At 69.0% G+C, this 54,439-nt stretch carries 48 protein-coding genes and 1 pseudogene; 21 read left to right on the top strand and 28 right to left on the bottom strand.

Annotated features, from left to right (window positions below):
* The first annotated feature begins 91 nt into the window (after positions 1 to 91).
* Entirely contained in the window at positions 92 to 1,522 is a 1,431-nt protein-coding gene (locus BIU96_RS12485) for an amino acid permease (protein ID WP_071292946.1), read from the top strand.
* A gap of 53 nt (positions 1,523 to 1,575) precedes the next feature.
* Here BIU96_RS12485 and BIU96_RS12480 read toward each other — a convergent pair whose 3' ends face one another.
* Together BIU96_RS12480 and BIU96_RS12475 are read right to left on the bottom strand one after the other, a co-directional pair.
* Positions 1,576 to 2,025 (bottom strand): BLUF domain-containing protein, encoded by a 450-nt coding sequence (locus BIU96_RS12480; RefSeq protein WP_071292945.1) that lies wholly within the window; start codon positions 2,023 to 2,025, stop codon positions 1,576 to 1,578.
* A 94-nt stretch (positions 2,026 to 2,119) separates the two neighbouring features.
* On the bottom strand, positions 2,120 to 2,425 hold the full coding sequence (locus tag BIU96_RS12475) for a hypothetical protein (RefSeq protein ID WP_071292944.1): 306 nt from the start codon (positions 2,423 to 2,425) through the stop codon (positions 2,120 to 2,122).
* Positions 2,426 to 2,486: 61 nt separating this feature from the next.
* Here BIU96_RS12475 and BIU96_RS12470 point away from each other — a divergent pair, with 61 nt between their 5' ends.
* A complete protein-coding gene (locus tag BIU96_RS12470) occupies positions 2,487 to 5,822 on the top strand; it encodes a DEAD/DEAH box helicase (protein ID WP_139200013.1) in 3,336 nt (1,111 codons plus the stop codon).
* Positions 5,823 to 5,956: 134 nt separating this feature from the next.
* On the opposite strand, the gene BIU96_RS12465 is transcribed toward BIU96_RS12470, so the two are convergent.
* Positions 5,957 to 6,736 carry an aldo/keto reductase gene (locus BIU96_RS12465; protein ID WP_071292942.1) on the bottom strand — a complete coding sequence of 260 codons (780 nt, stop codon included), beginning with the start codon at positions 6,734 to 6,736 and terminating at the stop codon, positions 5,957 to 5,959.
* A 106-nt stretch (positions 6,737 to 6,842) separates the two neighbouring features.
* Here BIU96_RS12465 and BIU96_RS12460 point away from each other — a divergent pair, with 106 nt between their 5' ends.
* The 3 genes from BIU96_RS12460 (at position 6,843) to BIU96_RS12450 (ending at position 9,323) form a co-directional block, all read left to right on the top strand.
* Positions 6,843 to 7,625, top strand: a complete 783-nt coding sequence (locus BIU96_RS12460) for an HNH endonuclease family protein (protein ID WP_139200011.1) — start codon at positions 6,843 to 6,845, stop codon at positions 7,623 to 7,625.
* 137 nt (positions 7,626 to 7,762) lie between these two features.
* Positions 7,763 to 8,551 carry an SDR family oxidoreductase gene (locus tag BIU96_RS12455; protein WP_071292940.1) on the top strand — a complete coding sequence of 263 codons (789 nt, stop codon included), beginning with the start codon at positions 7,763 to 7,765 and terminating at the stop codon, positions 8,549 to 8,551.
* A 94-nt stretch (positions 8,552 to 8,645) separates the two neighbouring features.
* Positions 8,646 to 9,323: a GPP34 family phosphoprotein gene (locus BIU96_RS12450; protein ID WP_071292939.1), complete on the top strand. Its 678-nt coding sequence runs from the start codon at positions 8,646 to 8,648 to the stop codon at positions 9,321 to 9,323.
* A gap of 23 nt (positions 9,324 to 9,346) precedes the next feature.
* On the opposite strand, the gene BIU96_RS12445 is transcribed toward BIU96_RS12450, so the two are convergent.
* From BIU96_RS12445 to BIU96_RS12420, 6 genes are all read right to left on the bottom strand, one after another.
* Positions 9,347 to 10,174: a nuclease-related domain-containing protein gene (locus BIU96_RS12445; protein ID WP_071292938.1), complete on the bottom strand. Its 828-nt coding sequence runs from the start codon at positions 10,172 to 10,174 to the stop codon at positions 9,347 to 9,349.
* Between the two features lie 266 nt (positions 10,175 to 10,440).
* A complete protein-coding gene (locus tag BIU96_RS12440; RefSeq protein WP_071292937.1) occupies positions 10,441 to 10,815 on the bottom strand; it encodes a PH domain-containing protein in 375 nt (124 codons plus the stop codon).
* 4 nt (positions 10,816 to 10,819) lie between these two features.
* A complete protein-coding gene (locus tag BIU96_RS12435) occupies positions 10,820 to 11,128 on the bottom strand; it encodes a hypothetical protein (protein ID WP_071292936.1) in 309 nt (102 codons plus the stop codon).
* A 31-nt stretch (positions 11,129 to 11,159) separates the two neighbouring features.
* Positions 11,160 to 14,648, bottom strand: a complete 3,489-nt coding sequence (locus tag BIU96_RS12430; RefSeq protein WP_071292935.1) for a TM0106 family RecB-like putative nuclease — start codon at positions 14,646 to 14,648, stop codon at positions 11,160 to 11,162.
* A gap of 71 nt (positions 14,649 to 14,719) precedes the next feature.
* Positions 14,720 to 15,244: a GrpB family protein gene (locus BIU96_RS12425; protein ID WP_071292934.1), complete on the bottom strand. Its 525-nt coding sequence runs from the start codon at positions 15,242 to 15,244 to the stop codon at positions 14,720 to 14,722.
* Positions 15,241 to 15,498, bottom strand: coding sequence for a DUF1653 domain-containing protein (locus BIU96_RS12420; protein ID WP_254786132.1), 258 nt, complete (start codon positions 15,496 to 15,498; stop codon positions 15,241 to 15,243). The genes BIU96_RS12425 and BIU96_RS12420 overlap by 4 nt, the downstream gene beginning before the upstream one ends.
* 34 nt (positions 15,499 to 15,532) lie before the next feature.
* On the opposite strand from BIU96_RS12420, the gene BIU96_RS12415 reads away from it, so the two are divergent.
* The 3 genes from BIU96_RS12415 (at position 15,533) to BIU96_RS20505 (ending at position 18,330) form a co-directional block, all read left to right on the top strand.
* Complete coding sequence (locus tag BIU96_RS12415) at positions 15,533 to 16,150, top strand: TMEM175 family protein (protein WP_071292933.1); 618 nt, start codon at positions 15,533 to 15,535, stop codon at positions 16,148 to 16,150.
* Positions 16,151 to 16,160: 10 nt separating this feature from the next.
* Positions 16,161 to 16,736 (top strand): hypothetical protein, encoded by a 576-nt coding sequence (locus BIU96_RS12410; protein WP_071292932.1) that lies wholly within the window; start codon positions 16,161 to 16,163, stop codon positions 16,734 to 16,736.
* Positions 16,737 to 17,184: 448 nt separating this feature from the next.
* Positions 17,185 to 18,330, top strand: a complete 1,146-nt coding sequence (locus tag BIU96_RS20505; protein ID WP_368072977.1) for a DNA cytosine methyltransferase — start codon at positions 17,185 to 17,187, stop codon at positions 18,328 to 18,330.
* Between the two features lie 151 nt (positions 18,331 to 18,481).
* Here the strand turns inward: BIU96_RS20505 and BIU96_RS12405 are convergent, their stop codons facing one another.
* The 3 genes from BIU96_RS12405 to BIU96_RS19475 all read right to left on the bottom strand — a co-directional run bounded on the left by BIU96_RS12405 (position 18,482) and on the right by BIU96_RS19475 (position 21,591).
* Positions 18,482 to 18,970, bottom strand: coding sequence for a hypothetical protein (locus BIU96_RS12405; protein ID WP_139200009.1), 489 nt, complete (start codon positions 18,968 to 18,970; stop codon positions 18,482 to 18,484).
* A gap of 608 nt (positions 18,971 to 19,578) precedes the next feature.
* Positions 19,579 to 20,493, bottom strand: coding sequence for a hypothetical protein (locus BIU96_RS19480; RefSeq protein WP_139200007.1), 915 nt, complete (start codon positions 20,491 to 20,493; stop codon positions 19,579 to 19,581).
* Positions 20,494 to 20,496: 3 nt separating this feature from the next.
* Positions 20,497 to 21,591, bottom strand: coding sequence for a hypothetical protein (locus BIU96_RS19475; protein ID WP_139200005.1), 1,095 nt, complete (start codon positions 21,589 to 21,591; stop codon positions 20,497 to 20,499).
* Between the two features lie 1,274 nt (positions 21,592 to 22,865).
* Between BIU96_RS19475 and BIU96_RS12395 the strand changes: the two genes are divergently transcribed.
* A complete protein-coding gene (locus tag BIU96_RS12395; protein WP_254786131.1) occupies positions 22,866 to 23,768 on the top strand; it encodes a hypothetical protein in 903 nt (300 codons plus the stop codon).
* Here BIU96_RS12395 and BIU96_RS20270 read toward each other — a convergent pair.
* The 6 genes and pseudogenes from BIU96_RS20270 to BIU96_RS12370 form a co-directional block, all read right to left on the bottom strand.
* Entirely contained in the window at positions 23,761 to 24,855 is a 1,095-nt protein-coding gene (locus BIU96_RS20270) for a zinc-binding dehydrogenase (RefSeq protein ID WP_254786136.1), read from the bottom strand. The two genes, BIU96_RS12395 and BIU96_RS20270, sit on opposite strands and share 8 nt — an antisense overlap.
* Positions 24,856 to 24,861: 6 nt before the next feature.
* Positions 24,862 to 25,035, bottom strand: a pseudogene (locus BIU96_RS20415) (alcohol dehydrogenase catalytic domain-containing protein); the annotation flags it as partial.
* Between the two features lie 246 nt (positions 25,036 to 25,281).
* The gene (locus BIU96_RS12385; RefSeq protein WP_368072976.1) at positions 25,282 to 26,913 is read right to left on the bottom strand and encodes a DNA/RNA helicase domain-containing protein; all 1,632 of its coding nucleotides are present in this window, start codon (positions 26,911 to 26,913) and stop codon (positions 25,282 to 25,284) included.
* A gap of 76 nt (positions 26,914 to 26,989) precedes the next feature.
* Positions 26,990 to 27,310 (bottom strand): nucleotide pyrophosphohydrolase, encoded by a 321-nt coding sequence (locus BIU96_RS12380; protein WP_071292928.1) that lies wholly within the window; start codon positions 27,308 to 27,310, stop codon positions 26,990 to 26,992.
* A gap of 59 nt (positions 27,311 to 27,369) precedes the next feature.
* Positions 27,370 to 28,557: an McrC family protein gene (locus BIU96_RS12375; protein ID WP_083402876.1), complete on the bottom strand. Its 1,188-nt coding sequence runs from the start codon at positions 28,555 to 28,557 to the stop codon at positions 27,370 to 27,372.
* Positions 28,538 to 30,610 (bottom strand): McrB family protein, encoded by a 2,073-nt coding sequence (locus BIU96_RS12370; protein WP_071292927.1) that lies wholly within the window; start codon positions 30,608 to 30,610, stop codon positions 28,538 to 28,540. Before BIU96_RS12370 ends, BIU96_RS12375 begins: the two co-directional genes overlap by 20 nt.
* 300 nt (positions 30,611 to 30,910) lie before the next feature.
* Between BIU96_RS12370 and BIU96_RS12365 the strand changes: the two genes are divergently transcribed.
* Together BIU96_RS12365 and BIU96_RS19060 are read left to right on the top strand one after the other, a co-directional pair.
* Positions 30,911 to 32,110 (top strand): hypothetical protein, encoded by a 1,200-nt coding sequence (locus BIU96_RS12365; protein WP_071292926.1) that lies wholly within the window; start codon positions 30,911 to 30,913, stop codon positions 32,108 to 32,110.
* A 193-nt stretch (positions 32,111 to 32,303) separates the two neighbouring features.
* Positions 32,304 to 32,768 (top strand): nuclease-related domain-containing protein, encoded by a 465-nt coding sequence (locus tag BIU96_RS19060; protein ID WP_254786130.1) that lies wholly within the window; start codon positions 32,304 to 32,306, stop codon positions 32,766 to 32,768.
* Positions 32,769 to 32,774: 6 nt separating this feature from the next.
* On the opposite strand, the gene BIU96_RS12360 is transcribed toward BIU96_RS19060, so the two are convergent.
* A complete protein-coding gene (locus BIU96_RS12360) occupies positions 32,775 to 33,281 on the bottom strand; it encodes a hypothetical protein (protein WP_139200003.1) in 507 nt (168 codons plus the stop codon).
* 136 nt (positions 33,282 to 33,417) lie between these two features.
* Between BIU96_RS12360 and BIU96_RS12355 the strand changes: the two genes are divergently transcribed.
* The 3 genes from BIU96_RS12355 (at position 33,418) to BIU96_RS12345 (ending at position 35,200) form a co-directional block, all read left to right on the top strand.
* Positions 33,418 to 33,939, top strand: a complete 522-nt coding sequence (locus tag BIU96_RS12355) for a hypothetical protein (RefSeq protein ID WP_071292924.1) — start codon at positions 33,418 to 33,420, stop codon at positions 33,937 to 33,939.
* Positions 33,940 to 34,138: 199 nt separating this feature from the next.
* Entirely contained in the window at positions 34,139 to 34,486 is a 348-nt protein-coding gene (locus BIU96_RS12350; protein WP_071292923.1) for a hypothetical protein, read from the top strand.
* A 45-nt stretch (positions 34,487 to 34,531) separates the two neighbouring features.
* The gene (locus BIU96_RS12345) at positions 34,532 to 35,200 is read left to right on the top strand and encodes a hypothetical protein (protein ID WP_071292922.1); all 669 of its coding nucleotides are present in this window, start codon (positions 34,532 to 34,534) and stop codon (positions 35,198 to 35,200) included.
* A 7-nt stretch (positions 35,201 to 35,207) separates the two neighbouring features.
* Here the strand turns inward: BIU96_RS12345 and BIU96_RS12340 are convergent, their stop codons facing one another.
* Positions 35,208 to 36,140 carry an NADP-dependent oxidoreductase gene (locus BIU96_RS12340; protein WP_071292921.1) on the bottom strand — a complete coding sequence of 311 codons (933 nt, stop codon included), beginning with the start codon at positions 36,138 to 36,140 and terminating at the stop codon, positions 35,208 to 35,210.
* A gap of 126 nt (positions 36,141 to 36,266) precedes the next feature.
* The gene (locus tag BIU96_RS12335; protein ID WP_071292920.1) at positions 36,267 to 37,211 is read right to left on the bottom strand and encodes an AraC family transcriptional regulator; all 945 of its coding nucleotides are present in this window, start codon (positions 37,209 to 37,211) and stop codon (positions 36,267 to 36,269) included.
* Positions 37,212 to 37,335: 124 nt separating this feature from the next.
* Between BIU96_RS12335 and BIU96_RS12330 the strand changes: the two genes are divergently transcribed.
* The 6 genes from BIU96_RS12330 (at position 37,336) to BIU96_RS12305 (ending at position 42,412) form a co-directional block, all read left to right on the top strand.
* Entirely contained in the window at positions 37,336 to 38,103 is a 768-nt protein-coding gene (locus BIU96_RS12330) for an SDR family NAD(P)-dependent oxidoreductase (protein ID WP_071292919.1), read from the top strand.
* A gap of 42 nt (positions 38,104 to 38,145) precedes the next feature.
* On the top strand, positions 38,146 to 38,715 hold the full coding sequence (locus tag BIU96_RS19880; RefSeq protein ID WP_071292918.1) for a hypothetical protein: 570 nt from the start codon (positions 38,146 to 38,148) through the stop codon (positions 38,713 to 38,715).
* Between the two features lie 145 nt (positions 38,716 to 38,860).
* On the top strand, positions 38,861 to 39,700 hold the full coding sequence (locus BIU96_RS12320) for an ABC transporter ATP-binding protein (RefSeq protein ID WP_071292917.1): 840 nt from the start codon (positions 38,861 to 38,863) through the stop codon (positions 39,698 to 39,700).
* Positions 39,697 to 40,536 carry an ABC transporter permease gene (locus BIU96_RS12315; protein WP_071292916.1) on the top strand — a complete coding sequence of 280 codons (840 nt, stop codon included), beginning with the start codon at positions 39,697 to 39,699 and terminating at the stop codon, positions 40,534 to 40,536. Before BIU96_RS12320 ends, BIU96_RS12315 begins: the two co-directional genes overlap by 4 nt.
* A 53-nt stretch (positions 40,537 to 40,589) precedes the next feature.
* On the top strand, positions 40,590 to 41,789 hold the full coding sequence (locus tag BIU96_RS12310; RefSeq protein WP_175477538.1) for a sensor histidine kinase: 1,200 nt from the start codon (positions 40,590 to 40,592) through the stop codon (positions 41,787 to 41,789).
* Positions 41,786 to 42,412: a response regulator transcription factor gene (locus BIU96_RS12305; RefSeq protein WP_071292914.1), complete on the top strand. Its 627-nt coding sequence runs from the start codon at positions 41,786 to 41,788 to the stop codon at positions 42,410 to 42,412. The genes BIU96_RS12310 and BIU96_RS12305 overlap by 4 nt, the downstream gene beginning before the upstream one ends.
* On the opposite strand, the gene BIU96_RS12300 is transcribed toward BIU96_RS12305, so the two are convergent.
* The 7 genes from BIU96_RS12300 to BIU96_RS12270 form a co-directional block, all read right to left on the bottom strand.
* Positions 42,413 to 43,573 carry a hypothetical protein gene (locus tag BIU96_RS12300; RefSeq protein WP_071292913.1) on the bottom strand — a complete coding sequence of 387 codons (1,161 nt, stop codon included), beginning with the start codon at positions 43,571 to 43,573 and terminating at the stop codon, positions 42,413 to 42,415.
* Between the two features lie 368 nt (positions 43,574 to 43,941).
* The gene (locus tag BIU96_RS12295; RefSeq protein WP_071292912.1) at positions 43,942 to 46,092 is read right to left on the bottom strand and encodes a glycoside hydrolase family 36 protein; all 2,151 of its coding nucleotides are present in this window, start codon (positions 46,090 to 46,092) and stop codon (positions 43,942 to 43,944) included.
* The gene (locus BIU96_RS12290) at positions 46,053 to 46,946 is read right to left on the bottom strand and encodes an ABC transporter ATP-binding protein (protein ID WP_071292911.1); all 894 of its coding nucleotides are present in this window, start codon (positions 46,944 to 46,946) and stop codon (positions 46,053 to 46,055) included. Before BIU96_RS12290 ends, BIU96_RS12295 begins: the two co-directional genes overlap by 40 nt.
* The gene (locus BIU96_RS12285; RefSeq protein ID WP_071292910.1) at positions 46,943 to 47,866 is read right to left on the bottom strand and encodes an ABC transporter ATP-binding protein; all 924 of its coding nucleotides are present in this window, start codon (positions 47,864 to 47,866) and stop codon (positions 46,943 to 46,945) included. Before BIU96_RS12285 ends, BIU96_RS12290 begins: the two co-directional genes overlap by 4 nt.
* Entirely contained in the window at positions 47,863 to 48,954 is a 1,092-nt protein-coding gene (locus tag BIU96_RS12280; RefSeq protein ID WP_083402873.1) for an ABC transporter permease, read from the bottom strand. The genes BIU96_RS12285 and BIU96_RS12280 overlap by 4 nt, the downstream gene beginning before the upstream one ends.
* A gap of 12 nt (positions 48,955 to 48,966) precedes the next feature.
* On the bottom strand, positions 48,967 to 49,956 hold the full coding sequence (locus tag BIU96_RS12275) for an ABC transporter permease (protein ID WP_071292909.1): 990 nt from the start codon (positions 49,954 to 49,956) through the stop codon (positions 48,967 to 48,969).
* A 34-nt stretch (positions 49,957 to 49,990) separates the two neighbouring features.
* Positions 49,991 to 51,676, bottom strand: coding sequence for an ABC transporter substrate-binding protein (locus tag BIU96_RS12270; protein WP_071292908.1), 1,686 nt, complete (start codon positions 51,674 to 51,676; stop codon positions 49,991 to 49,993).
* A gap of 104 nt (positions 51,677 to 51,780) precedes the next feature.
* On the opposite strand from BIU96_RS12270, the gene BIU96_RS12265 reads away from it, so the two are divergent.
* Entirely contained in the window at positions 51,781 to 54,387 is a 2,607-nt protein-coding gene (locus BIU96_RS12265; protein ID WP_217642263.1) for a glycoside hydrolase family 2 protein, read from the top strand.
* The last annotated feature ends 52 nt before the right edge of the window (positions 54,388 to 54,439 follow it).

The raw sequence follows: 54,439 nt of genomic DNA, 5'->3' as shown, positions 1-54,439 counted from the left end.
CGCCCGCCCCGCCCCGCCTGCCCGCCACGCCCCGCGCGGCACGCCGCAGACCGACCGCGCACAACGCGCCCACGAGGAGCAGAGTGGGCGCGTGACGACGACGACACGCACCCTCTTCCGACGGAAGCCGATCGACACGATCGACGACGAGACCGGTGGCGAGGACGGCCTGAAACGGCACCTCGGCCTCTGGCAGCTCACCGCGATTGGCATCGGCGGCATCATCGGCGCGGGGATCTTCACCCTCGCCGGCACGGTGGCGAACGGCGTCGCCGGCCCCGCCGTCCTCATCAGCTTCCTCGTCGCCGGTGTCGCGAGCGCCGCCGCCGCCCTGTCGTACGCGGAGTTCGCTGGCCTCATCCCCAAGGCCGGCAGCGCGTACACGTACGGCTACGCGGTCCTCGGCGAGATCGTCGGCTGGTTCATCGGCTGGGACCTGCTGCTCGAGTACACCGCGATCGTGGCGGTGGTCGCGATCGGCATCTCCGGCTACGTCGGGTTCCTGGTCGGCCAGTTCGGCATCGACCTGCCCGCCTGGATGCTCGGCGCCCCGGGGACCGGCGACGGCCACGTGATCGACGTCTTCGCGATCATCCTCTGCCTGCTCACCGCGTTCGTCCTGACCCGCGGCATCCGCAGCGCCGCCCGCTTCGAGTTCGTGGCCGTCGGCATCAAGGTGGCGCTCGTCGTGCTCATCGTGGTGCTCGGTGTGTTCCACATCAACAGCGCCAACTACTCGCCGTACTTCCCGTTCGGCTTCGGCGGCGTCATGACCGGTGCCGCGACCGTGTTCTTCGCCGTGTTCGGCTACGACGCGATGTCCACCGCGGCCGAGGAGTCCACCGACGCCCGGAAGCACATGCCGAAGGCGATCCTGCTGTCCCTCGGCATCTCGATGGTCTTGTACGTGCTGGCGACGCTCGTCCTCACCGGGATGCAGAAGTACACCGACATCGACCCCGCGTCGGGCTTCTCGTCGGCGTTCGCGTCGGTCGGCCTCGGCGGGGTCGCGAACGTCATCGCGATCGGCGCCATCGTCGGCATCATCACCGTGCTCGTGACGTTCATGCTCGGTGCGAGCCGTGTCTGGTTCTCGATGAGCCGCGACGGCCTGATGCCGAAGTGGTTCGCGAAGACCGACCCGAAGCGCCACGTGCCGACCCGGGTCACGTGGATCCTCGGCATCGCGTCGGCGATCCTGGCCGGCGTCCTGCCGATCGGCGTCGTGGCGGAGCTGACGAACATCGGCATCCTGCTCGCGTTCGTGGTGGTCTGCTCCGCGGTGATCGTGCTCCGCTACCGCCAGCCCGACCTCGACCGCCAGTTCCGGCTGCCGTTCATGCCGGTGATCCCCATCATCGGCGTCATCGCATCGCTGTGGCTGGTGACGTTCCTGCAGTGGGAGACCTGGGTCCGCTTCGCGATCTGGTTCGCGATCGGCCTCGGCGTGTACTTCGGCTACTCGCGGCGGCACAGCAAGCTGGCGACGGGCGAGACGACCGGTAAGCCGATCGGCGACTGACCCAGCAGCGCGCTGCCGCAGCAGCGCGCCGCAGCAGCGCGCCGCAGCGGGGCTCACGCCTCGCGGCGGTGCTTCCCCTTCGACGCCGTCGGGTCCGCCATCGGGTGGTTCCGGAACCAGCGGAGCAGCTCGCGCGACTTGCTCGCGTCCGCACTCTGGTCGCCCTGCGAGAGGAAGCCGCTGAACCCCTCGGGCACGTCGCCGCCGTCGGCCTCGCGGTCGTACGCCATCGACCACTCCGGGAAGCGCCGCGTGTGGATCGACTCCTCGACCAGCAGCCGGACCTCCTCGTGGCGCGGGTCCTCGACGATCCGGGCGTAGGTCGCGATCACGGCGTCGTACGGGCCCTCGAGCAGCTGCATGAAGCGGCCGGCCCGGTGCACGAGCATGCCGGTGAGGCCGTCGGCGGTGTTCCGCTCGCGGGCGTGTTCGAGCACCGCCGCGAGGGCTTCCTCGTCGAACGGCTCGGAGGCCGAACTCATGTAGACCAGTGACTGCAGCATGCGACTCCCTCCGGACGGACCGACAACGATCCTGCCGGGGATCGGCGCGGTCCGACGCCCCCAGAACGGGCCGGTGCGCGCAGCGGCCGATCGCCTACTGCCGCACCTCGCGCATGTTCTGCGCCTGCCAGCCCTCGGGGATCGACTCGCGGAACGCCCGCAGCGCGTCGGCGTAGTCCTTGCCGGTCGCCTCGTGCGGCGTGGTGTCCCGCGACCGCGCGATCGCCCGGACGGTCGTCTCCCCGGTCGCCTTGCTCGTGACCGCGTTGATCTGCTGCAGCTCGAAGCCGTCCAGGTCGAGCGCCGCGATCGCGGCCTGCCGAGCCGATTCGATGTCGTCCCCGCTGCCCTCGGCTTCGCGGGTGGCCGTGGATCGCAGTTCGCCTCGCATGGTCGTCACCGTCCCAGTATGGCCGCGGCTGCGCGCTGCTGCGGTCGGTGGCACCTGGCAGACTCGACGCGTGCCAGCCGCCCCGATGATCGACGCCGTCGACGTCATCCGTTTCGTCGGGCCGCAGGCGTTCGGCCGGGCCCGCGACCTCGTCCGCGCCGGCCTGGTCGACGACGCCGACTGGCACGACGACGACGGCACGGTCACCGCGACGGTCTCCGGTTCAGCCGACGACCCGTACCAGGTCCGGATCGAGACCACCCCGGCGCGCGGCGAGTTCGTCCGGCCGGTCCGCAGCACCTGCAGCTGCCCGCTTCAGGGCGAGTGCAAGCACGTCGCCGCCGCGCTCCTCACCATCAACGCTCGTGCCCTCGCCGCCGCGGCCGGCCCACGTGCGGAAGCGCCGGCTCCGCCGCCCTCTGACTGGAGGCACGACCTCGCCCGCCTCGCCGGCGACGACGAGCAGGTGGTCGCCCCGCAGGGCACGCCCATGGGTCTGCAGTTCGAGTTGCGTGACGCGGTGTCGGCCCGGCTCGCGTCCCGCGCACGGGCGGCCGGTCGGGCACTGCCCACGGCCTCGCGGTCGGTGCGGCTCGGCGTCCGCCCAGTGACCCGGAGCGACGCCGGCAACTGGGTGCGCGGGCAGCTGACGTGGGGAACGCTCCCGTACTCGATGAACCGGTTCGGCCTGTCCCCCGAGCAGCACGGCTGGTTCCTGCAGTTCGCCGCGCTCCACCGCGCCGGGCAGCTCGCCGGGCTGCCGGGCGAGGCCGACTGGATCCACCTCGACGACTTCGGCAGCCCACTGCTCTGGCCGCTGCTCGGGCAGGCACAGGCGCTGGGGATCGCCTTCGTGACCGGCAAGCGCGAGGGCGGTGCGGTGCTCGGCGCCGAGGCGCGGGTGCTCCTCGATGCCGCCCGGCACGAGGACGGTCTGGTGCTCGGGGCGAGTGCGGTCCTCGACGGCCGGCCCGTGGTCGACGGCGCCGCCCGGATGATCGGCGACCACGGGCTCTACGTCTTCCGCGAGAGCCCCGAGTTCCACGTCGTGTTCGCCCCGACCCCCGCCCCGGTGCCCGAGGACCAGCGCCGCATGCTCGTCGAGGGCACGCGCATCACGGTGCCCGCGGCCGAGGTCGACGAGTTCCTGGCCGACTGGTCCCCGAGGCTGCGCGGCGCCCTCGGGCTCGTCAGTTCCGACGGTTCGATCGCGCTCCCGGAGCGCACGCCGCCCGAGCTCGTGCTCACGGCGACCTTCGAGCCGGCGCGACTCCCCCGAACGGACGACCGCGTGCACCTGCAGTGGCGCTGGCACGTCGACGGCCGGAAGGACCCGGTCGCGTTGCACGGCCCCCTGCCGGACCTGAGCGGTCTGCGTGCGGCGGACGACGCCGTGGAGCCGACCACGTCGGGGACGACGGCCGACGTCGCGGGCCGAGCCGCGCCTCCCGGCCCGGGAGGTGGACTGGACTGGTTCGTCGACGGCACCGTCGACGGTGCCGACGTCGCGGTGTTCGCGACCGAGCTGCTGCCGGCGCTCCCCGCGCTCGGCGTCCGCACCGTGGTGCAGGGCGAGCGCGTCGACTACGAGCGGCTGACCGGACGGCCGCACATCACGGTCACGACCATGCCGTCCGAGAAGCACGACTGGTTCGACCTCGGGATCTTCGTCACCGTGAACGGCAAGCAGGTGCCGTTCACGCCGCTGCTCCGGGCACTCGCCAAGCGGGACCGGCGGATGAAGCTCGTCGACAACTCGTACCTGTCGCTCGGGGACCCGGCGTTCGACCGGCTCAAGGAGCTCATCGACGAGGCGCGCGACCTCGACGAGTGGGAGCCCGACCAGCCGATGACGGTGACGCCGCTGCAGGCCGGGCTCTGGTCGGAGTTCGACCAGCTCGCCGACGAGACCTCGCACGACGAACGCTGGCAGACGATCGCGTCCGGGCTGCTCGGGGCGACCCCGCCGGAGTCGGTCCCCCTGCCGGACTCGGTGCACGCGGAGCTCCGGCCGTACCAGCACGCCGGCTACGCGTGGCTGTCGTTCCTGCTGTCGCACGGCATCGGCGGGGTGCTCGCCGACGACATGGGGCTCGGCAAGACGCTGCAGGTGCTCGCGATGATCGCGGCCGCGCGGCAGGCCTCGCCCGAGGGGCCGCCGTTCCTCGTCGTCGCGCCGACCTCCGTCGTGGGCAACTGGGCGGACGAGGCAGCGAGGTTCACGCCGTCGCTCCGGGTCACCACCGTCACCGCGACCTCGCTGAAGGACCCGGCCCGGGTGGCTCGGGCGGCGGCCGCGTCGGACGTCGTCGTCACCTCGTACGCGCTGCTCCGCCTCGACGCGGCCGCGTACACCGACCTGTCGTGGTCGGCGCTCGTGCTCGACGAGGCGCAGTTCGTGAAGAACCCGCAGTCGCAGACGCACCGCGCCGCCGTGGAGCTCCGCGCTCCGGTGAAGTTCGCGATCACGGGCACGCCGCTCGAGAACGGGCTGACCGACCTGTGGGCGCTGTTCCACGTCGTGGCGCCCGGGCTGCTGTCGTCGTGGTCGCGGTTCGGCGACGACTACGTGAAGCCGTTGGCCTCCCCCGACCTGCGGGGCGTCGCGCGCCAGGAACTCACCGAGCGGCTGCGACGGCGGATCCGGCCGCTCATGCTCCGACGGACGAAGGAGAGCGTGGCCGCCGACCTGCCGCCGAAGCAGGAGCAGGTCGTCCGGGTGACGCTCGACCCCGAGCACCGGGCGCTGTACGAGCGGACGCTGAACCGGGAGCGCCTGAAGGTGCTCGACCTGATCGACGACCTGGCGCGGAACCGGATGATCGTGTTCCGGTCGCTGACGCTGCTGCGGATGCTGGCGTTGTCGCCGGCGCTGGTGGACGGCTCGCGGGAGGACCTGTCCTCCGCGAAGCTCGAACTGCTGCTCGACGAACTCGAGCAGCTCGCGGCCGAGGGCCGCCGTGCCCTGGTGTTCAGCCAGTTCACGTCGTTCCTCCGCATGGTCGCCACCGCGCTCGACGAGCGCGGCATCGGGTACGAGTACCTCGACGGCTCCACGCGGCGTCGGCCCGAGGTGATCGACCGCTTCCGGACGGGCACCGCGCCGGCGTTCCTCATCTCGCTCAAGGCGGGCGGGTTCGGGCTGACCCTGATCGAGGCCGACACCGTGTTCGTGCTCGACCCGTGGTGGAACCCCGCCGCCGAGAACCAGGCGGTCGACCGCACGCACCGCATCGGCCAGACGCGGTCCGTGAACGTGCAGCGGTTCATCGCGGAGGACACCATCGAGGAGAAGGTCCTCGCGCTGGCGGCGAAGAAGGCCGAGCTGTTCGCCACGATGATCGACGACGACGCGCTGTTCGCCGAGGACCTGACGGCCGACGACATCCGGTCCCTGCTCGACTGAGCGGGGCGCCGCGGCGCCGGGCGGGCCGAGCGCGCCGGGCGTGCGCGCGCCCGGTTCGGCGTGCCGCCGCACAACGAACGTCACGCCGAACCGCGGCGATGCGCAGTTCGGCGTGACTTCGGTTGTGCGCCGGGTCAGTGCCCGAGTGCGTCGATCCGTGCGACCTCGTCGGCGCTCAGCTCGATGCGGGCTCCGGCGGCGTTCGAGGCGATGCGCTCCGGGTTCGACGACTTCGGGATGACGACGAACTCGTGCGCCACGTGCCACGCGACGATGACCTGGGCAGCATCGGCGTCGTGCGCCTCGGCGATCGAGACGAGCGTCGGGTCCTGCAGGTTGCTCGCCTTGAACGGGCTGTAGCCCTCGAGGACGACCCCGCGCTCGGACAGCCCGTCGGCGATCGCGCGGTCGTACTCGACCGGGCTCCACTTGATCTGGTTCACGGCCGGGGTCGTGCCGGTTGCGGAGACCAGCTCGTCGATCTGCGCGAGCGAGTAGTTGCTCACACCGACCGCGCGGGTGAGGCCGTCGGCCTGCGCCTGGACGACCTGCTCCCAGACGTCCGGGCGGGCCTCGCCGTTCGGCGGCCAGTGCACGAGCCAGAGGTCAAGGTGGTCGAGGCCGAGCTGCTCGAGGCTCTCCTCGATGGTCTGGCGCACACGGTCGGCGTTGTCCGGCGGGAGCTTCGTCGTGACGAAGACGTCGTCGCGGGCCAGGCCGGACGCGGCGATCGCCTTCCCCACCCCGCGCTGGTTGCTGTAGCCCGTGGCGGTGTCGATGTGGCGGTAGCCAGCTTCGAGTGCCGAGCCCACCGCGGCGGGAGCATCGGCGTCGGGGATCTGCCAGGTGCCGAAGCCCAGGAGCGGCATCGACCCACCGGTGACGGACACGGACGGATTCGCGTAATCGGTCATGCCCCGTGTCTACGCCCGACGATGTCGGTCCTTCACGGGAAGATCGATCCCGGTCCCGCCGGACCCGCACCACCGCACTACCGCACCACCAGGAGCCCCACCCCGCATGACGTCCCGCCGACGCCGTACCCGCACCAGCCTCACGTCCGTCATCGTCGTCCTCGCCCTCGCGGTCGGCGCCTACGCACTCCACACCACCGGGGTGCTCGCGCCCGACGCCGAAGCCGCTCCGGCAGCGACCGCCCCCGCGGCGACCGACGCGCCCACGATCACGACGGAACCCGACGCACCGGAGCCGAGCCGCGCCTCCAGTCCGACCCCAGGCGGCACCGCGACCAGCGCTGCGAGCGCACGCACCCAGCTCGCTGCCCTGCCGGTCAAAGGCAAGGCGCCGGCGACCGGCTACGACCGCGAGGGCGACTTCGGCACCGCGTGGCTCGACGTCGACCGGAACGGGTGCGACACCCGGAACGACGTGCTGGCGCGGGACCTCGCCGCGATCACCCGCCGGGGGCCGTGCACGGTGCTGACGGGGACGCTGGTGTCGCCGTACACCGGGGCGACGGTCGACTTCGTGCGCGGGAACCGGACCTCGACCCTCGTGCAGATCGACCACGTCGTCGCGCTCGAGAACGCGTGGCGGACCGGCGCCCAGCAGCTCACGCAGGCCGAGCGCGAGGCCCTGGCGAACGACCCGGAGAACCTCTTCGCGGTCGACGGCCACTCGAACGCGCAGAAGCGCTCGGGCGACGCCGCGACCTGGCTGCCGGCCGACAAGTCCTTCCGCTGCACCTACGTCGAGCACCAGGTCGCGGTGAAGGCGAAGTACCGACTGTGGGTCGCCCCGGCGGAGCACGATGCGATGGCCCGCATCCTCGGAGGCTGCTGACCGACGCTGTTGGCGACAGGTGTAGCCTAAGTACCTCGATGCAGCTGCACCGGACCGGACTCGCTGCCCTGCGCCGAACCACGAGCGCCGCGCGGACCCCGAGCCCTTCACCGTCGAAGACCTCAGGAGGCCACCCCATGCCCACCACTCGCTTCACCGACCGCGTCGTCCTCATCACCGGCGGCGGCTCCGGCCTCGGCCGCGCCGCCGCCGTCCGTCTGGCGACCGAGGGCGCCGCGCTCTCCCTCGTCGACGTCTCCGCCGAGGGACTGGACGCCTCGAAGGCCGCCGTGCTCAAGGCAGCCCCCGACGCGCAGGTCCTCACCACCGTCGCCGACGTCTCCGACGAGGCCCAGGTCGAGGCGTACGTCGCCGCGACCACCGAGCGCTTCGGACGCATCGACGGCTTCTTCAACAACGCCGGCATCGAGGGCAAGCAGAACCCCACCGAGTCCTTCACCGCCGCCGAGTTCGACAAGGTCGTGTCGATCAACCTCCGTGGTGTGTTCCTCGGCCTCGAGAAGGTGCTCGCGGTCATGCGTTCGCAGGGAAGCGGCATGGTCGTGAACACCGCCAGCGTCGGCGGCATCCGCGGCATCGGCAACCAGTCCGGGTACGCCGCCGCCAAGCACGGCGTCGTCGGCCTCACCCGCAACTCAGCCGTCGAGTACGGCCAGTACGGCATCCGCATCAACGCCATCGCCCCCGGAGCGATCTGGACGCCGATGGTCGAGAACTCGATGAAGCAGCTCGACCCGGAGAACCCGCGGAAGGCCGCCGAGGAGTTCATCCAGGTCAACCCCACCAAGCGCTACGGCGAGGCCCCCGAGATCGCTGCGGTGGTCGCCTTCCTGCTGTCCGACGACGCCTCGTACGTCAACGCGACGGTGGTCCCGATCGACGGCGGCCAGTCCGCCAAGTACTGAACGGGTCCGGTCCGACGCGCGGCGCACCTCACGGTGTCCTGCGTGTCGGCCTGGAGGCGCGGCACCCCTCCGCCCCGCGTGGCACCATGCGGACATGGCTGAGTTGCTGACCATCCCCCAGGCCTTCGCGCTGCTCCAGATCGCCCCCGACGGTCGTCGCAGCACCGACGGCCAGCGTCTGGACCTCGGTCTCGCCGGCGCCGCGCTGGCCGACCTCGCGCTCCGGGGTGCGATCACGTTGCAGGACGGCCGCGTCGGGATCGCCACCGGCACCCCCACCGGCGACGCCGCCCTCGACGGGGTGCTCGAGCAGGTGCGCGCTGTCTACTCCGTGTCGGGCACGCCGCGGAAGGCGAAGTGGTGGGTGCAGCGCCTCGGCAAGCGCCCGCTCCGTGACGCGGTCCTGGCCGGTCTCGTGCAGCGCGGCATCGTCTCGGAGGAGCAGCACACCACCCTCGTGCTGTTCACCACCACCCGGCATCCCGAGCTCGACGGCGGCCCGGAGTCGCTCGTCCGGGCCGGGGTCGCCGACGTGCTGGCGCAGCGGACCCCGCCGAGCCCGTACCTGGCGACGGTGATCGGTCTGCTCGACGCGACCGGCACCCTGCGGAACCAGTTCGGCGCGGTCGACAAGGCCCTCGTCCGGTCGATCAGCGAGGGCGAGTGGGCCTCACCCGCCGTCCGCGCCGTGCTGTCGGACATCCAGGCGGCAGCCATGACCGCCGGTGTGCTCGCCGCGACGACGGCCGCCACCACGGCGACGACGAGCTGACGCGGCCGAGCCCGTCCATCGCGTCACAGCCCGAGCGAGATCGCTGCCGTCGCCCACCAGTACCCGAGCAGACCGCCGGCCGGTACCGCGAGGCCCGCGACGACCCGCCCCTTCCGCAGCAGCGCGCGTCGCCGTCGGGCCTCGTCGATCTCCCGCTCGAGCCGTTCGAACCGCTGCACGTGGCGGAGCGTGTCGTTCAGGACGACCGCGTCGACGTGCCACGTGCGGCGCTCCTCGGCGAGCATCGCGAGGTACCGCACCGCTTCGTCGGAGTGCGCCCGCGGCAACCCGGTGATCCACGCGCCGACCTCGTCGGGCCGGAGGGTGACGACCGCCGGGGCCTTGTCGCCGAACCGGAGCTTCGCCGCCGCCACCACGAGCACCGGCTGCACGAGGATCGGCCCACCCGCGGCCGCGGACAGCAGCGCCGTCGCACGCTCCCCCTCGGCGACGGCGCGGTGCATGTGCTGTGTCCGCTGCCCGTTCACGGTGAGGGTGCGTCCACCGGCCCAGACGCTCTGCCCGGAGTGATTCTTCGTGTTGATCGAGAACACCCCGGTCGGCCCGACGACGATGTGGTCGATGTCGGTCGAGCGCTTCCCGACCGGCACCGCGTGGAGCACCGTGAACTCCGGCCCGAGCGCGTCGAGCGCGCGTGCGACGTCCCGCTCGCCGATCGCGCCCTTGAACCAGGACCGGGCATCGTCGTGGAGCGGATCGTGCCCCCAGAACCGCTGCCAACTCGTCCGCGCCGGAGCGGCCGACTGGATCGCGAGACACTCCTGCATCACCGCGTAGCCGGGCTTCCGTGCGCGGAGCGTCAGCTGCGCGCCGCCCTTCGCTTCCCCCATGGTGCAACCGTCCCAGGGGTCACGGGTGCGCGGCCAGCCCTCGTTCTGGCGTCAGCACCCCGGGCAGATGCGGTCGCGTTCTCCGCCGTGTCGGATCCGGACCGCGGAAGCCGGGGAACGCCGTCCGGATCCGACATCGCCCAGGAACGACGGATCGTCCCGGAGTGCTGTGGGGACGTGGGCCGCAACAGCACAGTGCACTCGGCGATCGACCGTTCTGGTTCGCGATCCCCGAGGTCCACGAACCAGAACGGTCGATCGGTCGTTCACAACACGTGGTGCGCGATGAGCTTCCCCAGGTAGGTGATGTCGAACCGCCCCTTGAACTCGAAGCGCACCTTGCCGAGTCCGCTGAACCAGAGCTCGAGTTCGGCGTCGAGGTCGAACGAGCCCGCGGTCTCCACGGAGAACGCCTGGATCTTGCTGTACGGCAGTGAGCTGAAGTCGCGCTTCTTCCCGGTGATGCCCTGCACGTTCACGGCGATGATGCGCTTGTCCGTGAAGGCCACGAAGTCGCGGATGGTCTTGGCAGCGACGAGGACGCGTTCGCCGTCGAGGAGCAGGCCGGCGATCTGCGGTTCGACCTCGCTCGGGTCGCAGTGGGTGAGCTTGAACAGGGACCCGTTGGTGAAGTCGATCACGTGGTCACCACACCGTTCCGGCGCCGACGAAGATGCTGAGGAACGCGAGGCCCCCGAGGACCAGCCCCGTCACCGCCAGCCCCATGCCGCGACGTACTCGATTGGCCCGCACGATTCCGCAGATCCCGAAGACGATCGCGAGGACGTCGGGAAGCCCGCCGAGGAAGATGCCGATGAAGAACGGGATCCAGGTCACGAGGAAGCCGAAGAGCCCGAGGACGAAGGCCGCGATCGCGAACCCGTTGCCGGCTACCCGGACGTACGGACTCGGTGGCGGCAGGTACGGGCCACCGGGTGGCTGCTGATATGTCATCTGCTCACCATAGGGCCTGACGAAGCAGGAGTCAGCGGCGCGGCTCGACGAGCTCGATGAACCGTGACAGCAACGACAGCCCGGCGATGGACGGCGGCAGGCCCGTGGTGAGCGCCGGCGAGTACACGAGGTACGCCGCCCACTTCGCCCGCGACAGCGCCACGTTCAACCGGTTCGGCATGAGCAGGAAGTCGAGCCCGCGCGGGATGTCCGCCGCGCTCGACGCCGCCAGCGACACGATCGACACGACGGCCTCGCGCCCCTGGAACAGGTCCACCGTGCCCACCTGCGTCCCTCGCAGTCCGGCCCGGTCGAGCTCCTGCCGGATCACCGCACCCTGCGCGTTGTACGGCGCGACGACGATGACGTCCTCGTCGGTGAGGACCCGCGTCTCGTCGCCGTCGACCCACCGGCGGCCGACCAGGTCCTGCGCGAGCTGCACCACGCGAGCGGCCTCTTCGAGCGACGACGTGGTGTTGCCGGCGTGGGCGACCGGCACCGCGTGGACGCCGGGGTCGATGTCGTCGAGGTGCCGGCCGGACACCATCGACGCCAGCTGCCCGTCGTACGACAACGCCGACACCGAGGCGGTCAGCGCGGGCTCCATCCGGCGCGTTCGGGCGAGGAAGTACCCGAACTCCGGCGGCAGCACGTGCTCGCCGTCGGTCAGCCAACCGAGCGCCGACTGGTCGACGGGCTCCGGGTGCGACCCCTGCGACACCTGGGGCAACTGCTGCGGATCGCCGAGCAGCAGCAGCCGCGACGCCGCGATGGACGAGGCGATGGTCGGGGCGAGCGAGAACTGTCCGGCCTCGTCGACCACGAGCAGGTCGAGGGAGCGACGCCCGATGGTCGTCTCGTTCGCGAACGTCCACGCGGTGCCGCCGACGACTCCCCCGGTGCCGGAGGCCTCGCACGACTCCAGGAACGCAGCGACGGCGGCGTTGTTCTTCACCGGCGTCCACGCCGCAGCGTCGACGTCGTCGGGATCCGCGCCGGAGCGAGGGACCTTGACGACCCGGTCCGCGGCGACGCCTGCCCGCACCACGGCCGACAGGAAGTTCTCGGAGGTGGCGTGGGACTGCCCGACGACCCCGACGCGCCAGCCGTGCTCACGGACGAGCCGGGCGACGACGTTCGACCCGACGTAGGTCTTGCCCGTGCCGGGAGGCCCCTGGATCGCCAGGTACGACCGGTCGAGCCCGAGCAGCGTCGCAACCACGGCGGACACCGTGTCGTCGCCCTGCACCGGAGCGATCGCCCCGCGCGGCGGCACCCGGCGCAGCAGGTCGAGTGCCGGGTCGGGCAGCATCGACGGCAGCTCGTCGAGCACCGTCTGGCCCCACTCGGCGATCGCCTCGGGCTGGGGCTTCGCCCGCGGTGGCGCTGCCGGAGCGAGGGCGACCGGGAAGTCGTGGTGCGGCTCGCCGCCGACGGGCAGGCTCTCCTTGAGCAGCACCTCGGTGGCGTCGCCGTTGTCGCTGACGTCGAGGACGACCGCGCGAGCCGATGCGCCCTTCGACCCGGGGCCCGGGGAGTCGACCGATGGCGGGAGTGGGTCGTCGTAGACGAGGTGGGGCGTGCCTCCAGGCCGGAGCCGCGAACCGGGCGCGAGCGTCCCCGACAACCGGAGTTCTCGTGACTGCGAGCGGGCACGCGGCAGCGTGTCCCAGTCCCGCTCGACGGACGCGCGTTCGACGACGAGGACGTCGCGGGTGTCTGCCCAGTCGTCGACCGGGTTCCGCAGGCGGTCGAAGTGGTCCTGCCAGAAGGTCTTGGCCTCGCGGCGGTGGTAGTCGATGGCGGCTGCGGCGAGCGCCAGCGCGGTCTGGTCGGGGGTGCGGTCGAGGGCGTCGACGTCCTCGAGCTCGGCGGCGAGCGCGACGGACACCGGGTTCGGCTCGCGGTCGACGGGGATGGGCGGCAGGAGCTCGGACGGCTCCGGCTCCGGCGCGGGCGCCGGCGTCCGCAACGTCAGGAGCCAGTCGCGCAGCCGGAGCGTCGACCGGCAGTCGTACGCGTTGTAGTCGGCGACCTCGTCGAGCATGTGCTGCCCGGCCGCCGGGTCGCCGTTCCGGAGCTCCTCGATCGCGTCGACGTAGGCGGTGATGCTGTCCGCGGCGTTCGTGACGTCGCTCTCGCGCAGGTCCTCACCCATGTACAGCGGCTCGAGCTTCTTGATCGAGTAGCTGTGGCTGCCGACCACCAGCGCCTTCCGCACGATCGGGTACAGGTCGACCAGCACGCCCGCGCGGAGCAGGTCGTCGACCGCGTCTTCGCCGACCCCGTGCCGGGCCGCGAGGGACAGCAGGTGCGTCCGCTCGTACGCCGCGTAGTGGTAGATGTGCATGCCGGGGTACTGCTCGCGCCGCGCCTGGATGAACGCGAGGAAGTCCAGCAGCGCCTGTCGCTCGTCGCGGATCGTGTGCGCCCAGAACGCCGTGAACTCGGCCCGGTCGTCGACCAGCCCGAACAGGTAGTCGAGGCCCCAGTGCACGCCGTCCTCGGTGTGCAACGGGTCGCCTTCGAAGTCGAAGAAGACGTCGCCCGCGTCCGGCGCGGGGATCGCGTCGAGGGCGCGCGGGTCGAGGACCTCGTACAGCGGCTGGTGTGGGATGCCGGGCGCGCGGCTTGCGTCGCGCGCGTGCTCGGTGTCGACCTGGAGGCGCGCCTGCCGCACCAGCCTGTCCTGCGTCCCACGCGACAAGCCCGGCACTGCCGCGGTGCGGTCCGCCAGGTCGTCGATCGTCCGCACTCCGTGCCGGATCAGCTTCGCCCGCTGGTCGAGCCGCATGCCGGCGACGAGCACGAGGTCGCGGTGGTCCGCCACCTGGGTCGTGCAGACGTCGCAGCGCCCGCAGCTCGAGTATCGCGGGTCGCCCCACCGCAGCGGTTCGTCCGCCGCGATGCGCTCGGCGATGACCCGCTGCAGCTCGGCCCGCTGCGTGCGGTACACCGGCGCGATGTCGGCGAGCTCGTGCGTGGTCGTCGTCCGGTCGCCGAGCACGAGGTGGACCTGCTCGCCGGTGGGGATGCCGTGCGCCTGCATCCGCTCGGCGTAGGCGGCCAGCTGCAGGAGGGCGCTGATCTTGGCGTGCCGGGCGAGCTTCGTGTCGTAGACCTCGTACTCGCCGAGGTCGTTGCGGATGATGAAGTCGGCGAAGCCGATGAAGCCGCTGCCGTCGGCGGAGGCCGGCACGTGGAAGGTCGGTTGGTACAGGACGTCGGCGCCGTTCCGCATGGCGTCCAGCGCCGCTTCGGCCGCAGCGGCGTACTCGGGCGGTGCGGGGCGTTCGAACTCGACGACGTCGCGGGTCTGCTCGAGGATCGCGAGGTAGTCGAGCTCGTGCTGGTCGCCGAGCCGGGCGGTGCGCTCGAGCATGTCGTCGTGCGACTCCGGCAGGGCGTCCCCACGGCCGAGCTTCACGTCGAGGCGGCGGAGGAACGCCCACTCGCAGGCAGCCCAGGTGGAGAGGTCGCTCGGGCTGAGCAGCACGTTCCCGTCGACGCCGATCTGCATGCGCTCCCCCTCGTCCTCTGGTGCCCTGGAAGCCTAGGGCCGCCCGCCGACAGCGACGCTGTCCTGGTGCATCACTTGTCCCAGGCCGACGTCGGCGGCAGACCTCGACGAGCCCTTTCCTCGTTGAGGATCTCCTCGACGACCGCTCGCTTGCCGGCCGTGTAGGCGCGCCCGTCCTCCGCCGCGGCGAGCGCCTCCTTCGCCGCTCCGTACCGGGCTCGCGCGTCCGGGTCGCGGAGCAGGGCGTCACGGAAGAGCCGCTGGTTGCAGTGCTCCCACTCGTCGGCGCGGAGGACGTGCAGGATGTGCGTGCGGGCAGTCCCGGTCGAGCGCACGTACACGCCGTGGTTCTTCGGCCCGGCTCGGTGCTGCTCGTAGCCGAGCGCTTCGACGGTCGGGCCGAGTGCGAGGACGTCCACATCCTCGGCCGCCCTCGCCGCCAGGTCGATGACCGGCTTCGCCACCAGGCCGGGCACGGCGGTGCTCCCGATGTGTTCCAGCGCCGTCACCTTGCCCGCCAGCGCGGAACGGAGGCGCTCGGCTTCGGAGCGGAAGTCGTCCGCCCACGCGGACCGGTGCTGCTGGAGCTCGATCACCGCGAGGGCGCCGGTCGCGCGTCGCCGGCGCCGGCGCCGTCGACGATCGGCACGAACCGCGGCCCGTCGTACCCGTCGCGCGTGACGTGCTCCGTGAAGTCGGCGAGCGAGCGCACCCAGTGCCCGCGCTCCCCGTACAGCGCCTGGTAGACGACGACCGGTTTCTCGGTCTCGACGTCCTTGGCCAGCAGGACCACCTCGTACTCCCCGCCCTTGAAATGTCGGTACCGGCCGGGCGTCACGTCGAAGCTCACGCTCCCGATGCTACGGGCCTCCTACACTCAGCCCATGAGCGAGCAGACCGAGCAGGCACGCACCGACCGCGGCCTCGACCGCCTCGTGAACTTCTCCGACGCGACGGTCGCCATCGCGATCACGATCCTCATCCTCCCGCTGGTCGACCTCGCCGGCGAGCTGAGCCGCGACGAGACCGCCGGGGACCTGCTCCGGCAGAACTGGCCGGCGCTGCTCGAGTTCCTCGTCACGTTCTGGGTGATCGCGCGCTTCTGGACCCTGCACCACCAGGTCTTCGAGCACGTCCGCTCCTACAACCCGCAGGTGATGCGGCTGAACTTCGTGTGGCTGATCAGCATCGTGTTCCTGCCGTTCGCCGCGAACCTGCTCGACACCGGAGGCGACGACGACCGAGTCTCGCACGGCCTCTACATCGGCACGATGGTCCTGACGAGCCTGTCCCTGACCGCGATCGAGTACGAACTCCGCCGCAGGCCGGAGCTGCTGTCGACCCCGCTCCGCGACCCGTCGAAGGGCTTCGTCGCCGTGGGCCTGATGGTCCTCGCCCTCGTCCTGGCGCTCCTCGTCCCCTCGGTCGGCCTGTACTGGGTGCTGCTCCTGCTGCTCCAGGGTCCGATCGCGCAGCTGCTACGCCGTCGCCGCGCCGCCTAGGGTGACAGGCATGGAGGAGCTCGAAGCCCGCGCACGCCGCGCTCGACGACGGACGCTCGTCGTCGTCCTCGGTGGGCTCGTCGCCGGCGGGGTCCTCGGATGGTTCATCCCCCACGACGACGCGGTGGGCCGTGCCGTCCAGGTCGTCGGCTGGGCAATGGCCGTCGCGGGTCTCGCCGGAGCCTTCTCGCTCATGTGGACGACGACCGTCCTGGCCGCACACCTCCGCGTCCCGCTGCAGTCGCTCCCCCGCGAGGCCAGTCGCTCCCTCCGGAAGTCCGTCAGCGCCGGCCGTCCGATCGTCCCGAGTGACTCCGAACTGGCGTACCGCGCGTTCGTCTACGCCCGCGTGATGCTCGTGTACGGACCGATCGTCTGGGCGCAGTTCCTGCTGCTGTACGCGGGCATCGTCGGCCCACAACTCGATCGCCTGTTCGCCGACAGTGTCTTCGACATCGTGTTCAGCCGGGCCACCTGCAGCATCCTCCTGATCGTCGCCGCCGTCATCTCGCTCGTCTGGCAGCGCAAGCTCCGCGGCGCCCGCCGCTACATCGACACCGCACGCGAGATGGCACAGCACCGCTGACCGCACGCCCCACCCACCCGGCCTGGAGGCGCGGCTCGCCCCCGCCCCGCGCCTCCGGCCCGGCAGGCGGTCGCCTCGACCGCCACCCCCCGCACAACGCAAGTCACCCCGAGCCGCGCTTCGCCGCGGTTCGAGCGCACTTGCGTTGCGCGAACGTGCGCCACCTTCGCGGCTGCCACTGCCTGAGGCGCACAGACAGCCAAGGCGGCAGGTCCATGAGGGAGGTGGACGAAGTCGGAGCGGTGGCGGCCGGAGCGGCGATCACTTGCGGACCATCTTCCGGCTCGCTTCACCCCCGACGCCGCTGACCTTGGCGACCAGCCGGGGCCTCAACGGCGCATATGCTGGAGCTGGCGTGAATCAACGCGACGTGGAGTGTCAGAGGCCGGCACTAGCGTCAGCCGCACGAACTAACAAATTTTTGTGCCGTCAGAGGAGTAACACGAGGATGCTGATGTCGACCGCTCGAACTGTTACCGATGGATACGCCGACATCGAAGCCGTCCCTGAGCGTATCGGAACTTTCGTTTCTCTCTACGCGGGTGCGGGCGGCCTCGACACGGGCTTTGCTCTGGCGGGATTCACCCCGACCTGGGTTAGCGAATTGGATCCCTTTGCGATGGATTCGCATCGCGACGCACTCAAACGACTGGCCGACAGTCGACCGCACCTTCAAGGAATCACTTACGAGGAACACGTCGGCGACCTCCTCAATTTACCCGACGAGCAACTTCCCGCCGAGGGGTCTGCGGATCTAGTGATCGGCGGGCCGCCTTGTCAGGGTTTTAGTGTCGCCGGAAAGATGAACCCGAATGATGAGCGCTCGAAGCATGTCTTTCACTTCCTAGACATTGTCGAGCGAGTGCAGCCTAAAGCTTTCTTGCTTGAGAATGTGAAGGCACTCTACTCGAACCGCCGATGGGCTGCGATACGTGATGCCCTAATCGCGCGGGCTGAAGACATGGGATATAACACACTCCTTACCCTCGCAAACGCGTCGCATTTCGGAGTCCCTCAGGCCCGCGAACGCATGTTCCTCATCGGAGTCCGTCGGGACGTCGGGACGCCTGAGGCGCCGGCACCGACTACGCAGGACGCCCCGCCCACCGTTCGACACGCTCTCGCGACGCTCCCTCCGTATGGAGCGCCAGGAAACGACTCGAAGTGCGCGGCAAAGATTACCTTGGCGAAGGCACCAGTCCTGAGGAGGTCGCCTTACGCTGGCATGCTTTTCAATGGCGCCGGGCGTCCTCTCAATTTGGACGCACCTGCAGGCACACTTGCTGCCTCGATGGGAGGAAACAAGACCCCCATCATCGATCAAAACGTTGTGACAAATCATGAAGGTAGGTCTTGGGTCGTTGATTACCATGATTCACTCTGGAGCAACGGACTCGGACCGGCTGCCTCCGAACCACCTTCGCACCTTCGAAGGCTCACCGTTGAGGAAGCTGCGGCAATTCAAACGTTCCCAGTGGGAATGAAGTGGCACGGATCCCGATCGGCTCAATACAAGCAAATTGGAAACGCGGTGCCACCGCGCTTGGCTTACGCAGCAGCGTTAGCAATGATCCGCTCGATTGGCCACAACTAACAACGACTAACCCTTCCCACTAGCCGCCAGCCGGCACTTTGCAGGAATGCGGAGGGCCTAGATTTGCGTTTTAGTCGCTCGCTTCACGCATAACCACCCTTCACAGCTGTCAGCCTCGTTGAAGCTCGACGACTGAAGTTTGGTACGCAAACTAAACGGAGTCGGCATAGGAAGTCAGCACTCCAAACCAAGCCCGCCGATTAGCGTCGGTCGAGTATTTGTCGAGCTCCGCCGCAACCGCCCAAACGAAGTCTGTAGCGACATCCCGCTCCGCGGCGGGGAAGTTTAGCCAGGCTTCTATGACGTCGATAGTCACGAGGTCGATGCGTTGATCGAATCGCATTAAGGCTCGACTCAGGAACGACTCAATCTCGCTTTGCTCGGGTCCATAAATGCCCCGAGAGACTACCGTCGCTCTGTCTAGCCCGAGCGAGAGCATCGCCGGAACCACTTCATGCTGAAGCTTCGCTAAGCGGATGTAATCGTCAGTAACTTCTATGCCACCAAATGGGATTTTCTCGGCCGACTCGATGAGCACATCAATGGGATCTGGCGAATTTATATCTCTTCGGATTATTGTGGGGTGCGTACCGAATTGCTCGCTGAACGTTCGCGCCGCGACCGTCACGATCGCTTCCATTGCGTCCGGTCGTTCAGGCGCACGCTCGAGGAAAGACCTGACGAGGCTCATTGCAATCGCTGGAGAACATTTGAAGCGCGGGTAGTCCAACCTACCTTGGAGCGCCCGCTCCGCAAAAAGCCGCGCTCCAAACTCCAGCAGACGCTGCGATGTTAACCCTCTCGCGACTGCATTCAAGTTCCGGAGTCCCTCAACGAGCCCGAAGAAGGCTAGGGCGCCGGAGTCACCCTTTCGACGACTGGCAAGCCAATCTGAGTCTATACGAGGCCGACGCCATTGATTCGAGACCCCCGCGTCGCGTGACACCTTGAAAGTGAATCCGTGGCGCCCACGGAATACCGTGAGAGCCTCGGCAACTGACATGGCTTGACCGCGTCTGTCGATGCCCGCTGAAAGCTGGAGCGAACCGGGATCGAGATGCGGTTCGGCGATGGTGCCGCCGAGAATCGCGAAAAGCATTGCGGTGTTAGGAGCGGATCCTGTCTGCATAATCGAGCGGACGTGACCTTGGAGGCTATCTGAAGTCGGCTCGAGTAGGATTCCAGATTGACTTTGGATTAGAAGTGCCCGCTCCAGTTCGTGAAGCAGATTTTCGAAAAGATTCCGTGTCATAACTCGATATCCAGTCGGTCGAACCACGCACGCATGTCCGGTTCTCCATCGACAACTTCGCCGAGAAGAGGTGCAAGCCTTAGCCGATCCAGAACTGTTCCGCGCTCGACCGCGAGCAGGTCAGTCAGATGGCGATCATCAACGTGATGGGGAACTGCGAGTGCGCTCAACGGTGCCATTTTTTCCAGCAGATAGTTTTTCCACTTCGGAGGCTCGGGTTCCTTCAGCTTTCTCATCCAGGAACCCGACTTGCCAACGGTAGCTTGAGTGATAAGCGAAATGCGACCGGGCCGCGGATCGCGCCAGTTTACGACGGACAAAACGTCTACTTTCTCATCCTTCGCCGAACGCCTCACTGGACTAGGCGACGACATCGTCGATATACCAACCTGTCTGCCCGCCTCTGCCAAGGCGTTCTCGAAACGCTTCGACGCTCGGGTCCCTGTTCCAATCCCTGCGGACCTAAAGCCGGCGTTTTTCAACGCCCCAACTACTAACCTCTCGAATAATACGTCGGGTCGCGGCTTTCCCGAATAGCCCCACGAATGCGCGATGGTAAGAATTAAGAGACGTTCGTAGCTGGAATGCTTGCGGGTGTGCCGCGCTTTGAGCTGCAATGCATTCGCTCTGATTCGGAACGGATAATTCGCGCCGAGGATGCTTGCGCGCTGCATAATCAACGATCGCACTCGGTCCGGCCATTGCATCGCGCGATCCATCTGCTCGTCACCCGTGATGAAGAGACCGTTGTCGATCTCGCCCCAGCCGTGGTCCTTAATTGCTTCTTCCAGACCGGAAAAAGTGACGGACTGCCTACGCAGAGCCGCCGCCTCCATGAAATCCGCCAGCGCCGCGGCTTGCCCTTCCGCCCCATAGGCGTCGATATCCAGGCCTAGAACCCCCGAACGCATTACTCAGGCCTCTTCGGGGGCAGATATTTGCACCATTGCCAACAACACACGAGCGGCGGAATGGAGGCTCCTGACGGCTCCGAATTCCTCGCTGGTGAACGTGTCTCGATCCTTATTCTGCTCCTGCAGTGCCTCGACTTGGGAGAGTAGTTCCTTTGCGCGCTGAACCAAGGATTCGTCGTTCAGAATCGACTTCGCCAGCGTTAGGTTGCGGGTATCGCGGAGTAGTCGTCGCGCTTGGCTGTCCGCGAGAATCGATACGTAGTCGACGGCATCGCGACTGTCGGCCAGCAGAGGCGGGGTACCACCCTCACCCGGAGAGAGATCCGAGATAACTTCTGAAACGATCTCATAATCTGCACTTTTGATGCTGCGGTCGACCTCGGAAAGCGACCTTGCTTCCCTATCAATACGAAGGAGGTCCGAAGCACCCTTGGCATTAAGCACTCTTAACCACACGGCGAATCGATGGCGGAAAATGTAGTCGACACTACGCGGATTGTCTATTTCTTGCTCCGCGCTCTTCAAGAGCTGATACCCAACGTAGTTGGTTCTCGTTCCGCGGGCATTACCGCCCACCATGCGCCCGACTACATAGAACGGATCGTCTTCGCCGAGCTTCTCGGCATCCCGGATCTGCTGCGAGACGTATCTAGCTTTCTCGCTAGCACCCCAAGTGCGGATACCGTTGATGTGCCGGAATCCGAGATAGGAAGCCAACTCCCGTCGATTAGCGACTTCGTACGCCGGGACTTCCTCGAGCGCCGCGAGTTGAGTCGGGCTGAAGTCGAGATCAAACTTCGCACCTACTTCCTGCGCATCCGGAGACTGCAGAATAATTTGAAGCGTCGCCAGTCGTCGATTGCCTTCGACCACAATGCGGGCACCCCGCTCGTCGGGTGGGAGGACAATCAACGGCTCGTTCGGGAAGAAGCCGTTCAGAAAGATCGACTCTGCAATCTCCTCGAGTACGTCGTTCTCGACGAGATACTCAAGCATCGCGGACTGGCTCTTGCCGACCAGGTCTTCCGGGAGTCTTGGATTCTCCGGGTCCAACAAGAGATCTCGCGTAACGAGCTTGTCATCTAATAGTTCCACGTACGCCCCACAGTCCTACCGTCAGTTGTCCTGGGCACCGACTCTAGCAGCGCACTTCCAGGTCATGATGGTGCGCGGCCCGATGTCGAATTATCGATAGGACTCGGGACGCGAGGAGTTGTTCGGGACCCTCCATCCGTGTCTCCGAACGCGCCAGCCGGTCCGGCGGGGCCGTAGCGCGCCTCAACGTCCGGACAAGGTGGTCGACCGTCGATGGCTATCCGTCTTCGGAAGTTCGAATACGCGAACGGGAGGGAGCGACGGTCAAGCACCATGTCCTCGGACGTGAGGCCCCCGAAGACCTCGGACCCGTACCTGTCCATGCCACCCTCCGGCGGTGCCGATCGATGAAACGTGTTTTCCCCCGCCGAGCGGCTGGTTCGAGCGAGTAGTCATAGAACCTCCCTCGACACGCGCTCGATCGCCGCCGGCTGATCTTGGCCTCTCGGTCGAGCGACCCCGATTCCCGGAGGGCGACGGCCTCCACCGTCCGGCGGAGTTGACGTCCGGGCTGCTCGCGCTGGCCTCGCACTCGGTCGCTTCGCGCAGCTCCCCAGAGCGCACCGCGGAGATCGCGATGTCCGACGCACTAGTCGCGATGCCCCTAGAAGTCATCGTCGGCCGCCGGGACGAGCCCCGTGTGCGCGCCCCTCAGATCCTGCGGCGACCCACCGCTACCTGCGCAGCCTGTGCCTTCTTAGCCGGCCACAGCTCGACCGGACCTACACGCTCCCGCTCGATGCCCTGGGAGCCGAGACCTCGAATGGCTCGGGGGTCGCGGCGTCACCAGCGGACGACCCGGAATCAGCAGCGCGTTCGGAGTTGTCGTGGACAGCGTTCTCCTTCGTGCGCGTGAAAGCTTGCTCGCGAGGAACAGCGCCTCAAGGACCGGGAACTGATCCAAACACGCGCGGCGACATGGTCCCCGCCGGCGGGCTGTGGGAAGCAGCTAGCCTCGATGATCGGCCGGTCGACAAGCAGACCATGTTTCGTCGCGATGCCCGCATGTACCTGGCGACGCAAGTGGAGGGCGGCGGACTGACCTTGAGTCAAGATCCGCAGCGTTCCGCCCCACCCGTGCCAGGTCAACACAGTCAGAAATCGAGAGTGGCACCTCGCCTGCTTCGGTCGCCCTGTTTCTTCAAAGGGCGCCGCGGCTCGCGTCCTCACAGCGTGAGCCGTCACCACGGCGTATCGCGACGTCCGCGGTTCATGCGACGATGTCGACCAACACCGCGTACCCGAGCGCGGCTCACGCAAGAGGACAACTGAAGATGACCGAACCCGACGCTGCCGACGTGACCCTCGAAGCCGAGGTCCCCGAGGAAGGCGTGACTCGGAACATCGCGAAGGCCGTGACCGGCCGTCGTGCCCTCGCCCGGCAGTACGTGAAGTGGCTCCGCCGTCGAAACCCTTCGGCCACTCCCGCAGACATCGTCCAGATGCTCGAACGCCACTACACGACGTCACTCACGACGGCAGGGGCCGCGATCACGGTGGGATCGATCGCAGCGGACATCCGCATCGCCTCGATTCCTGTTGCCGGCCCGGCCGTCGCCGGCGCGAAGAGCGCGGGCGCGCAAGCAGCGAAGGCCGGCACGAAGGGCGCCATGAAGGTGGCCGCCAAGAACCTCGCAAAGAACGCCGCTCAGACCGGCGCTCGGGGCGCAGCGGCACGACTACTTCCTGCCGGAGACCTGCAGCTGCAGTTCGAGATCACGGCAGTCTTCGGTCTCGCGCTTGCCGACCTCCACGACATGGACCTCGACAATGACCAGGCGCAGGCACTGATCCTCGGCCTCACGAATGAGCGGGTGAGCCAGCTGCAGATCGCCGCGATGGCGAACGACGTCGCCGAGGTTTCGGCTGGCGGCACCGTAAGTACAGGTCAGGCAATCGCTGCTGGCCGGGACGATTGGTCCCACTGGGCCTCGACGCTGTCCAACGCGTTGCCGGGTGGCGCCGCCCAGAGCCTCGTCCGCACGATCCAGACCGGCGAGCTCGACCCGATCCGCGAGGGGATGACCGGCAAGCAGCGCGCAACCGTCGAGTATGGCGTCGGCGCGGTGACGGGCGGAGCAGCCCGTCGTGTTCGGCCGCGACGTCGTGAAGTCATCCCGCACCGCTTTCCCCGAAGCGCCGGAGACGTTCCCAGAACACCTCACGATCTCAGCTGATACGGACTCCGAAGATGCGGCTTCCGAGAGCCGTGCTCTGGCAGCGTTGGAAGATGCTGCGCGGTCGACCGGTAGTTGGGTGAGTGGGGCTGCTGGAGCAGTCGGTACGGGTGTTTCTGGTGCCGCGAGCACCGCTACGCGGGTCTTCCGGCGAGTCGATCTGGACGGCGACGGGGTGCCCGACGAAGCGCAGGCGCTCACTGCGGCCAAGCAGGTCGGCGGCCGGGTGGCCGGAGCTGCTGATGCGGTGGGCGGCAAGGTCGTTGGCCTCTTCCGCTCGCGGAAGTCCTCGACTCCAGGCGAGTGAGCCCTTGAAGGGTCTCCCGACAAAAGTCGAGCAGTAGCAGCGGCCGACTGACGGACGGAAGGCACGGCACCAACCGGCACCGCGCCTCCCGTCCATCACCACGTCATCAACTCGCCAAGTCAACACGAACCGCCCCCGCGTCCCCCCGGCCTCCAACCGCTCATGTGCCTCCACAGCCCGCGCAGCCGGCAATACCTCGGCCACCCGCGGCGTCAACGTCCCGCTCTCCACCGCGTGCCGCAGCTGCTCGAGCTTGTCGAACGACCGGTACTCGGAGAACACCATCACCTGCACGAATTCGATGCCACGAGCCCCGTTGCCTTGCCACCCACGCACGTCGAAGAAGACTCCCCCGTCCCGAACGGCGTCGACGACCTCGTCGCGCTGCACGGCAGCATCGGCGAGCGCGTCGACCCCGTCCGGCACGAGCTCACGAACAGCGGAGGCGAAGGAAGCACCTCGCGGCACCACGTGGTCCGGCCCGAGCGACCGGACGAGTGCTTCGTCCGCCGGAGCAGCATCCGCGATCACGGTCAGCCCGGCGGCCTTCGCCAGCTGCACCACGTAGTTCCCGAGCAGCCCAGCGGCCCCGGTCACGGCGAGCGTCTGCCCCGGCGCGAGCGAGGCGTGCGACAGGATCTGCAACTCCGTCAGCCCGTTCATCGGCACGGTCGCCGCAGCCTCGATCGACGTCCCGCGAGGGATCCGCGTGTACGACCCCACCGGCGCGACGAGCTCCTGCACGTAGGCGCCACCGTGGGCGCTGAGCGGCAACGCCATCGCCATGACCTCGTCGCCGACCTGCCACCCGGTGACGTCGGGCCCGACCTCGTCGATGACGCCAGCGGCGTCCATCCCCGGCACGTACGGCGGTGAGGCCTGCGAGCTGTCCCGCTGCCCGGCACGCACCCCCGTGCGCGACCATTCCTGCCGTGCCTCCCCCGACTGCGTCGGCTTCATCCCCGGTCGCCTCCATGAACCAGGCGAACAAGACGGGCGTGCTCAACCCCGCAGCGTCTCCGCGAGCGGCGACATCGATCACGGCTCGTCCATCCTCCGGTTCAACAGCGAAGTCACACCGGCTACGACGGACGTGCCGCTCCCTTCGAGGACGGCGGTGAGCCGCGGCGCGTACAAGGTCTGCAGCAGCCCAAGCACGATTTCGCGTGAGACGAGCGGGAATCAGGGCCGTTACTCGGGGACGGCTCAGCGCGCCTGGATGATCGCGCGCAAGTGCTCCCGCAGCGCCGGGTCGACCACGTACAGGTAGGTGCCGAGTACCCCGCGCGTCATCAGGACCGCGTACACGTTCGTCACGAAGCGGAGGACGTCCTCATCCGAGTACTCGATCCCGAGCCTCGGGTTGTTCTCCATACCCTTCTTGTCGAAGTAGTTCGATCGGTTGAAGACAACACGCTGCGTCTCTTGCTCGAACCGCACGTCCGGCCCGATGACGACGCCCGCGTAGTTGAGGTCATACCCCTGCACGGTGTGGATCGATCCGACCTGCTCCACCGCCCCCGGTGAGGTGATCCAGTCGGTCTGGGTCTGGTTCCACTGCAGCTTGCGACCGTCGATTTCGATGTCGATCGCGGCCGAGTCGTTCTTGCTTCTCCATTCCCAGGCGTACCCGGCAACGAGACGGGAGAGCCCGACTTGAGCGTCGCGGGCTCGGATTGCGTCGTGCATCTCGCCGAGGTCGTCGAAGAACCGCACATCGTAGGTGCCGAAGTCCTCACGCTCGCGCGGTTTGTCGCCCAGGAGCGCTCGTGCGAAGGACACGTAGTCCGCCCCACCCTGCACGCGCATCTGCGTGAAGAGTCGGTAGCGGCGATCCGCGGCTTCACTCTCATCGATGAGCGCCTTCTGCGTCGCTTGCGGAAGGTCGGCGGGACGCACGCTCTGATGCGAATCGATCAGGAAGATCTGGTGCCGGCTCTGCTTCCGGATCCAGTCCACTTGTGTCAGGTGATCGGCGTCGGCGCCGAACAACTTCTCGTTGATCTCCCCGAAGCTCTTGTTCTGCATCCCGGACGCTTGGTTCGCGCGGTGGTTGAGGCGATGAGACTCATCGACAACCAGCAGGTCCCAGCACTCATCGCTCTTCCCGACTTCGAACGGAGTCAGCACCATCGTCTTGTCGAGACCGGGCGTCTTTGCGAACACGCGCTTGAGGGATGCCCGCAACGCCCGCTGCGGAACGACGAGGCCGAGCCGCGAGCCATCGAGAAGACGGTGGTTGTCTTCGGTGAAGAAGTCGGAGAAGAGCGCGTCGCTCTCGAGATCGTCAAGCCCCTTGCCCTGTGCGAGGTCTCGGAGGAGCTTGAGTAAGTAGACGGCGACGATAGTCTTGCCGGTGCCGGGATCCCCTTGCACGGTGATCGGAGTCGCTGCCTCGGCGTTCCAGTCGTCGAACAGGCCCTCGAGGATGTCCTCCATCGCGATCGCCTGGTCACGGTTCAAGGCCTTGAAGGGTGAGAGCTTGAAGAGATCGCGGTTCTCGATCTCGGGCAGGCTGCGAGTAAATACCTGCTGCTCGCGGAGTGCATCGAATATTTGTTTGAAGGTGTCGCGGTACCTTGGCCGATCGAAGTAATCGGCATCGACGATGCCCTTGTTGCTATTCAGAACAGTGAACTTCTCGTCCGCCGCGAGCAAGGCGATGAGCTGCGACTCGAGGTCGAGGCATACTGACTTGTTGAATGTGTCGTCGAGGACGAGCCGAACCGCCTTCAACGTCTTGCGCTCGGCTGACTCGAGATGCTGCCGCATCCGCGCGGCGGTATTCAGAGTCTCGCCGACGTACACCCGCTTCCCGTCGTCCAGGATGTAGACCACTGGCCAGTTGATGAAGCGACGATCATGCGCTTGCCACGACCGAAGGTGGTCTCGGGTGAACGGGAGCCGCTCGATGTCAAAGCTGGTCATACTTCGTGCTCCGCCCTCGCGATCGTTCCACCGGGTACTTGGCCTTGGTGGCCGCGAGCTTCTCGCGGATCAGGGTCTCCGGCGACGTGCCGAGGCGGTCCGCGAGGAGGAAGCAGTACGTGAGCACGTCAGCAAGCTCGCTCCGCACGCGCGACTCGTCGGCCTCGGCTTTCCACTGGAAGCACTCGAGCAGCTCCGCCGCCTCGATCGAGATACTCTTCGAAAGGTTCTCCTGACTGTGGAACTGACCCCAGTCGCGTTCGTCGACGAAAGCCCGTAACTCGTCGCGCAGCCCCTCATCCGCCATGCTGCGACGCTAGCAGCGCGGCTCACGACAACGAGACGAGCGCACGGTCGGTCGGTCAGTCAAACGCTCTCGCTACGCAGACCCTGTCGAACGAACGACGATAACTGTTGAGCTACTGCCGCCATCGAACGGCTGAGATCCAGTGCATGCTGATTGATCAGAGGACCGTCGATCACCTCGATCTGCCGCGCTTCTGACTCTCCCGCCGCGTAGACGAGATGCCCATCCCCCAACCCAAGCCTCCTGCAGTACGCCGCCATCTGGTACAGGTCAGCGTTCGGGTACTGCCCGTGCTTTTCCACCTTGTACTTCACGTCGATGCACGCCCGGACCTCCCCGTCGACGAGCCACACGAGGTCCGGCGCGATCTTCACCGTCCCCTCGACGTCGAGCGTCGACTGGTACTGCGACACGAGCACTCCCCCATAGGGCTTGAACGCCTCGCGCAGAGCGGCCGAGACGAAGTCCTCGAACACCGACCACATGTCGACGAGGAATCCCGACGCGACGACCGCCCCGGCGCGTTGCTCGACCGACGACCCTGACAACACGAGGGACGCCAGAGCCAACGCCGATGAGTACCGCGCGTTCCGTCGATCCGGCCGGACGACCGGCTCCGGCGCCCCGACCGAGATCACCGACACCCCATCGAGCACCCGCACGATCCGCCGCAGCGCCCCGAGCACATCGGCCGGCACACCCGGCAACCGGAGTAACCGTGTCGCAGCGGACAGCAGCACCTGGTTCTCGGCGATGTCCTCCACGTAATCGTCGAACGACACCTCGACCGGCAGCGGCTGCCCACCCCGCCGCGTCAGCTGGTCGCCAATCCGCCACCGCCCGCGCACGAGCGGCAGCGCGTCCTCGCGCCTGACGTACCCGCGGAGCGGTCCTCCGGCCAACGCCCGCGAGGCCTGCCGCACGAACGCGTGCGCCAACGCCGGCACGAGGTCCTCGTCCTCCTCGAACCCGAAGTCGTCCTCGGTCCAGATCGCACTCCCGGCACGGGCGTACCCGAGCATCGCGAACAGCCGCCGCACCGGCGTCTTCGGCTTCAACCACACCGTGTGCCCGGCGATCCGCACGACGCCGACCTTCCGGACACCACTCACGCGGTACTCGTCAGCACCGAGCGTGGGAGCAACGGTCGCGATGTTCGCCGACGCGAGCCCGACGGCGACCGCCCGCGGCAATCGGTGCACCACCGGCTGGTCCGCTTCCCGCAGCTCAATCGTCGACGGAAGCACCTTCGGCCCCGTCCGCAGAGTCGCGCGTCGCCTGGCGACGCAGCGTTGCCAGGCCGTACCGCGCCTCCAGGTCGACGCCTTCGCCGTAGTGGTGCTCCGCCAGGAGCGGCAGGATCTCGTACCGCCACACGTCCTGCAGACCGGTCCCGTCGAGATCGCGCATCAGGAACGACGGCCCGACCTTGGCATCGTGGTCCCGGATCTGCGCGTTGAGTCGCGTCAGCAGCTCGGCACGGTCGTCCTGGAGGCCCTTGGTCGCCGCCCAGCGCGACAACACGTTCTGCACGGGCGCGCGTTCCGGGTGCAGTTCGATGAACGCGAAGCGGCGCCGCATCGCGGCGTCCAGCATCGCGATCGAGCGATCGGCGGTGTTCATCGTGCCGATGACGAAGATGTTGCTCGGCAGGGTGAACGGCTCGTCGCTGTAGAGCAGGGAGATCTCGCTGTCCCGGTACTCGAGCAGGAAGTAGAGCTCACCGAACACCTTCGCGATGTTGCCGCGGTTGATCTCGTCGATGACCAGGAAGTAGTTCGCCTCAGGGTTGGCCGCAGCCGCATCAGCGAGGCGCCGGAGTGGGCCCTTCCGAAGAGTGAAGGCGAGGTTGCCGCTGTCGTCGTTGGCGACGGGGCGGAAGCCCTCGAAGAAGTCCTCGTACGAGTACGTCGGGTGGAACTGCACGATGGTGGTCTCACCGTCGGTGCCGTCCGTCACGTGCTTCGAGAGCGCTTGGGCCAGGAAGGTCTTGCCGGTGCCCGGAGGGCCGTAGAGGATCACCTGTTTGCGGCGCTCGATGAGGTCGAGGGTGTCCTGTAGCCACGGAAGCGGCATGTGGAGCGAATCGACCAGCGACTGATTCGCATCCGGAAAACCATCGCGCGGCGGGGTCGGCTCAGGATCCGGACCGGGCGTCGGTTCAGGGCGGCTCGTGACCTGCCATCGGGACGCAAGTGGCTCGGCGTAGTACAGAGCGGGCCCCTTGGCCTTCTGTTGCAGCGCGATCGTGATCTGTTGGAACGCCGCGTCGGGGTCGTCGTCCATCTGGCCCTCGACCTCGCCCGCGAAAGCGATACGGATGGCGTCACGGTTGTCCGCCGAAACGACCTCGCCGAAAACACCCGGGTGCACGAGGAACAGCAGCTCGTTCCGCTGGATCGGAAGAGCCGTGCCTTCGATCCCGGTGACCACGTCCCGCCAGGCCCACGGGTCCTCAAGAACTCGAGCGCGAGCCTCATCACTGAGACCGATCCAAGCTGACGCTGCGCGGACGACGACGGAGAGAGCCGAGAAGGTATGGCTTCCCGAGAGGGCCTGGCCAGGGTTGAACGACCACGACCGGAATGCCTCGTCGACCTCGTTCGGAATCGTGACGGGATGTTCCATGAGATCCAGTAGGGACTGAACGCGCTCGCGTTTCTTCCGCTCGCCCGGCGTCTGCAACGGCAGGACTTGCCAGCAGATCAGCTCGGCCATGAGGAGCTTTGCGTCATCGCTCGCGTCTGCGAACTGCGCGCCGATCTTCGTCAGGAAGTCGTCACCGGCGATGTCGGGTCGACTGAGGAACACGCGGTCGAGCTCGACCGCAGTCTCTTCACGCCACACACCGCGGCCGGGTGCGAACACGGAATCGAGCTGACGAAGGCCTCGGTCGACGAAGAGCGCGCTCGTGGTGCGGATGACTTCTGCTCGCCAATCGGGAGGAACGATCTCCGTCGCGAGGCGCAGCGCGACATCATCGCGCTGCGCCCTCTGGAAGGCACGTTCGCGCTCGTTGAGGATCCGTGTGAATTCTTCGAGATCGAGAGCAGCCGCTTCACGCCCGTCGTCGGTCAGGTGCCACTCGCCCCGGTTCTGCTTCGTCAGGAAGCCCGCGTGGACGAGTGCCGTCGTTCCCCAGAGGAAATCGGACTCGCCGTGTGGTCGACGCTTCGAGTTGAGCTCGAGCTCCTCCCCCTCGAGCGGAACCGCCGCCAGCACGTTCTGCCAGACCTCGAGACGCCGCCCCTCGCGGTCGTGATCATCGAGGTACCGCAGGGCCTCGCGGAGGCGGATCATTCGGTTCTCTGGTCGACTCACGAGCAAAGTCTGTCGCACAGCAGCTCCCACGCAAGCCCCCGCGAGGCGGACGAGCTCGACCTACATGACGACCGAGTGTCCCGAGGCTGGCAGCGGATCTGAGTAAGCGGCCGACGTATTCCGCACGACCGTGCGTGAACCCGCACCCCTCGTTCTGGGCTGCTGTCTGCGTCGCAACCGGCCCATACGATTCGGAGGAGGTAGAGCAGGCAGGCTCACGGGGGTACCGCAACACGATACCCCTGTGTCCGCGGCTCGTGAGCGCGCGAAAGCAGGACCATGACTGACAACTCCACTGCGGAAGTCACTCTCGAAGCGGAAGTACCCGCGGACGAGGCAGCAGTCGACATCGCACGGGCTGTCAGCGGTCGCCGCGCGATCGCGCGCAAGTACGTGAAGTGGGTGCGGAACCGCAATCCCGAGGCCTCGCCTGCAGAAGTGATCCAGCTGCTCGAACGGCACTACACGACGTCGATCACGACTGCCGGTGCAGCGATCTCAGTCGGATCGATCGCTGCGGACATCGCGATCGCGATGATCCCCGGTGTCGGTCCCGCTGCCGCCGGCGCGAAGAGCATCGGTGCCCAGGCTGCGAAGCGGACCGGTAAGGAGGCCGCGAAGCTCGCCGCGAAGAACCTCGCGAAGAGTGCCGCAAAGACGGGCGCCCAGGGTGCGGTCGCGAAGCTCCTGCCTGCTGGCGACCAGCAGTTGCAGTTCGAGATCACCGCGGTCTTCGGGCTCGCAGTTGCCGACATCCACGGCATGGACCTCGACAAGGACCAGGCGCAAGCTCTCGTGTACGGGCTCACAAATGAACGCGTCGCGCAGCAGCAGATCGCCACCATGGCGAGCGACGTGGCGGAGATCTCGTCGGACAGCGTGGTCTCCACCGGCCAGAGGATCGCGTCGGGACGCGAGGACTGGTCACACTGGGCGAGCACGCTCTCCGATGCGCTCCCTGGCGGTGCTGCACAGAGCCTGATCCGGACGATTCAGACAGGCGAACTCGATCCGGTCCGCGAGAACCTGACCGGCAAGCAGCGAACCACGATCGAGTACGGCGTCGGAGCCGTCACCGGAGGCGTCGCGCGGTTCGTGTTCGGACGGGACGTCGTCAAGTCCTCGAGGACGGCGTTCCCGGAGGCACCGGAGTCCTTTCCTGATCACCTCACCGTGCCGCTGAAAACAGATGCCACGGATGGCGAGAATGAAAGTCGGGCCTTCGCAGCGCTGGAAGAGGCGGCGAAGTCCACCGGTACCTGGGTCAGCGACGCCGCCGGGGCTGTCGGCGGCGGTGTGGCCAATGCGGCGGGAAGCATTTCCAAGGCGTTCCGCAGCGTCGACCTCGACGGCGACGGGGTGCCTGACGAACCGCAGGCGCTGACTTCGGTGAAGAACCTCGGCGGTTCCGTCGTCGGGGCTGCCGATGCAGTCGGCGGTCGCGTTGCCGGACTGTTCAAGAAGAAGAACAAGGAGTGAACGGCTCGCCGACCACGGGTGCAGGAGCGTCAGCGCGGCGCGAGCACGAGCGACGCAAGGCGAGGGACGCAAGGCGAGGGACGAAGCAGCCTTGAGAGACCGGTGGGGTCGTCTCGGGAACGTCGCGGTCGCCCTCAGCGATGAGCGTCAGAGCACCGCGGCCTGGAGATCCGGAGCGGTTGGAGAGGAAACCGTGGGAGCCCGTCTCGATCGCCTGGCGACCGAATCGACGCGCGTCCTCCACGATCGCCGGGTGCCCAGATCGCGCGCGAACATCGATCACCTCGTTGTCACCCCAGCTGGGGTGTGGGTGATCGACTCGAAACGGTACCAAGGCAGGCGTCCGTCGCTACAAGTGGAAGGCGGGCTGTTCCGGCCACGCGTCGAGCACCTGACAGTCGGCGGGCGGAAGAAACCCACCTTGGTCGCAGGGGTTCAGCGACAGTTGGAGCTCGTCCGTGCCACGGTCAGCGCACCCGTGTTCGGCGCCCTCTGTTTCGTTGACGCCGATTGGCCGCTCTTCGGCGGGAGCTTCACTGTGAATGGCATCCACGTGCTGTGGCCGCGAAACCTCGAAGCGCTCCTCCGCAAGTCAGCCGGTTCGACTCCTGTCGAAGCGACGACTCAATTGCTCGAGCGACGATTCATGCCTGCCTGACCTTTCTCAGCTGCCGCTCTGAAGCGCACCGCAAACGCGATCAGGCGTCGCGGAGTCCTTGAACGTGACGAAGTACCTCCGCCCGTCCCGCATCACGATCTGCACAGTGTCGGTCCCACCCACCGAGTACAGCCGGCCACGAGAGCTTCGAGCGGAGCCCTTAATGCCCCATCCGCCGTAGTCCGCGTATGCATCGACCCGGACGACTGCCAATTCGACGATGTCGCGACGGAGCAGTCGTGATCTCCAGAAGGGCGCAACGCCGACCGTCACCAACTCCCGCGAGCACCGCACGAACGCCGCAGCGCGCGAAGCGAGCACCATCGCCGAGATCAGGGTTGAAAGCACCACGGCGAGCACGATCAGCGATGCGCTGTCGAACCCCTTCACCGCGGCCCCGGCGAGTGCCATCGCTCCAATCGGCGCGAGGATCAGCAGCGTCCCGACGGCGACTCCAGGGCCCGCTGGGCTCCGGTACACGACCTCGCTTCGATGAGTCGTCCGAGAAGCCATGAAGGGCACCGTCCTCGCTCCTGATCCAGCACCGGGGACAAGGGGCGGCATAATCCTCGACAAGCCTGACGGTGGTACTCAACGGTAATACTTCGGTACGCTCCTCTGCATCACCACGATCACAAGGGGGATCTCCATGAGCAACGAAGCTCTCGCCGCATGGTTCGGCGTCGCCATCACACTCGTCATCTCGATCTACAGCCTCGTCATCGCACGGCGCGCCGATCGGACGGCTCGCGCCGATCGCGACGAGCGCGAAGCAGCTCGCGTCAGCGCGTGGGTGTCGTTCGTGTTCTCCAACCAGGACACAGAGGACCGCTCGCATTGGAGCAACGTGCTCGTTGTCCGGAACGCTTCGGACGCCGTGATCCACAACGTGCGAGCGAAGGCGATCATGAACGGCTCCGAGGAAGTCGAATTCAGCGCGAAGGTCTGCCCACCCGGCGAGTCGTACTCGGAGTGGATCCACCCGAGGGACCGGCCCCACAAGGCACGCGCTTGGGCACTCCTCTCGAGCTGTTCCGAACTCGTCCGCAGCGATCACGGCATGCGGCCGTTCACCGTCGCCGAGAAGTGGACCCTCGTGTCAATGTCCTTCACGGACGCTCTCGGCAAGCGTTGGGAATACGAAGCGGGACGCGGCATGCGTCCCGTGTGAGTCGTCGGGGCCCCGGTCCCACCCAGGTTCCCCCACGAGGATCCCCTCGGGGGAACACATGCACCGCGAACACGATCAACCACCAGCCCGCTGGCCGTGAACCGCCGTCCTGCTGGTCGGCGCCGTCCTCGGTGCGCTCGAGGCCTTCGGCATCATCCGCCTCGCCTGGGTCGCTGACCCGACGGTCACCGAGCCGACCGTGACCGAGCGCGACTGGTGGCCGCCGGACTCTGCACTCCTCATCCTCGTCGCGTTGTTCGCGGTCCCTGCCGGCTTCGTCGTCGGTATGAGCGTCGCGGGCCGAGTCCACGCGCTCTCGAGGGTGATCGACGACGCCCTGGGTCTCACCGCCGCTGGGCTCACCGCTGGCCTGCTCACTGCCTCGGTCGGGTTCCTCGCCGGCCTCCCCATCGCGTCGATCGTCGAAGCGCCCTCGTTCACGATGCCGTTCGTGACGGCGGCTGCAGGCCTCGCCGGCCTGTTCTCCTCCGTGCTCGCGCTCGGCATCGCGACACCCGAGACGCCGGCACCTCACGGCAGCACCTGACAGATCACGAGATCGATCACGCGGCCCGATAGCTACCCTTGAGCCATGCTCGACGACCACCAGCTGATCCAGATCTCTTGGTCCGACGCCACCGGGATCAGAGCCCCGGAGGGCGACGAGCTCGAACGACTGATGCAGTTCACAACGGCCGCAGCTCGCGCGGCCCTCGGACTCGGTCGCTTCGCGGAGCTCCCCCACGGGCGCAGCGCTCAGATCGCGATCTCCGACGCCTTGACCGCGATGCCCCTCGACGTCATCGACGATCTCTGGGACGAGCACAAGGTGCGCGCCCGTCCCACCGATCCCGCGTTGATCCACCGCTACGTCTTCCACGTCGGTCTCCTCGCGCGGCCCGACCGGACGGACACGCTCCCGCTCGAAGCCCCGGCACCAGAGACCCTCGAGTGGCTCTGGAGCCGCGGGGTCGGCAGCGAACGGCCGGGCACGGGCAGCGCGCTCGGGGCCTTCGTCAACGGCGTCCTCATCCGTGCGCGACACAGCTTCCTCGCGCAGGACAAACGCCTCGAGGACTGGGAACTGATCGAAGCGCTCGACGGCGACATCGTCCCAGCGGACGGTTTGTGGGAGGCCGCGGGCCTCGTTGATCGGCCCGTGGACGAGCAGACGATGTTCCGTCGAGTGGTCGGCTGGTACCTGGCGACGCGGGTTGAAGGCGGCGGACTCACCCTCGGTCCGACGTCCGGAGCGTCCTGACCTGCATCTACCAGGTCAACACGAACCGCCCCCGCGTCCCACCCGCCTCCAACCGCTCATGCGCCTCCGCCGCCCGCGCAGCCTGCAACACCTCCGCCACCCTCGGCGTCACCGTCCCACCCTCCACCGCGTGCCGCAACTGCTCGAGCTTGTCGAACGACCGGTACTCCTCGAACACCATGATCTTGACGAACCGGATCCCTCGAGCCCCGTTGCCCTCCCAGCCCCGCACACTGAAGAACGCTCCCCCGTCCCGCACGGCGCCCACCACCGAGGCCTGCTGTACCGCAGCATCGGCGAGCGCATCGACCCCGCCCGGCACGATCGAACGGACGGCGTCCGCGAATCCCGCCCCTCGCGGCACGATGTGGTCCGGCCCGAGCGACCGCACGAGCGCCTCGTCGGCAGGAGCAGCATCGGCGATCACGGTCACTCCCGCGGCACGAGCGAGCTGCACGAGGTAGTTCCCGAGCAGCCCCGCAGCCCCGGTCACGGCGAGCGTCTGCCCCGGAGCCAGCGCCGCACGCGACAGGATCTGCAGCGCGGTCAACCCGTTCATCGGCACTGTGGAAGCAGCGGAAAGCGACGTCCCCCGCGGCACCCGCGTGAACGACCCGACCGGCGCGACGAGCTCCTGCACGTACGCCCCACCGTGCGTGCTGAGCGGCAGCGCGATGGCCATGACCTCGTCACCGACCGACCACCCGGACACGTCGGGCCCGACCTCGTCGATGACCCCGGCAGCGTCCATCCCCGGCACGTACGGCGGCGACGCCTGCGACGAGTCACGCTGCCCGGCCCGCACCCCGGTGTCGGTCGGGTTCACCGCGAACGCGTGCACCCGGATGCGCACCGACCCCGAACCGGCGTGCGGCTCCGGGACCTCGTGGACGGCGAGGGCCTCGGGCCCCCCGAACTCTTCAACTCCGACGACCTGCATGCTTCCGGTGTACCCGCGCGTTGCTCCGTGCAACCTCACAGGCGGGTGCAGCGCACCCACTGACGGCCTGGAGGCACGGCACCAGCCCGCCCCGCGCCTCCAGTCCGCCGTTGGCCGTCTCCACTGCTACACCGCGGTCGCCAAGGCGAGTTGCGCCCGTGCCGCGACGGCGTCCGCCGCCGGCGGACGCCCGTACGCCTCCCGGTAGTCCCGCGAGAAGTGGGATGCACTGCGGAAGCCGACGGCCGTGGCCGCGCGTGCGGCGGTGTCGCCGTGGACGATCATCCGGCGGCGTGCTTCGCCGAGCCGCGTCCGCTTGAGGTACTGGGCGGGGGTCATGCCGGTCGCCTCCTTGAAGCGCGCGAACAGGGTGGACTCGCTGACCCGGAGCTCGCGGGTGAGGCGGTCCATCGACCACGGCTCGGCCATGCGTCCGGTGAGCAGGGCGGTCGCGGCGGCGACGACCGAGGTGCCGGAGCCGTCGAGCGCAGCGGTGATGCGCGGTGCCTGTTCGGTCTGCAGCAGGCGGAGGACGATCTCGCGCGAGACGAGGGGGAAGAGCACCGGCACGTCCTCCGGGGCGTCGAGCAGGGCGAGCAGTCGTGCGAAGGCGTCGGCGAGCGGTTCGGTCCAGGTGCCGAGACGGGGCGCCTCGCCGCGAGGCGGTGCGGTCGGCGCGGACATCGACGCCACGACCTCGCCGACGACCGTCGGGTCGAGGCGCCAGACGGCGGAGACGAAGCCGTCGCTGCCGGCGGTCTCGACGACCCCGGCGACGACGGGCAGGTCGACGGGGGTGATGATGAAGCGCTCGCGACCCCAGACCTGGTCGTCGTCCCCGACGATCGAGCGCTTGCGGCCACGGAGGACGACGGACAACGACGGCACGTACCGGCGGTCGAACAGGCCGGTCGGCTCGAGCACGCGCGAGACGGTGAGACCGAGCGCGTCGGCACGGTGCGCGGACCCGGCGCGTGCGGCCGCGTCGTGGTGGTCGGTTCCGAGGACGGCGGCGTGGGCGGTCGCGATCGCCGCGGCACGGTCGAGGTGCTGCGCAGTGAGGTCGTCCACGTCCGCCAACCTACCGAGGGGGTCTGACGGCCGAGGCCCTGCGTCCGGGCCGGGTGCGGGATCCGGCACGGACTTCGTGGGTCCGGGCAAGGTCGGAGCCGCTCGTCGGCACGAGCATCGGAGCATGACCACCACACCGAACGACACCCACCGCACCGCCCTCGTGACCGGGGCCTCCAGCGGCATCGGCGAGGCCATCGCCCGCGAGCTCGCCGCCGCCGGCATGACCGTCGCCGTCGCCGGCCGTGACGAAGCCCGCACGCGTGCCGTCGCGACCGACATCGAACGCCAGGGCGGTCGGGCTGTCCCGCTCGTCACCGACCTGTCGGGCAGCGCCGACGAGGTCCGGGCACTCGCGGCCGCCGCGACCGAGCAGCTCGGCGGCCACGTCGACGTCCTCGTGAACAACGCTGGCGTGTACCCGGGCGGATCGACCGAGTCGCTGTCGGACGACACCGTCGACGCCCTGCTCGCGACGAACATCCGCGCCCCGCACGTCCTCGTCGCCGCCCTCGCGCCGGCGATGGCGGCACACGGCGGCGGGAACATCGTGAACATCGGCTCGTGGATGGCGCGGGTCGGCGTGCCGTTCATGGCGCTCTACCCGGCGACGAAGGCCGCGGTCGAGCAGCTGACCCGTGCCTGGGCCGCGGAGTACGGGCACAGCGGCATCCGCGTCGTGACCGTGGCTCCGGGCGCGACGTCGACTCCGGGCAACGCGGACTCGGCGGACGTGCTGGCGGCGATGACGAAGGGCACCCCGGCGGGCCGTCCGGTCCAGCCGGTGGACGTCGCCCGCGCGGTGCGGTGGGTCGTGTCCGACGAGGCGGCGTTCGTGAACGGCGGCACGATCGACGTCGACGGCGGGATCGCCTCCACGCGGATGGCCTGAGCCGCACGTCGGGCTCCCCGGGCTGGACGGCAGGATGGGACCATGCGCTTCGACGAGGTCCTCACCCGCCCCGACGGTCCCGCGGTCGCCGAAGAGGTCGCCGCGCTGCGGAGGTCCGGACGGCACGTCATCGAGGGGGTCCACCAGGTCTCACCGCGGGAGTACTGGCAGTTCCGGCTCGACCTGGACGAGCACCGGCAGCGGTGGACCCTCGACCGTTCGGACCAGCCGACGATCTCGTACCGCGACGGGGTCCTGGACATTTCGGACGGGCCCGCCCAGGACACGTTCGAGCACAGCACCGTCGCCGAAGGTGTCGTGCGGATGGCCGCGCCGGAGTTGATGCTCCGCTGGGGGCGCGGCCCGGAGAGCTTCCACCCTGTGCTGGTCCAGCACGTCGGGCGGCACTCGATCCTGGTGACCTTCGAGCACCGCGACGACCCGGCGACACGGACGACCCTGGTGGTCGACGAGCGGGACGGCATCGCCCGCCGCTCGCTGGAGTACGGCGAGGCCACCGTCGTCACCAGCGTGCACGCGGTCGATCCGGACGAGGTCCTGCCGCCCGTGCACTTCGAGCCGCTGACGGAGTGGATCCGCCCCGACTACTGACCGATCGACCGTTCCGGTTCCGCGACTGCGGGGTTTGCCAACCGGAACGGTCAGAACGGGAAAGGAGCGCCATCCTCCGATCGGAGGACCCCGGACCACCGACCCCGCCGATCCCTCCGTCCCCGAGACCGAGCACGCTGGTCTCATGCCCGACACCCCCGCCATCGAGGTCCGCCACCTCGCGAAGCAGTACGCCACCGGCAAGGTCGCCGTCGACGACGTGAGCTTCGACATCCACCGCGGCGAGACCTTCGCCCTGCTCGGCCCGAACGGCGCCGGCAAGACCACCACGGTCGAGGTCCTCGAGGGCTACCGCACCCGCACCGGCGGCGACGTCACGGTCCTCGGCCACGACCCGGCCCGCACGAGCCGCAGCCACAACGCCCGCATCGGCATCGTCCTGCAGACCAGCGCCGAGTCCCCCAACGTGACGGTCGCCGAACAGCTCCGCCACTTCACGACGCTCTACCCCCGGCACCGCAGCGTCGAGGAGCTCCTCGAGAAGACCGGTCTCGAGGCGCAGCGCAACACCCGCATCAGCCGGCTGAGCGGCGGGCAGCGCCGACGCGTCGACGTCGCCCTCGGGATCATCGGCCGGCCGGAGGTCCTGTTCCTCGACGAACCGACGACCGGCTTCGACCCCGAGGCCCGTCGCCGGTTCTGGGACCTCATCGACGAGGTCAAGCGCGAGGGCACCACGATCCTGCTCACGACGCACTACCTCGACGAGGCCGCACACCTCGCCGACCGCGCCGCCGTGATCGCCGACGGCACGCTGCTCGACATCGCACCGATCGACGAGATCGGCGGTGCCGAGGCCCGGACGCCCCGGGTCACCTGGCGCGACGATGCCGGCGAACGGCACGAACAGCGCACGAACGAACCGACGGCACTGATCCGGAGCAACCCGGACGCCATGCACGACCTCGAAGTCATCCGCCCGTCCCTCGAGGACGTCTACCTCGGAATGGTCGGCCAACGATGAGCACCACAACCGCGAACACCACCCGCACCGTCAACGCAGCCACCATCGGTGCCCACCGCATCGGCTACGAACTCCGCTCGTACTTCCGCGCTCCCGACGCGGTCTTCTTCACCTTCCTCTTCCCCATCGTCATGCTGGCGCTGTTCTCGGTCGCGTTCAGCAGCGCGCCCGACATCCAGGCGGGCCCGAACGTCAGCGTCGACTACGCCACGTACTACCTGCCCGGCCTGGTCGCGACGGGCATCCTGCTCTCCGGCACCCAGTCGCTCGGCGTCGACATCGCCGGCGAGCGCAGCGACGGCACGCTGAAGCGGCTCGGCGGCACCCCGCTGCCGGTCCTGAGCTACTTCATCGGCAAGATCGGCATGGTCCTGGTCACGACGATCGTGCAGACCGCCCTGCTCCTGGCGATCGCGAGCCTGGTCTTCGGCGTCGACCTGCCGACCGACGGCGGCGCGTGGGCACGTTTCGCCGGCATCATGTTCCTCGGCGTCGCCACGAGCTGCGTGCTCGGCATCGCCATCTCCGCACTCCCCCGCGAGGGTCGGCGCGCCACCGCCACGATCGTGCCGATCGTGCTGGTCCTGCAGTTCATCTCCGGTGTCTACCTCCCCTTCACGCAGCTGCCCGACTGGCTGCAGAACGTCGCGTCCGTCTTCCCCCTGCGGTGGATGGCGTCCGGCATGCGGTCGGTCTTCCTGCCCGACGCGTTCGCGTCCGCCGAGCCGGGAGGCGCGTGGCACCTCGGTCTCGGCATCCTGGTCCTGGCAGCATGGCTGGTCGTGGGCGCGGTGGCCTGCCTGCTGACGTTCCGGTGGAACCGCAAGGACGCGTGATCCGCCCTGTGGAGAACTCCGGAACGGCGCGAGCGGGATGGGATGCTGTGCTCATGAGCGGCGAGACGTGGGTGCGCAACCGGTGGTTGCACGTCTTCTTCACGGGCACGATGCTCCTCACGGCCGTGATCACCGCGTTCGGCTGGTCACCGTGGGCGAGCCGCTGGCCCGCGTCCCTGGCGATCGTGGTGCTCGTCGTCGCCTACGCCGCGTACGGGCACCGCGGCTACGACAGTCCTCGTGCCGCCGCTGCCTTCCTGCCGCTGGTGATCGCCGCTGCGCTCGTCCTGCCGGCGGTCGTCCCGAGCACCGCGTTCGTGCAGTGCATCGTGTTCCCACTCGTCTGGGTCCAGTCCGAACGGGTCCGCACCGCCGTCGTGCTGTCGATCGTCGTCGGGATCGCGAGCGGCATCGGCCTGCAGGTCGCGAGCGGCCCCGATGCGCTGGTCAGCACCCTCCTCATCGAGGGCATCAGCGTGATCGGCGCCTGCGCGATGGGCGTGTGGATCTCGAGCGTCGCCGGCCTGTCGGAAGAGCGCCGCCAGCTCGTCGAGGAGCTCCGCGCCACGCAGGACTCCCTCGCCGAAGCCCACCGCCACGCCGGGGTCACGAGCGAACGCGAGCGCCTGGCCCGCGAGCTCCACGACACCGTCGCGCAGAACCTCGCAGGCATCGTCATGCTCACCGAACGGGCTCGGGGCGACCTCGCCGCCGACCGTGTGGACCGCCTCGACGAACGGCTCACCGTCCTCGAAGAGTCGGCGCGCGCAGCCCTCGAAGAGTCCCGCACCCTCGTCGCAGCCGGCGCTGCCGGGGTCGCGGGCGACGGCCTCGGCGCTGCACTCCACCGCCTCGGCGAACGCTTCACCCGCGAGACCGGCGTCGCCGTCACGGTCGACGCCCCGGACTCCGCACTCGATCGCGACACGCAGGTGGTCCTGCTCCGAGCCGGACAAGAGGCGCTGGCCAACGTCCGCGCGCACGCCGACGCCGACTCGGTGCAGGTCGCACTGCACGTGGCGGCCGACCGGGTCGGCCTGCGGATCGCGGACGACGGGGTCGGGTTCGACCCGGCCGTCCCGACCGCGGGCCACGGCCTGCGCGGGCTGCGCGAGCGACTCGCCCTCGCGGGCGGGTCCTGCACGATCACGAGCGATGCCGGACGCGGCACCGTCGTCGAGGTGGCGCTGCCCACCGGGGCCGAGCCGCGCCTCCCGGCCGTCGCCGTCCCCGTGACCGAGGTGACCCGGTGATCCGCGTCGTCGTCGCGGACGACCACCCGATCGTCCGCGCCGGGATCGTTGCCCTGCTGCAGGACGCCGACGACGTCGAGGTGGTCGGGCAGGCGAGCGACGGCGAGGCAGCCGTGGCGATCACGCTCGCCGAGCGGCCGGACGTCGTCCTGATGGACCTCCGGATGCCGGGGATGAACGGCGACGTCGCGACCGCGCGGATCCTCGCCCGCGAGCCGTCGATCCGCGTGCTCATCCTGACCACGTACGAGTCCGACGACCAGATCCTCGCCGCGATCGAGGCCGGCGCTGCCGGCTACCTGCTCAAGGCTGCGCCGGAGTCGGAGATCCTCGCGGGGCTGCGTGCGACGGCCCGCGGTGAGACGGCGCTCGCGCCCTCGGCGGCTGCGGCGCTCGTCCGCCGGACCACCGGCAAGCCCGCTGCCGGACCGGCCCTGTCGCCGCGTGAGCTCGAGGTCCTGCAGCTCGTCGCGCAGGGCAACTCGAACCCGGCGATCGGCCGCACGCTCTTCCTCAGCGAGACGACGGTGAAGACGCACCTCGGGCACGTGTTCGAGAAGCTCGGCGTGAACGACCGGACGCGTGCCGTGACCCGGGCGATGGAGCTCGGCCTGCTCCGCTGATCAGCGCTGCGCCTGCGCCCCGTCGGTGACCGCGACGAAGGCGTTGACGCCCTCGACAGCACTCCGGACGACCACCGCGGTGCGCTCCGGGCGCAGCGTGATCGTGTCCTCACCGCGTTCCAACGTCAGCGCCCCGACGCCCGGCACGATCATCCCGTGCACACCCTTCCCCGCCTGGTGACTCCAGCCGTTGACCGACCGCCACCGCGGTGCTGCCCAGGCGCGCCGGAACCACTCGACGTCGCTCGGGCACGGACCGGAGCGGTCCTCGTACTGCGCCGTCGTGATCGTCACCGGCTCGCCGACGCCCACCGAGTCGACCGGGTCGATGTCGAGCCACCGGAGCAGGTGTGCCACGAGTGACCCCGGACGCACGATGCCGAGCGCCTCCGAGCCGTCCGGTTGACCAGCGCGCACGACGCACTTCTGCCCCTGCATCCAGCACGCCCACTGCAGTGGCGGGGTGTCGCTCGCGGGATCGCTCGACTCGACGACGAGCAGTGCGTCGTGGTCGACCACCGGCCCGACCAGCTCGTCGCCCTTGTCGGTGAGGCCGCCGAACCGCCCGACGAACCCGAGCTCGCGCGCGGCGACCCCGGCCTCCGATCGTCGTGCGGCCGCCGGCACCATGCCGCGGTCACGGAACCGCACCAGCTGGTCGAGCACCCCGACCGGAGTCCGCCACGGCAGGGTCGGCCCCGGGCCGGCGACTGCGGCGAGCGCGCGGTTCCCGGTCGTGGGCTTGTCGAGGGACCGGTGCCACCGTGAGTCGAGCATCCCGTCGACGACCGCGACGACCGCCGGCCAGTGACGCGCCGAGCTCGCGACGGTGACCCGGACCCGCACGTCCCGCACGACCCGGAGGTCTCGGACGATGACGTCGTCCGGTTCGGTCAGGGCGACGGTGACCCGGTCCTCCGCGGCTTCGAGCAGGAGCGCGTCCGGCCGGTCACCGAGCAGCCGGGAGACCTGCGCCACGGGGTCCCCGACGGTCTGACCGAAGTCGATCGAGGGCCCTCCCTCGGACCGGTCCAGGCGAACGCCGTCCGGAGTCCGGCTGACGGTCCACCCCTCGGGAACCTCGAACACGAGACCACCGACGACGGCCAGCGCATCCCAACGCACGTCGGGCCAGGGGTCCCACGGCACGTGCCGCGTCATCGACGTTCCCCTCGACCGCGCCGCCACGAACCCGCTGCCGCCACGTCCGCTCCCCCGTTCTGCCACGTTCTGACCATCGTAGGGTCGTGGTCGAGCGAACGACCCTCAGCGCACACCGTCCGAAGGCCGCTGCCGACTGGCATCCGATTTCGGCCGTGTCCGATCCGGACCGTGAAACCCGGGGATCGCGGTCCAGATCCGACAACGACGAGAACAGCATCGTCCGTCAGTCCCGGACCACTGATCCCGGACTCGCGCAGCCGGCGCCCCTCGGACTTCCCTCATCCCACGGCCTGGAGGCGCGGCCCCCACTCGCACCGCGCCTCCAGACCAGGACGCACACCGGCTGCCATCCGGCCCGCGTCCCTCTACCGCCCCGCGTCCGCCTCCTGCGACCGGACGCGGAACATCCGCGCGGTGGGCGTCGCCCCACCGTGGTCGATGTGCAGCTCCCCCGAGGCTCCGTCCCAGGAAACCGACCACGGCCCGAGTGCCGTCGGGAACACCGCCTCAACGGTGACGTCCGCACCGGTCCGACCCAACGACCCCAGCGGCAACGACACCAGCGACGACGCCCCCGGCAACGCCCACACCGACAGGTACAGATCTCCCGACGCAGCGCGCAGCCCGAGCGACAGCCACCTGTCCTCCCACGCCGGCAGCCCGAGCGGCCACACCGGCACCGACGAGTCGACGATCTCGAGCACCTGACGATGCGCGGCGATCGCCGAGGCCACCACCGACCGCTGCACCGCCGACATCTCGTTGAGGTACCCCGACAGGTACATCCGCCCGAGCACCCCGTTCACCAGCGACAGCGTGAACAGGTCGTCCGACATCGACGGCGCCGGGTACGCCCAGTTCCCCGCCTGCTCCGGCAGCATCGCCGCGGGAGCCGCGGCGGCGATCGAGGCGTACAGCACCGGGTCCTGCTGGTCCGACGTCGACTGCATGTGCAGCCGCGAGAGCATGGCGAAGTCGGCGCGCATCGCTCCGGAGGCGCAGTTCTCGATGAGCAGCGCCGGGTACCGGGCCTGCACGTCGTCGAGCCAGTCGAGCAGCGCCCGCGCGTGCTCGATCGCCCCGGACCACGGCCCCGTCATCGTGTTGGAGTCCATCTTGAAGAACGTCACCCCGAGCTCCCCGACCAGCCGGTCGACGACGGCATCGAGGTGCGCCCGGGCCTCCGGCGAGCGCAGGTCGAGCAGGTGCCGCCCGTGCTCCGCGACCCGCACCCCGTGGTGGTGCACGAAGGCATCGTCCGGCAGGGTCGACGCCAGCGGCGAGTGGATCCCGATCACCTCGGGCTCGAGCCACAGCCCCGCCTGCATCCCGCGCGCGGTGATGTGCGAGAGGACGGCCCCGAGCCCGGTCGGGAACCGCGACGCAGCCTCTTCCCACGCGCCGACGGTGTCCCACCAGTGCCCCTCGGCGTACCACCCGGCGTCGATGCAGAACAGGTCCGCTCCGGCCTCGGCGGCTGCGTCGATCAGGGGCAGGAGCTTCTCGGTGGTCGGGTCGCCCATGAGCGTGTTCATGTAGTCGTTGAACACGAGCGGCAGGGCGCGATCGGCCTCGCGGAGGTGTCGGAACGCCCGCCGCTGCGCGGTCAGCACCTCGAAGGCACCACCGACCGACCCGGCGATCCCCACCGACACCGGCACCGACACGAACGGCTGCCCGGGCCGGACGACCGCGGTCCACTGGTGCTCCTGGTCGGTCGGCCCGCTGCACAGCACGTACGCGTGCCGTCGGGTCTCCCCCAGCTCGTACAACCACGGCCCGTTGTGCTCGACCTGCCACACGAGCGCGTACCCGGCCCTGGCCAGCACCCCGATCGGCAGCGCCTCCCCCGTCGACCACGACCCCCGGTTCTGCACCACGGCACGACTGCGGGGCGGGTGGTGCTGGGCCTCCCGGTCGATCCGCGCCAGTCCGATGTCGCGCAGCGGATCGGTCCGCCAGCGGCTCTCCGCCGCCCAGTCGTTGTCCGCGTGCGTCAGCTCCAGGTCGTCGACGCCGACACCCGAGTCCGTCAGGAACGCCCCGGTCGCGAACGAGGACACGAAGTCCACGACGTGCTCGCCGCCCTCGGCGGTCACCTCGGTCCACGTCCGGAACGCCGCCACGCCGGCTCGCGCCCGGAAGACCGACTCGACCTGGAGGCCCGTGGCTGCGTCCGCCTGCACGACCCGGAACCACAGGTCGGTCCCGTCCTCGGACATGCGGTGCGACACGGGTCGCAGTCGCGCCCCGATCGTGGAGTCCACGTGCCGGAACCCACCAGGGAACCGACCGTGCCCGACGGTCGTCAGCTCGACGAGCGGCTGCGGGTCGTCGGGTCCGTCGGAGAGCGGGCCGTCGGCGAGCACCCTGCCGGCGCCCACGAACGACACCAGGGCCGCGGGCTGGTCGGGTCCGATCCGGAAGCGCGCGGCGAACCCGTCCGTGACCCAGTCGACGAACGTGGACCCGGCACTCATCGCGCGCCGACCGGAGCCGGCTCGCTCGACACCCACTCGCCGACCGTGTGGTCGTAGCAGGTGGTGTTGTCGATCGTGGAGCGGTCGAGCGCCGGACCGGCCGTCACCCGCCGTTCGCCACGCTCGGGGTCCGGTGCCGCCTCGGCGAGCAGCCGGGTGTAGTCGTGGTGCGGGTCGAGGATGACGGCGTCCGAGGGGCCGCGCTCCACCACACGGCCGCGGTAGAGCACCAGGATCTCGTCCGAGAAGTGCCGTGCGGTCGCCAGGTCGTGCGTGATGTACAGGACGGCGAGCCGGTCCTCCCGCTGCAGGCGTCCCATCAGGTTGAGCACGCTGAGCCGGATCGACACGTCGAGCATCGAGACCGGTTCGTCGGCGACGAGCACCTGCGCGCCCGGTGCGAGCGCGCGGGCGATCGCGACGCGCTGCCGCTGGCCGCCGGAGAGCTCGTGCGGGCGACGGGTGGCGAAGTCCTCGTCGAGGTTGACGCGGCCGAGGAGCTCCCGCACGCGGGCGGCGGTCTCGTCGGCCCCGCGCGTGCGCTGGTGCAGTTGCAGCGGCCGGGCGATGTGGTGCTCGATCGAGTGGAACGGGTTGAGCGACGCGAACGGGTCCTGGAACACCATCTGCACGTGCCGGCGGTACAGGCTGCCGAGCACCGGGGTGCCGTCGTCGAGCCGGACGTCGATCGAGCCGCGCGTGGTGCTCTCGAGCTTCGCGAGCATCCGGGCGATGGTGGACTTGCCCGAGCCGGACTCACCGACCAGGGCGACGGTGCGGCCCGGCTGCAGCTCGAACGACACGTCGTCGACGGCGCGCAGGGTCTGGCGCCGCAGCCCCTTGCGGGTGTGGAAGTCCTTGCCGAGGTGGCTGACGGTGACGCTGGTCATGACGCGACCTCCTGGTCGGTGGTGATGCCCGAATCGACCCCGCTGCGGATGAACGCCCCGCGCTCCCCCGACAGGCTCGGGAACGACTGCAGCAGCCGCTGCGTGTACGGGTGCTTGGGCTCGTGCTGGATCACCGACGCCCGGTCGAACTCGACGACCTCGCCGCGCAGCATGATCGCGATCCGGTCGCTGATCTCGAGCAGCAGCGGCAGGTCGTGCGTGATGAACACGACCGCGAAGCCGAGCTCGTCACGGAGCCGGACGATCTCGCGCAGGATCTCGCGCTGCACCACGACGTCGAGCGCCGTGGTCGGTTCGTCCATGATCATGATCTGCGGTTCGAGCAGCATCGCCATCGCGATCATGACGCGCTGCCGCATGCCGCCGGAGAGCTCGTGCGGGTACGCCGTGATGCGGGACGGGTCGACCCCGACCCGGCTCAGCGCGTCCTCGGCGATGGCCCGGCGCTCCTTGCGGGACATCCCGCGGCGGTGCTCCTTGAGGGCGTCGTCGAGCTGCGCCCGGATCGTGGTGACCGGGTTGAGCGCGTTCATCGCCCCCTGGAACACCATCGACAGCTTCGACCAGCGCACGGCCCGCAGCTGCTCGTCGCCGAGGCCGAGCAGGTCGACGTCGCTGCCGTCCCGGTCGTGGAAGGTGATGTTGCCCGACGTGACCTTCGCCGGCGGCTTGTGCAGCCGGGTGATGGCGTAGGCCAGCGTCGTCTTGCCGCAGCCGGACTCCCCCGCGAGTCCGAGGATCTCGCCGGGCGCGAGCGTCAGCGACACGTCCTTCACGGCGTGCACGGGGTGCTCGGTCTCGTAGACGACGTCGAGGTGCTCGATCGTCAGCACGGCGTCGCGGCGGCCGGCCGCGGTGGCGGCGACCGGTCCGGTGGTCGAGGTCTCGGTGGCGGTCATCGGCCGGTCCCCTTCGTGTCGTGGTGCGCACTGTCGTGATGCGCACTGTCGTGACCGGCGGTGGCGACGCGAGCCGTGCCTCCAGTCCGGGTGGAACGTGCCGCGCGACGGAGGCGACGCTCACGGCGGCGCTGTGCACGCACGTTGGCCAGGCGCGGGTTGATGACCTCGTCGATCGAGAAGTTGACGAGGGACAGACCCATGCCGAGCAGGGCGATGAGCAGCCCCGGCGGCACGAACCACCACCACGCGCCGTTCGCGAGCGCGAAGCCGTTCTGCGCGTAGAAGAGCATCGTGCCGAGCGTCGACGAGTTCGACGCCCCGAGCCCGAGGAACGACAGGCCGGCTTCCCCGAGGATCGCCGCGATCACCGCGAAGACGAACTGCGACGCCAGGACGGGCAGCAGGTTCGGCAGGATCTCGACCGCGATCACCCGCCAGGGCCGCTCGCCCGCGACCCGCGCCGCGGAGACGTAGTCGCGGTTGCGGATCGACATCGTCTGCGCCCGGAGCACCCGGGCGGAGCCGGCCCACGACGTGATCGCGAGGACGACGGCGATGGTCCAGAGCCCGCGCGCCTCACGCGGCACCAGGCCGGAGATGACGATCACGAGCGGCAGGCCGGGGATCACGAGGAAGACGTTCGAGAAGAGCGAGAACGCCTCGTCCATGATGCCGCCGAGGTAGGCGCCGAGGATGCCGAAGAACGCGGACAGCACCGTGGCGAGGACGCCGACGATCAGGCCGATCTGCAGGCTGCCACGGGTGGCGTAGGCGAGCTGGGCGAGGACGTCCTGCCCGGTCTGCGTCGTGCCGAGCAGGTTCGCCTCGCTCGGGCCCTGCAGCCCGGAGTCGCGGATCGTGGTCGGGTCGCCGACGAGCAGCGGGCCGATCACGCCGAACAGCGTGACGCCGGCGACGAGGACGATGCCCGTGACGAGCCACGGGGTGAGGGTCGGCAGGAAGCGGCGCACGCCGCCCTTCGGTCGGGACGCGCGGGCGGTGGCGATGCTGCGCGTCGATCCGGCGTCGGCCTCCTCGGCGAGCGCGCCGATGGTGGGTTCGGTGTCCTGCTGGATGTTGGTCATGTCGTCTCCTCCCTAGCTCCGGGCCCGCGTCCGCGGGTCGATGATCCCGTACAGCAGGTCGACGACGAGGTTCGCGCCGAGGACCGCCAGGGTGATGAACAGGAAGATCCCCTGCATGAGCGCGTAGTCGTTGTTGGTCACGGCGGACAGCAGCTTCGACCCGATGCCCGGGTACGAGAACACCTGCTCGGTGACGACGGAGCCGGACACGATGAACCCGAGGGAGATCGCGAAGCCGGCGACGGACGGCAGCACGGCGTTCCGCGCCGCGTAGTTGCGGAGGATCTTGCCGTTCGACAGGCCCTTGGCCTGGGCGGTGGTGATGTAGTCCTCGGACAGCGTCGATACCATCATGTTGCGCATGCCGAGCAGCCAGCCGCCGAGCGAGGCGAGCACGATCGTCGCCGCCGGCAGGATCCCGTACTGGATCGCCGACCCGATGAACTCCCAGTTGAAGCCCGGGGTGAGCACGACGTCGTAGCCGCCCTGCGCCGGGAACAGGTGGATCCCGGTGGCGAAGAAGTAGACGAGGATGAGCGCCAGCCAGAAGTACGGCACGGCGGCGAGCAGCGTGGTGGCGGGGACGAACGAGTCGAGCCAGGTCCCCGGCTTCCAGCCGACGAACGCCCCGAGTGCCACGCCGATGACGGCGGCCAGGATCGTGGCGATCCCGACGAGGGCGATGGTCCACGGCAGCGAGCTCGCGATGACCTCGGTCACGGGCGCCGGGAAGTAGCTGACGGACACACCGAGGTCACCGCGGAACACGTTGCCGAGGTACTGGCCGTACTGGACGATGAGCGGTTCCGAGGAATCGCCACCGAGGAGCAGCTCGTACGCCTGCCGGGTCGCCGGGGTCACCTGTCCGCCGCGCTGCTGGAGCTTGGCGAGCAGGATGTCCACCGGGTTGCCGGGCAGGAGCCTGGGGATGATGAAGTTCAGCGTCAGTGCCGCCCACAGTGCGACGACGTAGAAGCCGATCTTGCGCAGGAAGTAGGTCATCGTCGAGTGCTCCTCGGTCGCGATCCCATCGGGGTCAGCCCTTCTTCGCCGGCTTCAGCGCCTTGAAGACCTCGGCGTTGTCCGGGCTCGCCCAGACCGCCGGGAAGGCGTAGAGGTCGTCATCGGTCGGCCAGCCGGTGAACTTGGCGGAGTGGAACTCGCTCGTGGTACCGCCGGTCATCACCGGGATGTACGGCATGTCCTTGACGATGTGCTGCTGGATGGTGTCGAGCAGCGGCTGCGTGGCGGCCGTGTCCTCGGGGTTCGTCGCCGCGAGCTTCGTCAGGGCGCTGTCCACGTCGGCGTTGCTGTAGCGGGCGATGTTCATCGGTGCCGCTTCACCGACCTTCGCGGTGTTGGCCGTCGAGAAGTAGTTGTTGTAGAGGTAGTACGGGTTCGCGGTCGGGCCCTGGCCGAGCGAGTCGATCGCGAGCTCGTAGTTGCCCTTCGTCTTCTTGTCGGTCCACTCGTTCCACGACGACTGCTGCGCCTTGAGCTCGATGCCCGCGGCCTTGAGCTGCTGCGTCATCGTGTCGATCGCGGTGATGTAGTCGGTCCAGCCGGTGACGACCTCGACCGTCAGGGACAGCTTCTTGCCGTCCTTGGCGTAGATGCCGTCGGCGCCCTTGGCGTAGCCGGCGTCCTCGAGCGTCGCGGCAGCGGCCTTCGTGTCGGCACCGTTCGGCATGACCGCCGGCTCGATGTCCTTCGAGATCATGTCCTTCTGCGTCGTGGTGAGCGCGAAGGTCGGCGAGATCTCGCTGGCGGTGTTCATGAACGCGAGCGAGTTGAGCTGCTTGCGGTTGATCGCGTCGGCGATCGCGTGCCGCACGGCCGGGTCGGTCTGCGGGCCCGTGCAGCCCATCGCCTCGGACGAGCACGTGAGGAGCGCCATCTGGTTCTGGCCGACGGTGATGCCGTCGTAGCCCTTGTAGTTCGCGGGGATGTCGTCCATGTTCGGCACCGGGCCGGTCTGCCAGTCGATGGAGCCCTGCTTCAGGGCGTCGGCGCCGGCGGTGTTGCCGGAGAGCGACAGGTAGCGGATCGTCTTCACCGCGGGGGCGCCGCCCCAGTACTTCTTGTTGGCCTCGAGCGTGAACGCCTGCGCCTTGAAGGTGCCGAGCGTGTACGGACCGGTGCCGACGGGCTTCCGCACGACGTCGGTCGTCGGGTCGATGTCCTTCCACAGGTGCTCGGGCACGATCCAGGTCTTGCCGAGCAGGTTCGGGCCGAGCACGAACGACGGCTTGGCGAACGTCACGACGACCTTGTCGTCGCCCTCGGCCTTCGCGGTGCCGTCGTAGCCGATCGAGTTCAGTGCCTTCTGCTTCTTGAGCATGTCGAGCGTGAAGACGACGTCCTTCGAGGTGAACGGCTTGCCGTCGCTCCATTGCACGCCGTCGCGGAGCGTGATGGTGAGCTGCGTGCCGTCGCTGTTCCACTCCGACGACTTGCCGAGGAGCGGCTTCGGGTCGTTCGTGTTGACGTTGGTGATGAAGAAGAGCGACTCGTAGATCGTGCCGACGCCGCCGATGTTCGACGGCGACCACGGGTTGTAGTTGATCTGGTAGTCGCCGGACTGTCCGGTGTACGCCACCAGGGTCGAGTCGGCGTCGCCGCCGGTGGCGGAGCCGCTGGCACTGCAGCCGCTCAGCGCGAGGCCGGCAGCGAGGAGCACGGCGCCGCCGATGGCGAGCCGTGAACGGGTTGTCTTGAACATCGTTGTCCTTCCGGTCTGCGTCATCGCAGGTCCACGTTGTGAGCGCGATTGTTACACGCTTAAACTAAGTCGGTCAAGAGGTTGCGACGAAGCGGCCGACGAGCATGGGAGACGCGATGGAGCGGACGACACTGGACGGCACGTGGACGGTCGAGGCGGTGAGCGGGCCCGCCGAGTCGGCAGCGTTCCGCTCCCCGGTCGAGGCGGTGGTCCCCGGCTGCGTGCACACCGACCTGCTGCGGGCGGGCCGGATCGCCGACCCGTTCGACGGCGACCAGGAGGCCGCCACGCAGTGGATCGGCGACACCGTGTGGCGGTACCGGCGCACGTTCGAGTGGCCGGAGAACGCAGCCGCCAGCGCGACGGACGCACCCGGCGCGACCGGCGCACCCGACGCCCAGCGCCACGACCTCGTCGCCGATGGCCTCGACACCCTCGCCACCGTCGAGGTGAACGGCATCGTCGTCGGCACCACCCGGAACCAGCACCGCTCGTACCGTTTCCCGGTCGGGCACCTGCTCCGCCCCGGCACGAACGAGGTCGTCGTCACCTTCGACGCCCCCGTCCCCGCCGCGGTCCGCCTCTCCGAGCAGCACGGCGGCGAGCTCCCCCACGTCAACCACCACCCGTACAACGCGCTCCGGAAGAACGCGTCGAACTTCGGGTGGGACTGGGGCATCGACGTCGCGACGAGCGGCATCTGGAAGTCGATCGGCATCGAGTCGTGGAGCGGCGTGCGCATCGCCGCGGTCCGCCCGCTCGTCGACGTCGACGGCACCACCGGCGTCCTGACCGCCCACGTGGACGTCGAGTCCGCGGGCTCGGCGGCGCGCTTCTCGCAGGCCATCGGCACGGCACCGGCTGCGTCCGCCAGCGGGTCCCGATCCGGCGGCCTGGAGGCACGGGTCACCGTGGCCCCGCACCGCGCGTCCGCAGCGTCGTCGGCTCCCGACACCGCGCCTCCAGGCCTGGACGCACCGATCGTCGTCGGGTCCCGGCCGGTGGTCGACGGATCGGCGAGCGTGCGCCTCGAGGTGCCGGACGTCGCCGTCTGGTGGCCGCGTGGCGAGGGCGACCAGCCGCTCTACGACGTCCGCGTCGAGGTCGGCGAGGCGGTCTGGACCGGCCGTGTCGGGTTCCGGACGGTCACGCTCGACACCGCCGCCGACGCCGGCGGCGCACCGTTCCTGCTCCGCGTGAACGACCGGCCGGTCATCGTCCGCGGCGCGAACTGGATCCCCGACCACGCGTTCCTCACCGAGATGACCCCCGCGCGCTACGCCGACCGGATCCAGGACGCGGTCGACGCGAACGTGAACCTGCTCCGGATCTGGGGCGGCGGGATCTACGAGTCCGAGGACCTGTACGACCGGTGCGACGAACTCGGCGTGCTCGTCTGGCAGGACTTCCTGTTCGCCTGCGCCGCCTACGCGGAGGAGCCCTGGCTCGCCGACGAGGTGGAGCCCGAGGTCCGCGAGGCCGTCACCCGCCTCAGCCCGCACCCCTCGCTCGTGGTCTGGAACGGCAACAACGAGAACCTCGTCGCCTACGCGGAGTGGGGATGGAGGCCGTCGCTCGTCGGCCGCACCTGGGGCAACGGGTACTACCGCTCGCTGCTCCCCGCCGTCGTCGCCGAGCTCGACCCGACCCGGCCGTACACGCCGGGCAGTCCGTTCTCGTTCGACGAGTACCTGACGCCGAACGACGAGCGCAACGGCAGCGTGCACATCTGGGACGTCTGGAACCAGCGCGACTACACGGCGTACCGCGACTGGAAGCCCCGCTTCGTCGCCGAGTTCGGGTTCCAGGGGCCGCCCGCGTGGTCGACCCTGACCGAGGTCGTGCACGACGAACCGCTCGACCCGGACGGCCACGAGATGCTCGTGCACCAGAAGGCGCACGAGGGCAACCGGAAGCTCGCCGACGGCATGCGCGGGCACCTGCCGGAATCCGCCTCGATCGAGGATTGGCACTTCGCCGCGCAGCTGAACCAGGCGCACGCGATCCGGTTCGGGATGGAGTGGTTCCGCTCTCGCACGCCGGACAACACCGGCATGGTCGTCTGGCAGCTCAACGACGACTGGCCCGTGGTCTCGTGGGCACTCGTCGACCACGCGGGCATCCGGAAGCCGGTCTGGTACGCGGTGCGGCAGGCGTACCAGCCGGTGCTGCTGACGGTGCAGCCGGGCTCGCCCGAGGGCGGGCTCGAGGTCGTGCTCGTCAACGCGTCGGGTGGGCCGGTCTCCGACGAGGTCACGGTGTCCCGCGTGGCGTTCGACGGTACCGTGCTCGAGTCCGCGTCATTCCCGCTCGCCGCCGACCCGGCCGACGCCGACCGGGCGACGCTGCCGGAGTCCCTCGCGGTCCCGGGGGACGCCGGGTCCGAGGTCCTCGTCGTCACCGGCGCGGGGACCCGCACGGTGCACGACTTCGCCGAGGTCGTCGACCAGGTGTTCGACGCGGAGCCGCTCTCGGCGTCCGTCGAGGCGACCCCGGACGGCGCGCGCGTGACCGTGACGACGCGCTCGTACGCTCGCGACGTCTTGCTCTTCCCGGACCGGGTCGACCGTGCGGCGCGGGTGGACGACGGCCTCGTGTCCCTGCTCGCCGGCGAGTCCGTGACGTTCACCGTGTCCGGCGCTCCCGGCATCGACACCGAGGCGCTGACGTCCCCGTTCGTGCTGCGGCACGCGGGCTCCCTCCACCGCTAGCCGGCGCCGCCCGCCCCTTCCCGCAAAACGCAACGTCGGCGGTTGCTCGCAG

It is taken from the genome of Curtobacterium sp. MCBA15_008 (assembly GCF_001865065.1).
Lineage (GTDB): Bacteria > Actinomycetota > Actinomycetes > Actinomycetales > Microbacteriaceae > Curtobacterium.
Note: the sequence above shows the minus strand (reverse complement) of the source record. Positions and strands in the feature narration are given on the sequence as shown.

Coding starts and splice junctions, on each gene's coding strand:
- BIU96_RS12480 (WP_071292945.1), bottom strand. CDS start 2,025: ATGCTGCAGTCACTGGTCTACATGAGTTCGGCCTCCGAGCCGTTCGAC.
- BIU96_RS12465 (WP_071292942.1), bottom strand. CDS start 6,736: ATGACCGATTACGCGAATCCGTCCGTGTCCGTCACCGGTGGGTCGATG.
- BIU96_RS12460 (WP_139200011.1), top strand. CDS start 6,843: ATGACGTCCCGCCGACGCCGTACCCGCACCAGCCTCACGTCCGTCATC.
- BIU96_RS12455 (WP_071292940.1), top strand. CDS start 7,763: ATGCCCACCACTCGCTTCACCGACCGCGTCGTCCTCATCACCGGCGGC.
- BIU96_RS12450 (WP_071292939.1), top strand. CDS start 8,646: ATGGCTGAGTTGCTGACCATCCCCCAGGCCTTCGCGCTGCTCCAGATC.
- BIU96_RS12445 (WP_071292938.1), bottom strand. CDS start 10,174: ATGGGGGAAGCGAAGGGCGGCGCGCAGCTGACGCTCCGCGCACGGAAG.
- BIU96_RS12435 (WP_071292936.1), bottom strand. CDS start 11,128: ATGACATATCAGCAGCCACCCGGTGGCCCGTACCTGCCGCCACCGAGT.
- BIU96_RS12430 (WP_071292935.1), bottom strand. CDS start 14,648: ATGCAGATCGGCGTCGACGGGAACGTGCTGCTCAGCCCGAGCGACCTC.
- BIU96_RS12415 (WP_071292933.1), top strand. CDS start 15,533: ATGAGCGAGCAGACCGAGCAGGCACGCACCGACCGCGGCCTCGACCGC.
- BIU96_RS12410 (WP_071292932.1), top strand. CDS start 16,161: ATGGAGGAGCTCGAAGCCCGCGCACGCCGCGCTCGACGACGGACGCTC.
- BIU96_RS20505 (WP_368072977.1), top strand. CDS start 17,185: ATGCTGATGTCGACCGCTCGAACTGTTACCGATGGATACGCCGACATC.
- BIU96_RS12405 (WP_139200009.1), bottom strand. CDS start 18,970: ATGGAAGCGATCGTGACGGTCGCGGCGCGAACGTTCAGCGAGCAATTC.
- BIU96_RS19480 (WP_139200007.1), bottom strand. CDS start 20,493: ATGCGTTCGGGGGTTCTAGGCCTGGATATCGACGCCTATGGGGCGGAA.
- BIU96_RS12395 (WP_254786131.1), top strand. CDS start 22,866: ATGACCGAACCCGACGCTGCCGACGTGACCCTCGAAGCCGAGGTCCCC.
- BIU96_RS20270 (WP_254786136.1), bottom strand. CDS start 24,855: ATGGCGTTGCCGCTCAGCGCCCACGGTGGCGCCTACGTGCAGGAGCTC.
- BIU96_RS12380 (WP_071292928.1), bottom strand. CDS start 27,310: ATGGCGGATGAGGGGCTGCGCGACGAGTTACGGGCTTTCGTCGACGAA.
- BIU96_RS12370 (WP_071292927.1), bottom strand. CDS start 30,610: ATGATCCGCCTCCGCGAGGCCCTGCGGTACCTCGATGATCACGACCGC.
- BIU96_RS12365 (WP_071292926.1), top strand. CDS start 30,911: ATGACTGACAACTCCACTGCGGAAGTCACTCTCGAAGCGGAAGTACCC.
- BIU96_RS12360 (WP_139200003.1), bottom strand. CDS start 33,281: ATGGCTTCTCGGACGACTCATCGAAGCGAGGTCGTGTACCGGAGCCCA.
- BIU96_RS12355 (WP_071292924.1), top strand. CDS start 33,418: ATGAGCAACGAAGCTCTCGCCGCATGGTTCGGCGTCGCCATCACACTC.
- BIU96_RS12345 (WP_071292922.1), top strand. CDS start 34,532: ATGCTCGACGACCACCAGCTGATCCAGATCTCTTGGTCCGACGCCACC.
- BIU96_RS12340 (WP_071292921.1), bottom strand. CDS start 36,140: ATGCAGGTCGTCGGAGTTGAAGAGTTCGGGGGGCCCGAGGCCCTCGCC.
- BIU96_RS12330 (WP_071292919.1), top strand. CDS start 37,336: ATGACCACCACACCGAACGACACCCACCGCACCGCCCTCGTGACCGGG.
- BIU96_RS19880 (WP_071292918.1), top strand. CDS start 38,146: ATGCGCTTCGACGAGGTCCTCACCCGCCCCGACGGTCCCGCGGTCGCC.
- BIU96_RS12320 (WP_071292917.1), top strand. CDS start 38,861: ATGCCCGACACCCCCGCCATCGAGGTCCGCCACCTCGCGAAGCAGTAC.
- BIU96_RS12315 (WP_071292916.1), top strand. CDS start 39,697: ATGAGCACCACAACCGCGAACACCACCCGCACCGTCAACGCAGCCACC.
- BIU96_RS12310 (WP_175477538.1), top strand. CDS start 40,590: ATGAGCGGCGAGACGTGGGTGCGCAACCGGTGGTTGCACGTCTTCTTC.
- BIU96_RS12300 (WP_071292913.1), bottom strand. CDS start 43,573: ATGACGCGGCACGTGCCGTGGGACCCCTGGCCCGACGTGCGTTGGGAT.
- BIU96_RS12290 (WP_071292911.1), bottom strand. CDS start 46,946: ATGACCAGCGTCACCGTCAGCCACCTCGGCAAGGACTTCCACACCCGC.
- BIU96_RS12285 (WP_071292910.1), bottom strand. CDS start 47,866: ATGACCGCCACCGAGACCTCGACCACCGGACCGGTCGCCGCCACCGCG.
- BIU96_RS12280 (WP_083402873.1), bottom strand. CDS start 48,954: ATGACCAACATCCAGCAGGACACCGAACCCACCATCGGCGCGCTCGCC.
- BIU96_RS12275 (WP_071292909.1), bottom strand. CDS start 49,956: ATGACCTACTTCCTGCGCAAGATCGGCTTCTACGTCGTCGCACTGTGG.
- BIU96_RS12270 (WP_071292908.1), bottom strand. CDS start 51,676: ATGTTCAAGACAACCCGTTCACGGCTCGCCATCGGCGGCGCCGTGCTC.
- BIU96_RS12265 (WP_217642263.1), top strand. CDS start 51,781: ATGGGAGACGCGATGGAGCGGACGACACTGGACGGCACGTGGACGGTC.